55 protein-coding genes are annotated in these 50,110 nt (G+C 63.7%); 34 read left to right on the forward strand and 21 right to left on the reverse strand.

Annotation, left to right across the window (positions count from 1 at the left end; translation table 11 throughout):
- On the reverse strand, positions 1 to 498 hold a 498-nt coding region (locus tag CMI59_RS07465), incomplete at its 3' end, for a hypothetical protein (protein ID WP_293326789.1).
- Positions 499 to 701: 203 nt separating this feature from the next.
- On the opposite strand from CMI59_RS07465, the gene CMI59_RS07470 reads away from it, so the two are divergent.
- Genes CMI59_RS07470 through CMI59_RS07480 form a run of 3 tightly spaced genes read left to right on the forward strand, consistent with a single transcriptional unit; the run spans position 702 to position 2,446 of the window.
- Positions 702 to 1,502 carry a hypothetical protein gene (locus tag CMI59_RS07470; protein WP_293326792.1) on the forward strand — a complete coding sequence of 267 codons (801 nt, stop codon included), beginning with the start codon at positions 702 to 704 and terminating at the stop codon, positions 1,500 to 1,502.
- A 51-nt stretch (positions 1,503 to 1,553) separates the two neighbouring features.
- Positions 1,554 to 1,901: a cupin domain-containing protein gene (locus tag CMI59_RS07475; RefSeq protein ID WP_293326795.1), complete on the forward strand. Its 348-nt coding sequence runs from the start codon at positions 1,554 to 1,556 to the stop codon at positions 1,899 to 1,901.
- Positions 1,902 to 1,906: 5 nt separating this feature from the next.
- The gene (locus tag CMI59_RS07480) at positions 1,907 to 2,446 is read left to right on the forward strand and encodes an MOSC domain-containing protein (protein WP_293326798.1); all 540 of its coding nucleotides are present in this window, start codon (positions 1,907 to 1,909) and stop codon (positions 2,444 to 2,446) included.
- A 49-nt stretch (positions 2,447 to 2,495) separates the two neighbouring features.
- On the opposite strand, the gene CMI59_RS07485 is transcribed toward CMI59_RS07480, so the two are convergent.
- Both CMI59_RS07485 and CMI59_RS07490 read right to left on the reverse strand, forming a co-directional pair.
- On the reverse strand, positions 2,496 to 2,903 hold the full coding sequence (locus CMI59_RS07485) for a hypothetical protein (RefSeq protein ID WP_293326800.1): 408 nt from the start codon (positions 2,901 to 2,903) through the stop codon (positions 2,496 to 2,498).
- Between the two features lie 198 nt (positions 2,904 to 3,101).
- Positions 3,102 to 3,998 carry a TauD/TfdA family dioxygenase gene (locus CMI59_RS07490; protein ID WP_293326803.1) on the reverse strand — a complete coding sequence of 299 codons (897 nt, stop codon included), beginning with the start codon at positions 3,996 to 3,998 and terminating at the stop codon, positions 3,102 to 3,104.
- 119 nt (positions 3,999 to 4,117) lie between these two features.
- On the opposite strand from CMI59_RS07490, the gene CMI59_RS07495 reads away from it, so the two are divergent.
- Positions 4,118 to 4,951: a helix-turn-helix domain-containing protein gene (locus CMI59_RS07495; RefSeq protein ID WP_293326805.1), complete on the forward strand. Its 834-nt coding sequence runs from the start codon at positions 4,118 to 4,120 to the stop codon at positions 4,949 to 4,951.
- A gap of 7 nt (positions 4,952 to 4,958) precedes the next feature.
- A complete protein-coding gene (locus CMI59_RS07500) occupies positions 4,959 to 5,528 on the forward strand; it encodes a hypothetical protein (protein WP_293326807.1) in 570 nt (189 codons plus the stop codon).
- A 24-nt stretch (positions 5,529 to 5,552) separates the two neighbouring features.
- Here the strand turns inward: CMI59_RS07500 and CMI59_RS07505 are convergent, their stop codons facing one another.
- Together CMI59_RS07505 and CMI59_RS07510 are read right to left on the reverse strand one after the other, a co-directional pair.
- Positions 5,553 to 6,797 carry a GNAT family N-acetyltransferase gene (locus tag CMI59_RS07505; protein ID WP_293326809.1) on the reverse strand — a complete coding sequence of 415 codons (1,245 nt, stop codon included), beginning with the start codon at positions 6,795 to 6,797 and terminating at the stop codon, positions 5,553 to 5,555.
- Between the two features lie 189 nt (positions 6,798 to 6,986).
- Positions 6,987 to 8,768 (reverse strand): cation:proton antiporter, encoded by a 1,782-nt coding sequence (locus CMI59_RS07510; RefSeq protein ID WP_293326811.1) that lies wholly within the window; start codon positions 8,766 to 8,768, stop codon positions 6,987 to 6,989.
- A 273-nt stretch (positions 8,769 to 9,041) separates the two neighbouring features.
- On the opposite strand from CMI59_RS07510, the gene CMI59_RS07515 reads away from it, so the two are divergent.
- The 7 genes from CMI59_RS07515 to moaE all read left to right on the forward strand — a co-directional run bounded on the left by CMI59_RS07515 (position 9,042) and on the right by moaE (position 15,178).
- Positions 9,042 to 10,121: a calcium/sodium antiporter gene (locus CMI59_RS07515; protein ID WP_293326813.1), complete on the forward strand. Its 1,080-nt coding sequence runs from the start codon at positions 9,042 to 9,044 to the stop codon at positions 10,119 to 10,121.
- Positions 10,118 to 10,891, forward strand: a complete 774-nt coding sequence (locus CMI59_RS07520; RefSeq protein WP_293326815.1) for an SDR family oxidoreductase — start codon at positions 10,118 to 10,120, stop codon at positions 10,889 to 10,891. Before CMI59_RS07515 ends, CMI59_RS07520 begins: the two co-directional genes overlap by 4 nt.
- A gap of 114 nt (positions 10,892 to 11,005) precedes the next feature.
- The gene (gene folB, locus CMI59_RS07525; protein WP_293326817.1) at positions 11,006 to 11,422 is read left to right on the forward strand and encodes a dihydroneopterin aldolase; all 417 of its coding nucleotides are present in this window, start codon (positions 11,006 to 11,008) and stop codon (positions 11,420 to 11,422) included.
- Positions 11,423 to 11,801: 379 nt separating this feature from the next.
- Positions 11,802 to 13,757: an excinuclease ABC subunit UvrC gene (uvrC, locus tag CMI59_RS07530; protein WP_293326819.1), complete on the forward strand. Its 1,956-nt coding sequence runs from the start codon at positions 11,802 to 11,804 to the stop codon at positions 13,755 to 13,757.
- A gap of 89 nt (positions 13,758 to 13,846) precedes the next feature.
- Positions 13,847 to 14,479 (forward strand): CDP-diacylglycerol--glycerol-3-phosphate 3-phosphatidyltransferase, encoded by a 633-nt coding sequence (gene pgsA, locus CMI59_RS07535; RefSeq protein ID WP_293326822.1) that lies wholly within the window; start codon positions 13,847 to 13,849, stop codon positions 14,477 to 14,479.
- A complete protein-coding gene (gene moaD, locus CMI59_RS07540; protein ID WP_293326824.1) occupies positions 14,476 to 14,727 on the forward strand; it encodes a molybdopterin converting factor subunit 1 in 252 nt (83 codons plus the stop codon). The genes pgsA and moaD overlap by 4 nt, the downstream gene beginning before the upstream one ends.
- Positions 14,728 to 14,731: 4 nt before the next feature.
- Positions 14,732 to 15,178, forward strand: a complete 447-nt coding sequence (gene moaE / locus CMI59_RS07545; RefSeq protein ID WP_293326826.1) for a molybdopterin synthase catalytic subunit MoaE — start codon at positions 14,732 to 14,734, stop codon at positions 15,176 to 15,178.
- A 44-nt stretch (positions 15,179 to 15,222) separates the two neighbouring features.
- On the opposite strand, the gene CMI59_RS07550 is transcribed toward moaE, so the two are convergent.
- A complete protein-coding gene (locus CMI59_RS07550; protein ID WP_293326828.1) occupies positions 15,223 to 16,125 on the reverse strand; it encodes a branched-chain amino acid aminotransferase in 903 nt (300 codons plus the stop codon).
- Between the two features lie 270 nt (positions 16,126 to 16,395).
- Between CMI59_RS07550 and CMI59_RS07555 the strand changes: the two genes are divergently transcribed.
- The 4 genes from CMI59_RS07555 to CMI59_RS07570 are packed head-to-tail and all read left to right on the forward strand — an operon-like array spanning position 16,396 to position 19,454.
- The gene (locus CMI59_RS07555) at positions 16,396 to 17,004 is read left to right on the forward strand and encodes a MarR family transcriptional regulator (protein WP_293326830.1); all 609 of its coding nucleotides are present in this window, start codon (positions 16,396 to 16,398) and stop codon (positions 17,002 to 17,004) included.
- Positions 17,001 to 17,723, forward strand: a complete 723-nt coding sequence (locus tag CMI59_RS07560) for a response regulator transcription factor (RefSeq protein WP_293326832.1) — start codon at positions 17,001 to 17,003, stop codon at positions 17,721 to 17,723. Before CMI59_RS07555 ends, CMI59_RS07560 begins: the two co-directional genes overlap by 4 nt.
- A gap of 34 nt (positions 17,724 to 17,757) precedes the next feature.
- On the forward strand, positions 17,758 to 19,083 hold the full coding sequence (locus CMI59_RS07565; protein WP_293326904.1) for an ATP-binding protein: 1,326 nt from the start codon (positions 17,758 to 17,760) through the stop codon (positions 19,081 to 19,083).
- Positions 19,080 to 19,454, forward strand: a complete 375-nt coding sequence (locus CMI59_RS07570) for a nuclear transport factor 2 family protein (protein ID WP_293326834.1) — start codon at positions 19,080 to 19,082, stop codon at positions 19,452 to 19,454. The genes CMI59_RS07565 and CMI59_RS07570 overlap by 4 nt, the downstream gene beginning before the upstream one ends.
- 6 nt (positions 19,455 to 19,460) lie before the next feature.
- On the opposite strand, the gene CMI59_RS07575 is transcribed toward CMI59_RS07570, so the two are convergent.
- The 5 genes from CMI59_RS07575 to CMI59_RS07595 form a co-directional block, all read right to left on the reverse strand.
- Positions 19,461 to 19,814, reverse strand: a complete 354-nt coding sequence (locus CMI59_RS07575; RefSeq protein ID WP_293326836.1) for a tRNA-binding protein — start codon at positions 19,812 to 19,814, stop codon at positions 19,461 to 19,463.
- Complete coding sequence (locus tag CMI59_RS07580; RefSeq protein ID WP_293326838.1) at positions 19,811 to 20,455, reverse strand: helix-turn-helix domain-containing protein; 645 nt, start codon at positions 20,453 to 20,455, stop codon at positions 19,811 to 19,813. Before CMI59_RS07580 ends, CMI59_RS07575 begins: the two co-directional genes overlap by 4 nt.
- Positions 20,456 to 20,522: 67 nt before the next feature.
- Positions 20,523 to 21,350 (reverse strand): pyrroline-5-carboxylate reductase, encoded by an 828-nt coding sequence (gene proC, locus CMI59_RS07585; protein WP_293326841.1) that lies wholly within the window; start codon positions 21,348 to 21,350, stop codon positions 20,523 to 20,525.
- A gap of 33 nt (positions 21,351 to 21,383) precedes the next feature.
- A complete protein-coding gene (locus CMI59_RS07590) occupies positions 21,384 to 21,887 on the reverse strand; it encodes a YbjN domain-containing protein (RefSeq protein WP_293326843.1) in 504 nt (167 codons plus the stop codon).
- A 177-nt stretch (positions 21,888 to 22,064) separates the two neighbouring features.
- The gene (locus CMI59_RS07595) at positions 22,065 to 22,382 is read right to left on the reverse strand and encodes an accessory factor UbiK family protein (RefSeq protein WP_293326845.1); all 318 of its coding nucleotides are present in this window, start codon (positions 22,380 to 22,382) and stop codon (positions 22,065 to 22,067) included.
- Between the two features lie 163 nt (positions 22,383 to 22,545).
- Here CMI59_RS07595 and lgt point away from each other — a divergent pair, with 163 nt between their 5' ends.
- From lgt to CMI59_RS07660, 13 genes are all read left to right on the forward strand, one after another.
- The gene (lgt, locus tag CMI59_RS07600) at positions 22,546 to 23,466 is read left to right on the forward strand and encodes a prolipoprotein diacylglyceryl transferase (protein ID WP_293326847.1); all 921 of its coding nucleotides are present in this window, start codon (positions 22,546 to 22,548) and stop codon (positions 23,464 to 23,466) included.
- Positions 23,463 to 24,593, forward strand: a complete 1,131-nt coding sequence (locus CMI59_RS07605) for an SAM-dependent methyltransferase (RefSeq protein ID WP_293326849.1) — start codon at positions 23,463 to 23,465, stop codon at positions 24,591 to 24,593. Before lgt ends, CMI59_RS07605 begins: the two co-directional genes overlap by 4 nt.
- A gap of 39 nt (positions 24,594 to 24,632) precedes the next feature.
- Positions 24,633 to 25,451 (forward strand): peptidoglycan editing factor PgeF, encoded by an 819-nt coding sequence (gene pgeF, locus CMI59_RS07610; RefSeq protein ID WP_293326851.1) that lies wholly within the window; start codon positions 24,633 to 24,635, stop codon positions 25,449 to 25,451.
- Between the two features lie 113 nt (positions 25,452 to 25,564).
- The gene (locus tag CMI59_RS07615) at positions 25,565 to 26,701 is read left to right on the forward strand and encodes a hypothetical protein (protein WP_293326853.1); all 1,137 of its coding nucleotides are present in this window, start codon (positions 25,565 to 25,567) and stop codon (positions 26,699 to 26,701) included.
- Positions 26,702 to 26,875: 174 nt separating this feature from the next.
- Positions 26,876 to 27,808: a ribose-phosphate pyrophosphokinase gene (locus CMI59_RS07620; RefSeq protein WP_293326855.1), complete on the forward strand. Its 933-nt coding sequence runs from the start codon at positions 26,876 to 26,878 to the stop codon at positions 27,806 to 27,808.
- A gap of 151 nt (positions 27,809 to 27,959) precedes the next feature.
- Entirely contained in the window at positions 27,960 to 28,631 is a 672-nt protein-coding gene (locus CMI59_RS07625) for a 50S ribosomal protein L25/general stress protein Ctc (protein ID WP_293326858.1), read from the forward strand.
- Positions 28,632 to 28,655: 24 nt separating this feature from the next.
- Positions 28,656 to 29,276, forward strand: coding sequence for an aminoacyl-tRNA hydrolase (gene pth, locus CMI59_RS07630; RefSeq protein WP_293326860.1), 621 nt, complete (start codon positions 28,656 to 28,658; stop codon positions 29,274 to 29,276).
- Positions 29,277 to 29,293: 17 nt separating this feature from the next.
- Positions 29,294 to 30,403: a redox-regulated ATPase YchF gene (ychF, locus tag CMI59_RS07635; protein ID WP_293326862.1), complete on the forward strand. Its 1,110-nt coding sequence runs from the start codon at positions 29,294 to 29,296 to the stop codon at positions 30,401 to 30,403.
- Positions 30,404 to 30,412: 9 nt separating this feature from the next.
- Positions 30,413 to 30,898, forward strand: coding sequence for a MaoC family dehydratase (locus CMI59_RS07640; RefSeq protein ID WP_293326864.1), 486 nt, complete (start codon positions 30,413 to 30,415; stop codon positions 30,896 to 30,898).
- On the forward strand, positions 30,898 to 31,374 hold the full coding sequence (locus tag CMI59_RS07645) for a MaoC family dehydratase (RefSeq protein ID WP_293326866.1): 477 nt from the start codon (positions 30,898 to 30,900) through the stop codon (positions 31,372 to 31,374). The genes CMI59_RS07640 and CMI59_RS07645 overlap by 1 nt, the downstream gene beginning before the upstream one ends.
- A 22-nt stretch (positions 31,375 to 31,396) precedes the next feature.
- Positions 31,397 to 32,086 carry a dienelactone hydrolase family protein gene (locus CMI59_RS07650; RefSeq protein ID WP_293326868.1) on the forward strand — a complete coding sequence of 230 codons (690 nt, stop codon included), beginning with the start codon at positions 31,397 to 31,399 and terminating at the stop codon, positions 32,084 to 32,086.
- A 130-nt stretch (positions 32,087 to 32,216) separates the two neighbouring features.
- Positions 32,217 to 32,654 (forward strand): MarR family transcriptional regulator, encoded by a 438-nt coding sequence (locus CMI59_RS07655; protein WP_293326870.1) that lies wholly within the window; start codon positions 32,217 to 32,219, stop codon positions 32,652 to 32,654.
- Positions 32,655 to 32,767: 113 nt separating this feature from the next.
- The gene (locus tag CMI59_RS07660) at positions 32,768 to 33,268 is read left to right on the forward strand and encodes a glutathione peroxidase (protein ID WP_293326872.1); all 501 of its coding nucleotides are present in this window, start codon (positions 32,768 to 32,770) and stop codon (positions 33,266 to 33,268) included.
- Positions 33,269 to 33,402: 134 nt separating this feature from the next.
- Here CMI59_RS07660 and mtnA read toward each other — a convergent pair whose 3' ends face one another.
- From mtnA to petA, 6 genes are all read right to left on the reverse strand, one after another.
- Positions 33,403 to 34,497: an S-methyl-5-thioribose-1-phosphate isomerase gene (gene mtnA, locus CMI59_RS07665; RefSeq protein WP_293326874.1), complete on the reverse strand. Its 1,095-nt coding sequence runs from the start codon at positions 34,495 to 34,497 to the stop codon at positions 33,403 to 33,405.
- A 49-nt stretch (positions 34,498 to 34,546) separates the two neighbouring features.
- Complete coding sequence (locus CMI59_RS07670; RefSeq protein WP_293326877.1) at positions 34,547 to 35,074, reverse strand: adenine phosphoribosyltransferase; 528 nt, start codon at positions 35,072 to 35,074, stop codon at positions 34,547 to 34,549.
- 37 nt (positions 35,075 to 35,111) lie between these two features.
- A complete protein-coding gene (locus tag CMI59_RS07675; protein WP_293326879.1) occupies positions 35,112 to 35,993 on the reverse strand; it encodes an S-methyl-5'-thioadenosine phosphorylase in 882 nt (293 codons plus the stop codon).
- Positions 35,994 to 36,151: 158 nt separating this feature from the next.
- The gene (locus tag CMI59_RS07680; protein WP_293326881.1) at positions 36,152 to 36,970 is read right to left on the reverse strand and encodes a cytochrome c1; all 819 of its coding nucleotides are present in this window, start codon (positions 36,968 to 36,970) and stop codon (positions 36,152 to 36,154) included.
- Between the two features lie 8 nt (positions 36,971 to 36,978).
- A complete protein-coding gene (locus CMI59_RS07685) occupies positions 36,979 to 38,400 on the reverse strand; it encodes a cytochrome b N-terminal domain-containing protein (protein ID WP_293326883.1) in 1,422 nt (473 codons plus the stop codon).
- Positions 38,401 to 38,414: 14 nt separating this feature from the next.
- A complete protein-coding gene (gene petA, locus CMI59_RS07690; RefSeq protein WP_293326885.1) occupies positions 38,415 to 38,954 on the reverse strand; it encodes a ubiquinol-cytochrome c reductase iron-sulfur subunit in 540 nt (179 codons plus the stop codon).
- 369 nt (positions 38,955 to 39,323) lie between these two features.
- On the opposite strand from petA, the gene CMI59_RS07695 reads away from it, so the two are divergent.
- Together CMI59_RS07695 and hemF are read left to right on the forward strand one after the other, a co-directional pair.
- Positions 39,324 to 39,812: a tRNA (cytidine(34)-2'-O)-methyltransferase gene (locus CMI59_RS07695; protein WP_293326887.1), complete on the forward strand. Its 489-nt coding sequence runs from the start codon at positions 39,324 to 39,326 to the stop codon at positions 39,810 to 39,812.
- Positions 39,805 to 40,695: an oxygen-dependent coproporphyrinogen oxidase gene (gene hemF / locus CMI59_RS07700; protein WP_293326889.1), complete on the forward strand. Its 891-nt coding sequence runs from the start codon at positions 39,805 to 39,807 to the stop codon at positions 40,693 to 40,695. The genes CMI59_RS07695 and hemF overlap by 8 nt, the downstream gene beginning before the upstream one ends.
- A 212-nt stretch (positions 40,696 to 40,907) precedes the next feature.
- On the opposite strand, the gene hemN is transcribed toward hemF, so the two are convergent.
- The 4 genes from hemN to CMI59_RS07720 form a co-directional block, all read right to left on the reverse strand.
- Complete coding sequence (hemN, locus tag CMI59_RS07705) at positions 40,908 to 42,257, reverse strand: oxygen-independent coproporphyrinogen III oxidase (protein WP_293326892.1); 1,350 nt, start codon at positions 42,255 to 42,257, stop codon at positions 40,908 to 40,910.
- Between the two features lie 82 nt (positions 42,258 to 42,339).
- Entirely contained in the window at positions 42,340 to 43,593 is a 1,254-nt protein-coding gene (locus tag CMI59_RS07710) for a CCA tRNA nucleotidyltransferase (RefSeq protein ID WP_293326894.1), read from the reverse strand.
- Between the two features lie 129 nt (positions 43,594 to 43,722).
- On the reverse strand, positions 43,723 to 44,376 hold the full coding sequence (locus CMI59_RS07715; RefSeq protein ID WP_293326896.1) for a CoA pyrophosphatase: 654 nt from the start codon (positions 44,374 to 44,376) through the stop codon (positions 43,723 to 43,725).
- Complete coding sequence (locus CMI59_RS07720; protein ID WP_293326906.1) at positions 44,373 to 44,960, reverse strand: DUF1285 domain-containing protein; 588 nt, start codon at positions 44,958 to 44,960, stop codon at positions 44,373 to 44,375. The genes CMI59_RS07715 and CMI59_RS07720 overlap by 4 nt, the downstream gene beginning before the upstream one ends.
- A 250-nt stretch (positions 44,961 to 45,210) precedes the next feature.
- Here CMI59_RS07720 and CMI59_RS07725 point away from each other — a divergent pair, with 250 nt between their 5' ends.
- The 3 genes from CMI59_RS07725 to CMI59_RS07735 are packed head-to-tail and all read left to right on the forward strand — an operon-like array spanning position 45,211 to position 49,973.
- On the forward strand, positions 45,211 to 46,209 hold the full coding sequence (locus CMI59_RS07725) for a MoxR family ATPase (RefSeq protein WP_293326898.1): 999 nt from the start codon (positions 45,211 to 45,213) through the stop codon (positions 46,207 to 46,209).
- Positions 46,210 to 46,223: 14 nt separating this feature from the next.
- A complete protein-coding gene (locus CMI59_RS07730) occupies positions 46,224 to 47,159 on the forward strand; it encodes a DUF58 domain-containing protein (RefSeq protein WP_293326899.1) in 936 nt (311 codons plus the stop codon).
- 6 nt (positions 47,160 to 47,165) lie between these two features.
- The gene (locus CMI59_RS07735; RefSeq protein WP_293326901.1) at positions 47,166 to 49,973 is read left to right on the forward strand and encodes a DUF4159 domain-containing protein; all 2,808 of its coding nucleotides are present in this window, start codon (positions 47,166 to 47,168) and stop codon (positions 49,971 to 49,973) included.
- The last annotated feature ends 137 nt before the right edge of the window (positions 49,974 to 50,110 follow it).

The following is a 50,110-nucleotide window of genomic DNA, read 5'->3' on the forward strand; positions in this document are numbered from 1 at the left end:
AAGGCCGGCGCCCGCCGCGGCGATGACGTTTCCCCATGTCAGATTGTCAGGCTTTTGCGTGTAGCCGCCGTCGACCAGCTTCTTGTTAAAGAGCTCGTCCTTATCGCCCGCAGGCGTGACGTGATAGACGAACTGCGTCCGGTAGGCCATGCCCTTCGGCTCGCCAATGACCTCCAGCATCTCCACATCAACGTCGAGAAAGTAGCGGGCCTGTTCCGCGGAAGCCGCCGCAAGCTGCTTCTGTTCCAGATAGTGCTGCAGCCACTTCTTCGCATTGGCCTGCATCTCGGTCTGATCCCACGGCACCAGCATCCGCTCCCCCTCGACCGGATAGACCTCTTCGGCGCTCGGCGCGAAGTGGACATCACGCAGCGAGACCTCGTGATAAAGCGCATTGGTTTCGTCATAGACATATTTTGTCTGATACGGATCGCGAGATCCGCACGCGGCAAGCAGCACGCCCAAGGCGAGCGCAAGGACAAAAGACTGTAACTTCATTGTAAATCTCCCCCCTATCCCTCCTCTTCATTGGAGCCGTTTCAAGGACAGGCCGCAAGAGTTTTGAGCTACCGAGGTTGAGTGCGGGCCGATTTTGCAGGAGGAGTGCGTCTTGTCTGTTGCATCCCGTCACCAACACTTTCTAGACTGACGGCAGGGACGGTCCGCGTTCTTGAGTCGTGGGCCAACAGGGGGGGATTGTCATGCAGCCATTTCAAAAGGCGGCGTGCGCGCTGTTTTTTGCCGCCGCACTCGGCGGATGCGCCATCGGCACAAAAATGGATAACGGGCCGACGGTGATGCCCGAACTCCGGACCACGAAAACCTCGCCACGAAGCGAGACCCTGACGGCCTCGAAAGACAGCATCATCTATTCGGAAGAACTAGGCGCGCGCCACGGGGCGAAGCTTCTGAAAGGTGTCAGCGGCTCCTACCTGCCGGACGACAAGATCACCTTCATCGAAACGCATTTCGATGCACCGGCGGGGCTGGAACTCGTCGCCATGACAGGTGCACCCGTCCCGATGTATTGCTCGCTCGAACCCATCTTTCCTCTGTCAGTTTCCGCCTGTTTCTTCGACACTAAGCGGGACGGCACCTTCAACCGCATCAGACCCAATGGGAACCGCGTCGACTACTTCACAAAAATCGGCGCCATGGGCATGGCAATCGACCCCATTCCCTATGAAAAGAAAGAGCCCGCGGGCTCATTGCTCAACGGTCGCGCCGAGCTGAGCTATCGCGGCCGCGACGGCGACAATATCCGCTTCCGCTATCACGGCGTGCTCATCCATCGCAAAGCAGGGCTTTTTTCGGGACGCGAGACCGGCGATTTTTCGCGATACTACTCATTCGATCTCCCCCAAGGGGACAGCCGGGAAATCTCGGTGAACGGTGCGAGGGTACAGGTGGAAAACGCAACCGATAATGAAATCACCTATCGTGTTCTCTCGCCTTTCCGCGGCTTCAGGTTTACCCGTATTATCTACAAGCGAATGTATTGACGGCGGCAGAGAACGAAACCTGTCGCAGACGCCCGAAGACAGGAACCCGCCATGACCGCCCTCATCCCCGTAAACACTGCCGCCACGCCCGAAACCGGCGCACCCGATGCCGCCCGCGTGCTGGAAGGCGAGCCGGTGAGCAGCACCTGGAACGTCTATGAATCCGGTGACGGGAAATTCTTCTCAGGCATATGGGAGAGCGAGCCGGGCAAATGGCGGATCGAATATACCGAGCATGAGTTCTGCCACATCATCGAGGGCGAAAGCGTGATCGCTGACGAGGCAGGCACCCAAACCCGCGTCCGCGCCGGCGACGCCTTCGTCATCCCGGCGGGCTTCAAGGGCACATGGGAAGTGGTGACGAAAACGCGGAAGCACTACGCGATCTATGAGGCGTAAGGCACATGCCCATCATCCTCGCCCTGCACCGCTCGCCCGTGCATGACTTCTCCAAGCAATCGGAGACTGAGCTACGGCTGATCGCGGGGCTCGGTGTGGAGGGGGATGCACATGCGGGGGAGACGGTGAAGCATCGCTCCCGCGTGGCGCGCGACCCCTCGCAGCCCAATCTGCGTCAGGTGCATCTGATCCATTCGGAACTCTTCGACGAGCTGCGCGGACAAGGCTTCGACATAACGCCGGGCCTGCTGGGTGAAAACGTCACCACTCAGGGGCTCGACCTCCTCGCCCTGCCCCGCGGCGCGCTGTTGCATCTGGGCGATGAAGCGGTGGTGGAAGTGACGGGGCTGCGCAATCCCTGCACGCAGCTCGACGGCATCGCACCGGGATTGATGCGCGCCGTGCTGGGCCGCGACGCGAACGGAAACCCGATCCGCAAATGCGGGATCATGGGCGTGGTGCGCGCGGGCGGGACGATCCGCGCGGGCGATACGATCCGAGTGGAAATGCCCGAGGGCGCAAGGGAACCGCTCGGCGTGGTTTAATGAAGGAAGACGTGGATGGCCCGGACAAGCCGGGCCATGACGAAGCGCTTCACATCCCCATCACATATTCCACGACATCCTTTGCATCGAAGACGAGCGAGATGCACATGGTGGCGAGCGCCAGCGTGAACCAGACGCCGTAAAGGCTGCGCTTCTCGATCTGCGGCCAGCGCTTGAAGAAGTAGATCACGACCGGCGTCCAAAGCACGAGATGCGTTGCGCCCCAGAGCTTGTTCCAGCCGACGGTCATGCCGAGCGCCATGGTGGCGATGATGGTGAGCACGAAAGAGAGGAAAAGCCAGCGCGCTTCCACCCGGAAAAAGGACGCGACGAAGCTGCCGAGAAACAGCACGCCCATCATCCAATACATCCAGAGCTGCACCCAATAGGGCAGCGCCGCGATATAGGCGTCCTGCGAAGCCTGCGCCGCCTGAAGCGCCGAAAAGAAATCAGCCATCCCTGTCTCCTCCCCTTAATTGTGCGTCACATCAGAGGAAGAGAGCCGGATGGCTGCAAATCACATTCGCGTTATTGAGCAGGAACGGCATAGAAGATTGTCACCCCGGGCTTCGTCCCGGGGTCCAGAGCGACGGGCTGCTGTGCTGCCGCAAAGACGTGGATGCCCCGCATGAAGCGGGGCATGACGCGTCGGGGACTAACGCGACGGCCGCCCGCCCACAATGGAGACGCGCTCGCCGCGCCGCGAATAGGGGTAGTAGTCCCACACGGCATGGTGCTGCACGCAGCGATTGTCCCAGAAGGTGAGCGTGTTGGGCGTCCAGCGCACACGGCACTGAAACACTGGATTGACCTCCAGGTGACGCCACAGCATTTCCAGCAGCGCATCGCTTTCCGCTTTGGCGAGCCCGTCGATATGCGTGGTAAAGCCGCGATTGACGTAAAGGAGCTTGCGGCCCGTTTCCGGATGGCGCGTAATCACCGGATGCTTCGTGCGCGGCCAGCCGCCTTCCGGCGCAGCAATGCCATAGCTGCCCGAATAGGGCTTGGCGCCGTCATGCACCGCGTCGAGCCCGTCGAGGAACGCCTTCATCGCGGGCGACAGCGTTTCGTAAGCCTCATAGGCGCTGATGAAACAGGTATCGCCGCCGGCGCCGATCTCCGGCGTCTCGGTGATGTAGAGCATGGAACCGAAAGGCGGCTCCTCGTCGCAAGTCACGTCGGAATGCCAGCCTTCGCCCGCCACATAACGCGAGTTCTGGTCGGCGATGATCGGCAGGATGTTCGGATCGCTTTCCTGCCCCGCATGGCCGGGCTTTGAACCCTTCTTGTGGTAGGGATGCGTATGCAGCGTGCCGAAATAGCCGGCGAAACGCTTGTGGTCCTCCCGCGAAATTTCCTGATCGCGGAAGACGAGCACGGAATGATCGGCAAAAGCCTGTTTTACTTCCATGAGCTGCTCGTCATCGAGCGGCTGCGTCAGGTCCAGCCCCTCCACTTCTGCGCCCAGCACAGGCGTCAGCGGCGCGACTTCGATCGTCTTGTAGTCCCGCTTCTCATCGGTGCGGGCGACCCGGATCTGGGCCTTGGCCATGATGTTTCCTCCAACTCGGGCATCCATTGGCCGCAAGGCTAATCCCGGGGGACTGGAAAGCGTCAGCCATAAGTCCCATTATTCCGTTGAACGGAACGACCTCTCGGGAAGGCGACCGAATGAGCGAAGCGACAAGAGCGCCGGTGGCGCGCGCGCTGAGCGTGCTGGAAGCAATGAATGCCGCGCATTCGCTGCATCTGGGCGATATTGCAGCACGCGCCGGGCTGCCGAAATCGAGCGCGGTGCGCCTGCTCGACCAGCTCATCGAAGCGGGCTATGTGGAAAAACTCTCGCGCAGTGCGGGCTACCGCCTCACCTCCCGCGTGCAACGCCTGTCCTGGGGCTTCCGCCTGTCCGACGCGGTAGTGGAAGCCGCCGAACCGCTGATGCGCGACTTCACGAAAGAATATCGCTGGCCGCTTTTCATCGGCGTGGTGGATGGCGACCAGATGATCGTGCGCTACGGCACAGTGGCCGAAAGCCCCGTCGCGATCGACCCGCTGGTCTATGAAGCGCCTTCACCCTTCCTGCTCGGCGCGCTGGGACAGGCCTATCTTGCCTTCTGCCCGGACTGGGAACGCAAGCTCATCGTCGCGCGGCTCGGCCGCTCCAGGCGATCCATCGACCAGCCCGCGAAAAACCCGGAAGAATTCGAGAAGATATTGCGGGGCATCCGCCGAAGAGGATATGCCCTGACAAGCGGCGGCTTGCGGCAGATGAAACGCGGCATGCCGAAACGCGCGTCCGATGCGCGCCAGCGCGTAACCGGCATGGCCGTGCCCGTTATGCGCGGCGACCGCGTGCTTGCCTGTCTGAGCCTGCGCTACATGCATGCCGTCATCAGCGAGCAGGAAGTGGCGACAACCCATCTGGAGCCGCTGCGCGAGCTGGCCCGCGAGGTCGAACGCACAACGCGGCAAATGACGACCGCCGGGAGTGGCAAGAGGGAATGAGCAGGATATGACCGACAAACAAACCACCGCCCTTCTGATCGGCACGACGGGCATGCTGGCGGAAGCCGCGCGCGAAGCGATTGCGCGGGCGGACAAGGCCGTGCTCGTTGCGCGCAAGGCGGACGAGTTTCTGTTCGGCGAGCCGGAACTCGACGACAAGCTGGTGCCGCTGTCGCTCGATTATGAGGATACGGCCGGCTTCATCACCGAGCTTGAAAAGCATGCGCCCTACGACGTCGCCCTGACATGGATACGCCCGAAGGCGGAACTGATGCGCGCCGCGCTCGACGCAATGATCGCGCCGCAAGGATTGCTGGTGGAAGTGATGGGCTCGCGCTCCATCCTGCTCGGGGAGGACGGTTCGCCCTCCATCGCGGAAACGCGCGCGCAGGCACTGGCCGCGCAACCCGACATGACCTATGCGCAGGTGATCCTCGGCTTCGTGATCGAAGAGGACGGCTCGTCGCGCTGGCTGCACCATCACGAAATCAGCGCCGCGGCGGCAGCCCAACTGGACGATCCCATTCCGCGCCGCATCGCAGGCACGCTGGAGCCCTGGGACAAACGGCCGGGTTGAGGGCCGGGTTTTGAGGGACTGCCCCTACTTGCCCTTCACCGCTGCGCGGAGCTTGCGCAGTGTGCCGAAGACTTTCGGGTTGCGCTTGATCCGCCGCTTGGCGGCGAGCCCGCCATTGATGGCAAGCACCGGCACCATGCCCTGCAGGCTGGCGGACGCGATATGGTTCACCATGCGCATCGGCTCGTCGCAGAAACTCGCCTTGTAGGGCAGATAGCCGACGGACAGATCGTAAACCGTCAGCCCACGGTCGATACTCGACTGGAGATGCTTCAACAGGTGAAGCCGGCCGGGCGAGAGCTTCGAATGCTTGCCCATCTCATAGGTATGGACCATCAGCGTCGAGCGGTCATGCCAGACATGGCTGATGGAGCCCGACAGGAACTCGCCGTCGAGACGCAGCACCGCCACTTCCAGCAGGCGGCGCTCTTCGGGCAGAGCCGCCAGCGCGCGCCAGGCGGCGCGGTGCGCCGGATCCTGGAAGATGGACGAAATCCCCTGCGCGGCAAGCTGGTCGGCCTTGCGCATCAGAATTTCCTCGGTCATCTCGACCAGCTCGTCCTGCGATTCCGCAAATTCGAACGTCACCTCGCCCTGCGCTTCGAGCTTGCGCAGCTTGGAACGGTCCATGCGGCGCGTCTCGGCGCGGTAGCGGTGCGTCAGCTCCTCGAAACTGTCCGGCAAATCGAAAAGATAGGCCTCGTCCGGCGCCTCGGCCCCGGGCAGGACGGCAAAGGGATTGCGCAATTCGCCCAGCATGGCCGGCTGGTTTTCGAACACGATGTAATCGAAGGCCGGCAGCGCGCGTTTCATCTGCTTCCACAGTACCGGGAACCCGCCCTCCGGCAGCAGCGTCCAGAAATCGCGCGCAATGAGCGGGGCCTTGTAGTCGGCAAGCTTTCCGCCCAGCCAGACGAGACGGCTCAACCCCAGATGACGTTCGATGCCGAAAGGCGCCAGCATGACGGGGTGCCCGCCACGCGAGATGAGCATGATGGCCGGTTCGATCCCTTCATGCTGTCCCACATGCTCGTGCCAGATCGACAGCCAGTCGAAACTCTGAAACGCGGTGCCCGCCGCCTCCGCTTCCATCTCGCGCCACGCCTTTTCGGCCTGCGCAAAACTGGAATAGACGTTTATGCCCGACGCATGCGCGATACGCTGTGCCATGCCCGCAGCAACCGGCGCCCCCCGGCGCGCTACCGGACGGGGAGACACGCCGAAACCCGGCTGAAGCGCCCCTGCGGAACTTTCGTTCGGCTTGCTCATTCTTCCCTCTCCGCTCTGCCCTGACGGGCGCCGATCCGTCCCGTTCTGGGACGGCGCAAATGAAGCTTGCCCTCTCCTCGCAAGCCCTCTGCCAGATGGAAATACCGCGTCGAATGATGAAAAAACGAGCAGAATGCCGGGCCGGACGGGGTTTATGTCCAACTCCGGGACGCCACGGCGCAAAACGGGCTATTTCCCGGACCGCGACTTGTCCGTATGCGATCCGGCCGAACCGTTGTTTTCGTCCTCGCCTACTTCGGAGCGGATTCGCTCGATCATCTGGGAGGACGCCTCCACCGGCGCACCGATGGCGCGCATCACATGGCCTGAAAGCTGAAGCGAGACTTCCAGCGCCTCATGCACCACATGGGTCGCCCCGGCGGCGACAAGCTGCTTCATATGCGCCCTGTCGCGCGCCCGGGCGAAAAGCGCGATCCCGGGCCATTGATGCCGCACCGCCTCGACCGTGCGATTGGCCGCGGCGACATCGTCCAGCGTGACGACGATGGCAGCCGCGCGGCTGATCCCGAGGCGCGAGAGCACTTCCGGGCGGCCCGCATCGCCGTAATAGACATGCGCACCCGTCTGCCGGGCGAGCCGCGTGCGAGCGACATCGAGATCAAGCGCGACATAGGGGATGTGCAACTCCTCCAGCATGGACGAGATGGTGCGCCCCACCCGGCCATATCCCGCCACGATGACATGGCCGGTCAGTTCGCCCAGCGCGGCCTCGTCGCGCTCGCGCTCGCCCGCCTGCGAATCGAGCCATGCCTCGAGCCGCGCCCCCGCCATGGCAAGCAGCGGCGTCAGCGCCATGGAGATGGCGGTGGCCAGCTGCACGGGCTGCGCCACGCTGGCCGACACCACGCCGTCGGCGGTGGCGGACGAAATCACCACGAAAGCGAACTCGCCGCCCGAGGCAAGCAGCAGCGCCGCGCGCACCGAACAGATGCGCGACTGGCCGAAAGCCAGCGCCAGCCCGCCGACTAGGAGCGATTTGATGACGAGAAAGGCGCCCAGAATGCCGAAGACGAGGCCGTAATTATCGGCCAGCACGCCGAAATCCATGCCGACGCCGACCGAGATGAAAAAGAGCCCCAGCAGCAAGCCCTTGAAGGGCTGAATGTCGCTTTCGACCTGATGGCGGAACTCGGTATCGGAAAGCAGCAGCCCGCCGAGAAAGGCGCCCAACGCCATGGAAAGTCCTGCCGACCCCGTCGCCACAGCGGTAAGCAGGGCCGCGAGCAGCGACAAGGCGAGAAAGAGCTCCGGATTGCGTGTCCAGGTGATGAAGCGGTAGGCGGTACTCAGCACATAACGGCCGACCGTCACGATGAGCGCCACTGCCACCACGGCCTTCAGCGTCGCAAACAGCGCCAGCATGAAGATGTTCACATCCTCGCCGCTTGCCACATCGGCAAGGATCGTCACCATGACGAGAAGCGGCACCACGGCGAGATCCTGCATCAGCAGGATCGAAAAGGAGATCTGGCCCGACCGGGAGGCGAACTCGCCTCGCTCGATCAGCAATTGCGTGACGATGGCCGTGGAAGAAAGCGCCAGCGCAAAACCGATCACCGTCGCGCCCGCCCCCGGCACGCCGAACAGCATGAAGACCCCGGTCAGCACGATCCCGCTCAGCATCACCTGCGCACCGCCCAGCCCCAGCACAAGGGTGCGCATGGCGCGCAGGCGCGTCCAGGAAAGCTCCAGGCCGATGGTGAAAAGCAGAAAGACCACGCCCAGCTCGCCCAGCGCGGCAATGCCGTCCGAACTCTGGATGATCGCCAGCCCATGCGGTCCGATCAGGGCGCCGATAACGAGATAGCCGAGAACCGTGCTCGCCCGAACATAATGGAACAGCGGCATCACCATCACGGCCGCGATCAGGAAGATGATGACCTCCCTGATATATGGCACATGGATGTTGCCCGCCGCCTCGGCGATCGCTGCGCTACTCAACTCGTCCAAGGCGCGCTTCCCCTTTCCGCAATCATCCCGGAACTATCGCAACCTTGCGCGCAATGCGCCACCGGCCAGAGGCATTTGAAAGCCTCCCCGGCCCGGTTTTTTGCAGGAATCCGGCGCAATCCGGCTCCCGGCGCTGTTGCCCGGGGGACGGCGGCACCATATATGGAACGGGTATGGGGGAAAGCAGGAGGGTTCTGAAATCGCCACAAGCCAGGTAAAGACGCGTCCCGGCGAAATGCCGTCCACGCCCGCCCCGAAAGGATGTCGAGCGGCATGACCTATTTTCTGCTCCTGCTCGGCTTCGTGATCCTTCTGGCTTCGGGCGATATTCTGGTCCGGGGCGCAACGGCGCTGGCGGCCCGCTACGGCCTCTCCCCCTTGCTGATCGCGCTCACCGTCGTCGCACTCGGCACCTCGCTTCCCGAATTGCTGGTGTCGGTCAAAGCCGCGCTGGAAGGCGCGGAAGGCATGGCGCTGGGCAATGTCGTCGGGTCCAACATCGCCAATATCTGGCTGGTACTCGGCATCCCCGCCCTGATCTATCCGATTTCATGCCAGGGCCGCTCCATCCCGATGAACGCCCTCATCATGATGGGCGTGAGCTTCCTGCTGGTGCTTCTGTGCCTGTTCGGCAGCCTGGGCAAATGGGACGGGGTGATCCTGATCGGCCTTCTGGCCGCCTACCTGCTCTTTTCCGGCTGGGATGCGCGCAGCCATCGCCGCAATGGCGGCGCGATACTGGTCGACCGCGTCCATCGCATGGTGACCGGCGTGCAGGAGGTCGAGACCGAGCTGGAAGAAACGCTCGAAGCGGTCACCCATACCGAACTCAGCACCGCCAAGACCTCGCGCCGCCTTATCTGGGGCATGATCGCCATCGGCGTGATCGGCCTGCCCATCGGGGCGAACCTCATCGTCAGCAGCGGCACCGAAATAGCCTCCTATTTCGGCGTATCGGATGCCGTGATCGGTCTGTCGCTGGTGGCGATCGGCACCTCGCTGCCCGAACTCGCCACGGCCATGGTCGCCGCGATCCGCAGGAACGACGACATGGTGGTCGGCAATGTGGTCGGCTCCAACATCATGAACATTCTCGCCATTCTGGGCGTGACGGCCCTGATCTCGCCGCTGCCGGTAGAGCGCGAATTTCTCTACTACTATCTCTGGATCATGATCCTGGCAGGCGCCAGCATCTTCCCCATGGTAATGACGCGCGGCCGGGTGACCCGATTGGCGGGCGTCTTGTTCATCCTGCTCTATGCGGGTTATCTGGGGCTGACGATCGAGGTGGGAAGCGTACCGGCGCTCCCCCTTATGGACATGCCGGCGACAGGGACGACGATCTTACAGTGACGGGACAGGACGGGAAAAAGGGAACGGCGCTGGTGACGGGCGGCGCACGGCGCCTCGGACGCGCCATGGCGCTATCGCTTGCCGAACGGGGCTATGACGTGGCGGTGCATTGCCACCATTCGACCGACGAAGCGGCGTCCGTGGTGCACGATATCGAGGCGGCGGGCGGCCGGGCGGCCGCGCTCGCCGGCGACCTCGCCTCACCCCGCGACGTGGACGGGCTGGTGCCCCGCGCCGCGGAGGCGCTGGGGCCGCTCACGCTCCTCGTCAACAACGCCTCGCTCTTCGAGCACGACACCGCCTCGGGCATGACGGCAGAAAGCTGGACCTCGCATCTCGACACCAATCTGCGCGCCCCCGCCTTTCTGGCGCAAAGCTTCGCCATGCAGCTTCCCGACGGCGTGGAAGGCAATATCGTCAATCTCATCGACCAGCGCGTCCGGCGCCCGACCCCCCATTTCTTCTCCTATACAGTCAGCAAGATGGCGCTGTGGGACATGACGCAGGTCATGGCGATGTCGCTGGCCCCGCGCATTCGTGTGAACGGCATCGGGCCGGGACCGGCCATGCGCAATGCGCGTCAGTCTCCCGAGGACTTCGCCAAACAGGTCAAGGGCACCATCCTCGGCCGGGGCACCTCGCCGGAGGAAATCTGCGCCGCGCTGCATTTCATCCTCGCCTCGCCCGCCATGACCGGCCAGATGATTGCCCTTGATGGCGGACAGCACCTTGCCTGGGAGACCCCGGACGTCGTAGGCATAAAAGAATAATCGCGAAATGAGCTGATCAAGGCCCGTTGGGGAGGCGGACCGCCCTTTAAGCATTTTCGGCGAAGGTGAGTAGACTTTCGCGGCTCGAGAATGCGTCGACCCCAAGAGCCTGGAATGAACCGAATGAACAAGCCCGACAATGTAACGCCGCTGAAGATTGCCGATGCCGAACGCGGGTTGCGGCATGTCTTCGTGCGCGACCTGCTGCTGGATGCCCATATCGGCGTCTACAAGCATGAACTGGGCAGCGCCCAGCCCATCCGCGTGAATGTGGATTTGTCGGTGAGCGAAGCCCCGCATGGCGATGCGCTGGACAATGTCGTCTGCTACGCCACCGTAGTGGATCGCATCAAGGCCATTGTCGACGAAGGCCATCTCAACCTTGTGGAGACGCTGGCCGAACGGATCGCCGCCGTCTGCCTGGAAGACGAGCGCGTCCAGACGGCGCGTGTGCGTGTTGAAAAACTTGCCGTAATCCCGGAGGCCGCCGGCGTCGGCGTGGAGATCGAACGGCACCGTCCCCACCCCTGATTTCCACCGCATGCGCGCTCGCCATAACCACGCTCTCCGGCAACGCTCAAAAGGCCTCCGAAAAGCGCTAATGGATTCAACGGCTTGGTACGGCGTGACGACGCACACGGATAAATTTTGCACAGCAGCAGACGGGCGGCGTTAACCATATCCGCGGCTGCCATAAATCGCCCGCGCCTGTCATCCTCCCTTGAAAAAAACGAAAAGTTTTATCTATTTCAAGGGCTTACGATTCGCAGTGTGTGACAGCATCTGTCACAAAACCTAAAGATTACAGGATGTTGACCTAATCCTTGCAGGAATAACCCACAAACTTATCCACAGCTCTTGTTGACGAGATAAGGACCCAAAATGGGTCTCCCGCTAGACTGCGCGCAGCATGACCGACGAAACCGAAAACAGCGGCCCCGACAGCCCTTCCGGCGGTGAGAAAACCAGGACCGGCGTCGAGGTCATCGCGGATCAGGTGAAACGCCTGCCCGACAGCCCGGGTGTCTATCGCATGTATGACGCCAAGGGAGACGTGCTGTATGTCGGCAAGGCGCGCTCGCTCAAGAAGCGCGTCTCGAGCTACGCAAAAATGGGCGGGCATACCAACCGCATCGCCCGCATGATCCTCGCCACCGCCTCCATGGAATTCATCACCGTGGAGACGGAGACCGAGGCGCTGCTCCTCGAAGCCAATCTCATCAAAAGGCTGAAGCCCCGCTACAATGTGCTGCTGCGGGACGACAAATCCTTCCCCGACATCCTGCTAACGGGCGATCACGACTTCCCGCAAGTGGTGAAGCATCGCGGCGCGCGCTCCCGAAAGGGCGACTATTTCGGCCCCTTTGCGAGCGCCGGTTCGGTGAACGCCACGCTCAACGCGCTTCAAAAGGCGTTCCTGCTGCGCTCCTGCTCCGACAGCGTATTCGAGAGCCGCACACGGCCCTGCCTGCTTTTCCAGATCAAGCGCTGCTCCGCGCCCTGCACGGGTGAAATCTCGAAAGAGGACTATGCCGAGCTTGTGCGGGAGGCGCATGACTTTCTGCGCGGCCGCAGCCGCAAGACGCAAGGCGAGCTGGCCCGGCTGATGGAAGAAGCCGCCGCCGAAATGGATTATGAAACGGCCGCCGTCTATCGCGACCGCATCCGCGCGCTCACGCAAATCCAGCAGCATCAGGGCATCAACCCGCAAACCGTGGGCGAGGCGGATGTCTTCGCGGCCTATCAGGAAGGCGGCCAAACCTGCGTCCAGGTCTTCTTTTTCCGCGCCGGGCAGAACTGGGGCAACCGCGCCTATTTTCCGCGCCACGACAAGGAAATGGGGCCCGAGGACGTCCTCGACGCCTTCCTCGCCCAGTTTTACGAAAACCGCCCGCCCCCGCGCATGGTGCTGCTGAGCCATGACATACCCGGCCGCGAGCTGCTGGCGCAGGCGCTGACCCTTCGCGCGGACCGGAAAGTCGCCGTCGGCGTCCCCCGGCGCGGCGAGAAGCGCGAGCTTGTCGAGCACGCCATGACCAATGCCCGCTCGGCACTGGGACGGCGTCTTGCCGAAAGCTCTACCCAGCGCACTCTGCTGGAAGGCGTCGCGGAAATCTTCGGCATGGAAAGCGCGCCGGAGCGCATCGAAGTCTATGACAACAGCCATATTCAGGGCTCGAACGCCGTGGGTGGCATGATCGTCGCCGGCCCCGAAGGCTTCATGAAGAACCAGTACCGCAAGTTCAACATCAAAAACGCAGGCCAGGAGGCCGGCGAGTTCGGCGGCGACGATTACGCCATGATGCGCGAAGTGCTGACGCGGCGCTTCACCCGGCTGCTCAAGGAGGAAGGCGAAAAGGAAGAAGGCGAGGACCGCAGCGGCGCCTGGCCCGACCTCATCCTGATCGACGGCGGCGCGGGCCAGCTCAAAATCGCCCTGGAAGTGCTGGACGAGCTGGGCATCGACAGCGTAACCGCCGTCGGCGTCGCCAAGGGGCCGGAACGCGATGCGGGCCGGGAACGCTTCTTCATGCGCGGGAAGCCCGACTTCATGATGGAGCCCCGCAACCCGGTTCTCTATTACCTGCAACGCCTGCGCGACGAGGCGCACCGCTTCGCCATCGGCAGCCACCGCGCCAGACGGTCAAAGGCCATCGGCAACAATCCGCTGGACGAGATCCCGGGCGTCGGCCCGGGCCGCAAACGCGCACTTCTGCGCCATTTCGGTTCGGCACGGGCCGTTTCCCGCGCCGGAATCTCCGATCTGGAGGCGGTGGACGGCATTTCCGAAACGCTGGCCCGCACCATTTACGACCATTTCAACGGAAGCGCCGGACACGAAAGTGGCGACGCGGCCGGAAAATAGCGAACCGGCCTCAACAAATGCGCTCCGGGTGATAGAGTGCGCGGCGAAGACACCGCATTTTGCCGCGCTCAAGAAAAGCCCATACGACCATGGCGACCAATCTTCCGAACCTGCTGACCTATTTCCGCATCCTCCTGGTGCCCCTCGTGGTCATCGCCCTTTATCTGGAAGAGGATGCGGGCAACTGGACGGCGCTGGCGCTCTTTGCGATCGCGAGCATTACCGACTGGCTGGACGGCTATCTCGCCCGCGCCTGGAACCAGACCTCCAATCTGGGCCGGATGCTCGATCCCATCGCCGACAAGCTGCTGGTCGCCGTGGTGCTGCTGGCGCTGACCTGGCAGGGCACGATCGCAGGTTATTCGCTCTGGGCGGCGATCATCATTCTCTGCCGGGAAATTCTGGTCTCGGGGCTGCGCGAATATCTGGCGGGCCTGCGCGTCAGCGTGCCGGTGACGCAGCTTGCGAAATGGAAGACCGCGATCCAGATGATCGCACTGGCCTTCCTGCTGCTGGGCCCGGCGGGCGACCATATCGTGCCGGGCATTACCGAACTGGGCCTCGCCCTGCTTTGGGCCGCGGCCATTCTGACCCTTTATACGGGCTATGATTATTTCCGCGCCGGGTTGAGGCATATCGACGATACGCACCCGCCGGAACGCCCTGCCGGCGCACCGGCGCCCCCCGACGGGAGCGCGGCCAATGGAGACGCCGCGCCATGAAGCTTCTTTACTTCGCCTGGGTAAAACAGAAGACCGGCACGGCGGAGGAAGATGTGACGCTGCCGCCGGAGGTGACCGATGTCACCGGCCTGATCGACTGGCTGCGCCGGCGCGACGAAGGCTATGAAGCGGCCTTCGAGGATCTGAAAGTCATACGCTGCGCCGTCGATCAGGAACACGCCGATCTAAATGCATCGATCGCAGGCGCGCAGGAAGTGGCCTTCTTCCCGCCGGTGACGGGCGGGTAGCCCCATGATCCGCGTCCAGACAGAGGATTTCGATATCGGCGCCGAAGTGGCCGCACTTTCGAAAGACCGCCACGATATCGGCGCGGTCGTGACCTTTTCCGGCACGGTGCGCGACAAGACCGGCGATCTCCTGGCGCTGGAACTGGAACATTATCCCGGCATGACCGAGAAGGAACTCGTGCGCATCGAGCGGGAAGCGCAGGAGCGCTGGCCGCTCGAAGCGAGCCTCATCGTGCATCGCGTCGGTCGCCTTGCCCCCGGCGAAAATATCGTGCTGGTCGTCACCGCTTCCGCCCATCGGCAGGCGGCCTTCGAGGCGGCGGAGTTCCTGATGGACTATCTCAAGACCCGTGCGCCCTTCTGGAAGCGCGAGGAAACGGCTTCGGGCGGCGACTGGGTGGATGCGCGCGACAGCGACGACACGGCGGCGGCGCGCTGGACAAAAAAATAGGGCCGCCCCGAAGGCGGCCCTGTCTTCAGTCCGTTCCGGCCATGTCAGCCGTTGGCGACCTTGGCCTTTTCCTGATGCGCATACACCAGGGCCATATAATCCTTGTACAGATTGGCGGAGATTTCGCCCGGCGTGAACTTGTACGGGCCGATCTCGCCCACCGGCGTCACTTCCGCCGCCGTGCCGGTAATGAAGCACTCGGAGAAATCCTTCATCTCTTCCGGCAAGATATGGCGCTCGATCACCTCGATGCCGCGCGCCTTCGCCAGATCGATCACCGTGCGGCGCGTGATCCCGTCGAGGAAGCAGTCGGGGATCGGCGTGTGAATGACGCCATCCTTGACGAAGAAGACATTGGCGCCCGTCGCCTCGGCCACATAGCCGCGATAATCATACATCAGCGCGTCGGCGTAGCCCTTGTCCTCGGCGGCATGCTTGGAGATGGTGCAGATCATGTAGAGACCCGCCGCCTTCGCATCGGATGGCGCCGTCTCCGGCGAGGGCCGCTTGTACTCGGCAATGTCGAGGCGAATGCCCTTCTGGCGCTGCTCCGGATCGAAATAGGACGGCCATTCCCAGGCCGCGACCGCCAGGTTAATGCGGTTCTTCTGCGCGGAGACGCCCATCATCTCGCTGCCGCGCCAGGCCACCGGACGAATATAGGCATCTTCCAGTTTCTGCGCGGCAAGCTCGGCCCGGCAGGCCTCGTCGATCTCGTCCACCGTATAGGGAATTTCAAAGCCGAGAATGCGCGCGGAATCGACCAGACGCTGCGAATGCTCATGCAGCTTGAAAATCTCGCCGCCATAGGCCCTGCAGCCCTCGAATACGCTGCTGGCATAGTGCATCCCATGCGTCAGTACATGCACCTTGGCGTCCGACCACGGCATCAATTCGCCGTTGAACCAGATGTAGCCGTCGCGTTTGTCGAAGGGAATATCTGCCATGATTCCGCTCCCTGGCGTTATGCTGTGAGGCTCGCTTGGCTCGATTTCGCCATAGACATCAGGCCGCCTCTTGCCTCTTTCGGTCTATCCGGTGAGCCTCTTAAGGGCCCGGCCGCATATCCCTCTTGGGTGTTATGGGGCTGTCTATATTATCGTCTGGAAGAATCGAGGATGCCACCCGCCCTTCGGGGGCATGCATTTACTCAACCCAGCGAGCGATCAGAGGCTAGCGCTGCGGAAAAAATATGTCAATATGGCTGACATAAAATCATGCCGATTGCGACACCGGTGAAAAAGCACGTGACCAAGGAGACGCCCGCCCCCGAAAGAGCCCGAGAGACCGCCCCCGCTGAAAAAGGCGCGGACGCGGCCGGCGAGGCCGATGATGCGACACGCCTTGTGGAGGCGATCGAGCTCCTGTTTTTCGCCTATCGGGACTTCATCTCCGATCCCGATGCCCTGCTGGCGGAATATGATTTCGGCCGGGCGCACCACCGCGTGATCCATTTCGTCGGCCGAAACCCCGGCATAACGGTAGCCGAACTCCTCGATATTCTCCGTATTACCAAGCAAAGCCTCGCACGGGTGCTGAAGCAGCTCATCGAGCGCGGCTTCGTGGCGCAGGAAACGGGACGCAAGGACCGCCGCCAGCGCCTGCTCTACCTCACCGAGGCGGGGCGCGACCTGAACGACAGGCTGGCCGCTCCGCAGCGAGAGCGCGTCGCCCGCGCGCTTCTGGAAGCCGGTGCGGAAGCCGGCAGCGATGCCGAGGACGCCTGGCGCAAGGTGATGCTGGCGCTGCTGAACAAGGAAAACCGTTCGGAGGTGGAAGACCGCCTCGCCGACGGCCGGGACCGCCCGAAAGGACGCAAGCCATGAACGCCGCCGGGGAGCCCGAAACCGCCGCCGGGCCCCTGCCGGGCGACGACGCACCGCATGTGCTCATCGTGGATGACGACCGACGCATCCGCGAATTGCTGAAACGCTTCCTGAGCGAAAACGGCTATCGCGTCACGGTGGCCGAGCACGCAGGCGAAGCGCGGGCAAGGCTGGAAGGGCTTGCCTTCGACCTGATCGTCCTCGACGTGATGATGCCGGGCGAAAACGGGTTCGACTTCGCAACCTCCGTCCGGCGCACCTCCAATGTGCCGATCCTGATGCTGACCGCGCGCGGCGATGCGAGCGACCGGATCGACGGGCTGGAGCGCGGCGTGGACGACTATCTCGCCAAACCCTTCGAACCGCGCGAATTGCTGCTGCGCGTCGGAACCATTCTGCGCCGGACCCGATCCGCGGGCGGCAAGGCGGCCTCCGGCGCGATGACCTTCGGCGGCTGCGAATTCAATCCCCAGCGCGGCGAACTGCGCCGCGACGGACAGCTCGTCCGGCTGACGACGCGCGAAGTGCAGCTCCTGCGCATCTTCGCCGCCCATCCCGGCCAGACAATTTCCCGCCTCGATCTTTGCGAGAACGAAGCGGCCGAGAGATCCATCGACGTCCAGATCAACCGGCTCCGCCGCAAGGTCGAGGACGATCCCCGCAATCCGCTTTACCTGCAGACCGTGCGTGGCGAAGGCTACGTGCTGATGCCGGATTGATGCGCACAGAAGAAGCGGAGCGAATAGAGTGTCGATGACCCGTTTCATCAAGAACATGCTGCCACGAGGCCTTTACGGCCGGTCGCTCATCATCATCGTCGCGCCGATGGTGCTCTTGCAGATCGTCGTGACCTACATGTTTCTGGAACGGCACTGGCAACTCGTCACCGAACGGCTCTCGGCCAGCGCCGTTTCCGAGATCGCCCTGCTGCTGGACGAGTATGAGCGCGACCCGACAAAGGAACGTGCCGAAACGCTGTCGAAGGAAGCGCGCGAGACGCTGACGCTGTCGGTCGCCTTCCTGCCGGGCGAGAAGCTGCCCGACAGGCCTGCGTCCTCGGGCGGCCTGCTGGAAAATTCGCTGAGCGCCAATCTGCGCGAAAAGGTAAAGCGTCCCTTCTGGATCGATACCAGCAGATACACCGACTATATCGACATCCGCGTCGCCTATAATGGCGGCGTCATGCGGACGCTGTCGCCGGCGAGCCATGTCTACGCGACCAACTCGCATATCTTCCTCGTCTGGATGGTCGGCACATCCTTTGTGCTGGTCGTGGTCGCGATCCTGTTTCTGAGAAACCAGATCCGCCCCATCGAACGCCTCGCCGAAGCCGCGGAAAGTTTCGGCATGGGGCGCGACGTGCCGAGCTTCCGCCCGCGCGGCGCCTCCGAAGTCCGCCGCGCCGCGGAAGCCTTTCTCGACATGCGCAATCGTATCGAACGCCAGATCGCCCAGCGCACCGCCATGCTGGCGGGCGTAAGCCACGACCTGAGAACGCCGCTCACCCGCATGCGCCTCGAACTCGCCATGATGGGCGACGACCCGCAGGTCCAGGAAATGCGCAGGGACATCGACGAGATGCAGCGCATGCTGGACGACTATCTGGAGTTCGCGCGCGGCCATCGCGGCGAGGCGACGGAGGAAACCGACCTCGGCGAATTGCTGCGCGAGACCTGCAATGACTGGCAACGCAAGGGCTGCAACGTCACCGTCACCGTGCAGGGCGATCTGCGCGTACCGCTGCGCCGAAGCGCCTTCAAACGCTGCCTTGCCAATCTCGTCGGCAATGCCTGCAAATATGGCGACACGGTCTGGATTACCGGCTTCCGCGATATGAGCGATCCGGGCGCCGATATCGAAATCGTGGTGGACGATGACGGCCCGGGCATTCCCGACGACCAGCTGGAAGAAGTCTTCCGCCCCTTCTATCGGCTCGACGACAGCCGCAATCTGGATGAAGGCGGCTCCGGCCTCGGCCTTGCCATCGCCCGCGACATCGCGCGCGGCCATGGCGGCGAAATCACCTTATCGCGAAGCCCAGCCGGCGGGTTGCGCGCCATTGTGGATGTCCCCGTATGATCGCCCTGCCCGCCATGGTCGCCCGCTGGAAAGCGGCTTGGGAAGCGCTCGACCCGCAAGCGGTCGCAGCTCTTTACGCGCCGGACGGCACGCATATGAGCGGCGTGGTGCGAGAGAGACTGGGCAAGGAAGACGCCACGCTGCACGGACCGGAAGAAGTGCTCGAATATGCGACCGCCTCGGCCAAGGCGCTGAAGAGTTTCCGCGCGGACATTTTCAACGTCATCGCGGACGGCGATGACGAGACAGGCCGCGCCGCCGTGGAATATTGGCGCATCCTGAACGGCGACGAGACAAACCGTATGCGTGTGATGGAAACGATGGAATGGGGCGGCGGCAGGATCACCTCCTGCCGGGTGTTTCACTTCTGAAAGGGATCAGGCGAGCCGCGCCCCGTCCGGCAATTTGCCGTCGGCGCCCGCCAGCACGATCTTTCCCTCCTCATCGGGAAAGCCGAGCGTCAGCACTTCCGACATGAAGGGACCGATCTGACGCGGCGGAAAATTCACCACCGCCATCACCTGCCGTCCGACAAGCGCCTCCGGCGCATAGCGATCGGTAATCTGCGCGGAACTCTTTTTCACGCCGATATCGGCACCGAAATCGATGCGGAGCTTGATGGCGGGTTTGCGCGCCTCGGGAAAAGGCTCCGCCTCGACCACCGTGCCGATGCGGATATCGACTTTCAGAAAATCGTCGAAGGAAATCTCCGGCGCCGCTTCCCCGCTCATGCCGCATCCTTCGCATCGTCATTTCCGGGCTTCCCGCGGCGCGTGGCCGGGCGCGGACGCTTCGACATGAAATCCTGCGCGCGGGCGAACCACTCCTCGCCCTGCCGCAACCGCTTGTCGAGCGCGGCCATGGTGCGCGCCTGATCCTCGTCGTCATCGAACCAGACTTTCAGAATGCGCGCCCAGAAGAGCGCCATGCCCCGCACGCGGATAAGCCCGCGCCAGCCCGAACTGTCGATCCCCGCCGCCTCCAGCATCCACCCCATGGACTGGAGCGTGGAGGGCATGAGCGCAAGCGCCGCCACCGGATCGCGCTCCAAATCCCAGGTAATGCGCTTCAGCGCCGGCTTGTCCTTCGCCATGGCATCGAAGCGCAGCATGATGACGTCGAAAAGCCGGTCGCGGACGGGCTCGTCCTCCAGCCCTTCCTCATCCGCCATCTTCAGCACCTGTGCATCGATACGCTGCGCATAGGCCGCAAGGATCTGCGTCTTGGAGGAATACAGAGCGGACAGCTCGCCCAGGCCGAGTTTCGCTTCCTTCGCGATGTCGGCGAGCGACAGATCCGCCCAGCCGCGCTTCCCGGCAAGCCGAAGCGCGGCATTCACGATCTTTTCTTCCGGGGTCAATTTACGCGCCATGACGCCTCTCCTGTTCGTTCAGGGAAGGAGGATAGTCGGGAAGCGGGCCGAAAACGAGCCGAGAGGATTACTTACCCAGATCGCGGCCCCGGTCGCGCGCGGCCAGAGCGGCTTTCTTCATCAGCTCGGTCAGCGCTTCGCCACCCATCAGCACGTCGAGCGCAGCGGCGGTCGTGCCGCCCGGCGAGGTGACGTTCTTGCGCAACGTGCCCGCATCGAGATCGGAGCGATGGAGCATTTCGCCTGCCCCGCTCACCGTGGCGCGGGCGAGCCGCATGGCGGTTTCCTCCGGCAGCCCGAGCGAAACGCCTGCGGCGGCCATCGCCTCGACCAGATGAAACACATAGGCCGGACCGCTGCCGGAAATCGCGGTGACGGCGTCCATCAGCGCCTCGTCCTCGATCCAGACCGCCTCGCCGACTGCCGCCAGAAGCGCATCGGCGAGTTTTTTCTGATCCTGTGTCACACGCGCATTGGCGAAACCGCCGGTGATGCCACGCCCCACGGAGGCAGGCGTATTGGGCATGGCCCGCACGATCGCCGCGCCGCCGCCCAGCAATTCGTCGAGCCTGTCCGCCCCCATCCCCGCCGCGATGGAAACGAACAGCGTTTCCGGCGCAACGAGAGGCTGAAGCGCCGGCAGCACATCCGGCATGGCCTGAGGCTTCACCGCCAGCACCACGGCGGCCGGTTTCAGCGCGGCAAGATCGTCGATGGACGTATCGAGACGCACGCCGCGCTCCTTGGCCAGCGCGGCAATGTCGTCCGACAGGTGGGGATCGCGGATGGCCACAAGGCCGGGCGCGACGCCGCCATCGAGCCATCCGGCCAAAAGCGCGCCGCCCATCTTGCCGGCCCCCACAAGGACCAGCGGACGTTCAAGATCGATTGCCATGACGATTATCTCTGATCGCTTGGGCCCGATTGCTCAGGCATTGCCTTCTGTTTCGAACATGGCCGCGGCAATCGCCTCGTCGGCGGTCTTGCCGGCCCACATCACGAACTGGATGGCGGGATAATAACGCTCGCAGGCCTCCACCGCGAGGCGCAGCAGCGCTTCGCATTGCTCCGGCGTCGCCGACGCGCCACCGCAAAGCAGCAGCGAATTACGGAACAGGATCACCCCGTCCTCCGACCAGATGTCGAAATGGCCGGACCAGAGCTGCTCGTTGATGAGGGTCAGCAGATGACGGATGGCGGGGCGTTTGTCGGCGGGCACGCGCACATCCAGCGCGCAGGCGATATGAAGCCCTGCGAGATCCGTCCGCCAGTTGAGGGAAATCTGGTAGTCGCGCCACTCGCCCGCGACGCAGATATTCAACTCGTCCTCGTGACTGCGTTCGAAAAACCAGTCGCGGATGGAGGCTACCTGTTCAAGAAGATCGAGTGGATTGGCGTCGAAATCATCGGCTTGAAGCACAGAGCCCGTCATATATGTCCCCGCATCAAACGCAGTCCCCTGCGGCCCGGCCACCCCATATATGGGGGGCGACCCGGCCCCGAAACACAAATTAACCGTGCCCGATGCTTTGAGTCGGCGCAAGCCCGCGCGACCCCGAAAAGCCCGCAAGGCTGGGGACAAGTGCGATTAGCTGGGGATAGTCGCCGCTTACTCGGCCGTCTTGGCCGCGGGCTTCTTCTTCGGGGCGGCTTTCTTGGCGGCGGGCTTCTTCGCAGCCGGCTTGGCCGCCTTTTCCAGCGCCTCGATACGCTTCTTCAGCGCCTCGTTTTCCTCGCGCGCCAGCCGGGCCATGTCCTGCACCGCCTCGAACTCCTCGCGATGGACGAGGTCCATATCGGCAATGAGGCGCTCGGCCTGGGAGCGGATCACCGTTTCCACTTCCGTGCGCACACCCTGCGCGGCACCGGCGGCATTGGTGAAAAACCGGCTCATTTCTTCGAGAATCTTGTTCTGGGTCTGCGTCATGGGTCTGGCTCCTTGGGACTGGCGCGCACTCTAGCTCGCAGGCGGCGTCCTGCGAACCCCGCTATTCGACGCGCCTTATCCATAGATAGGGAGCCGAGGTTGACTCGGCCACGCCCAAAGTCAAACTAGCGCCGCCCGCCCCCACCCAGCCGGACCGTAACCCATGCACAGCGCCGCCATCGTCTTCCCCGACATAGATCCCGTGCTGATCTCATGGGGCCCCATTGCCATTCGCTGGTATGCGCTGGCCTATATCGCAGGGCTCGTCATCGGCTGGCGCTACATCGTCTCCATGGTGGAGACGCCGGGCCTGTGGAAAGGCCCCGCGCCGCTCGACCGGGAAATGGTCGACGATTCGCTGCTCTGGGCCGCGCTCGGCGTCATTCTCGGCGGCCGTATCGGCTATGTGCTGTTCTACAATCCGGCTTTCTACTGGGAACATCCGCTCGATGCGCTGAAGGTCTGGCATGGCGGCATGTCTTTCCATGGCGGCACCATGGGCGTGATCGTGGCGATGTGGCTCTTCTCGCGCTCCCGGAAAATCCAGCCACTCACCATGCTGGACCTGGTGACGGCCGCCGCCCCCATCGGCCTCTTCTTCGGCCGCCTCGCCAATTTCATCAATGGCGAGCTCTGGGGCCGCGTGACCGACGTGTCATGGGGCGTGATCTTCTGCAACCAGCGCATTGCGCTCACCCATGGCGGCTTCTGCCCGGCGGGCGACCTGCCGCGCCATCCAAGCCAGCTCTACGAGGCGGCGCTGGAGGGCATCCTGCTCTTTATCGTGCTGCGCATTTTCACGCACAAGACGACCGCCCTGCGGAAACCGGGCACCGTCGCCGCCATGTTCCTCGTCGGATATGGCGCGGCGCGCACCTTCGTCGAATTCTTCCGCCAGCCCGACGAGCAGCTCGGCTTCCTTTACGGCCACTGGCTGACCATGGGCATGCTGCTTTCCGCCCCCATGGTGTTGCTGGGGCTGGGGCTATTTGCCTATCTGGGCGGCTTCGGCCTCGAATGGCGCAAAAGCGGCGACAAGAAGAGCGAAGCGACGGCCAAAGCGAAATCAAGCGACAAGAAATGACGGCACAAAGTAGCGGCGCGCCGACGCCGCTGGCATTGCATATCGCCCGGCTCATCGAGGAAACGGGACCGATCACCGTCTCGCAATTCATGGGCATCGCGCTCGGCCATCCCGATCATGGCTACTACATGACGCGCGACCCGCTGGGCGCGAAAGGCGACTTCATCACCGCGCCGGAAGTGAGCCAGATGTTCGGCGAACTGGTCGGGTTGTGGCTGGCCGACAACTGGATACGTCAAAGGACGGATACGGGGTCCCCCTCTCCCTTCCACCTTGTCGAGCTGGGACCGGGGCGCGGCACGCTGATGGCCGACGCCTTGCGCGCCATGAAAAGCGTGCCCGGCATGACCGAAGCCGCCCAGATCCATTTCGTGGAGACGAGCCCGGCGCTGCGCGCAGAGCAGGAAGCCCGCGTGCCGGATGCGACATGGCACGACCGCCTGGCCGATGTGCCTGCGGGCCCGACATTCCTCATCGCAAATGAGTTCTTCGACGCACTGCCCGTCCGGCAATTCGTAAAGACCGCGCAAGGCTGGTGCGAACGGCATGTGGCGCTCGCAGACGGCGCAAGCGCCGACGCGCCCCGCTTCGCCTTTGCGCTCTCCCCCGTTCCGCTGAAGGACGAAAGCGCGATCCCGCAAGGCGCGCGCAGCGCAGCGGAAGGAAGCATCGCCGAACTCTCCCCCGCCTCCACCGCCATCGCCCAGGAGATCGCCACACGCATCACCGGCCATGGCGGGGCCGCGCTCATCATCGACTACGGTCATGCCAGAAGCGCGGCGGGCGATACGCTCCAGGCGATGCGGGGCCACGGTTTTACCGACCCGCTGGAAAATCCCGGCGAGGCGGACATTACGGCGCATGTCGATTTCGAAATGATCGCGACAGCTGCACAGGCCGGCGGCTGCGCGACATTCGGCCCCGTCGAACAGGGGCGCTTTCTCGCCAAAATCGGCATTCAGGCACGCGCCGAAGCGCTGGCCCGCAAGGCATCGCCCTCCCAGGCCCGCGACATCGAAACCGCACTCGACCGCTTGACCGCGCCGAAGCAGATGGGCAGCTTGTTCAAGGTGCTGGGGCTGCTCCCTGCCGGCGCGGAACCGCCGGCCGGATTTACCGGTGCGTGAACCGACCCGCGAGCCTTCGTGGCGATTGGAGTAAAGCCCATGTCCACTCGTTTGACATCCGCCGAAACGGCGCTTGCAACCCGCCCCGTGACCGCCAAGGCCATGGAAGTTCTGTCGCATCTCCGGCACGGTTTCTTCACCCGTGAAGGCGGCGTGTCGAAGGGCATCTATGCCTCGCTCAATTGCGGCCTCGGCTCCAGCGACAAGAAGGAAGCGGTTCAGGCAAACCGGAAACGTGTGGCCACCTCGCTCCACGGAGACAGCGAGAAGCTCATCTCCCTGCATCAGGTCCACTCGGCCAGATGCGTCTATGTGGACGAAGCCTGGGCGCCCGGCGAGGGACCGGAAGCCGACGCCATGGTGACGGACCGGGCCGGGATCGCGCTCGGTATCCTGACCGCCGATTGCGCACCGGTGCTTTTCGCCGACAAGCAGGCCCGGATCGTGGGCGCCGCCCATGCCGGCTGGAAGGGCGCCTTTTCCGGCATACTGGAAGCGACGATCGCCGAGATGGAAAAACGCGGCGCGCAGCGCAACCGGATCGCCGCCGCGGTCGGCCCCTGCATTTCCTTCGACGCCTATGAGGTCGGGCCGGAGTTCCACGACAATTTCATGGACGCCGATCCCGGCAATGCCGAATGGTTCCAGCTCTCCGCGCGGGACGGGCATTTCATGTTCGATCTGCCCGGATATGTGGAAGCGCGCCTGCACAAGGCCGATTTGGCGAGCGTGGCGGTGACGGGCCATTGCACCTATCAGGAAGAAAAACGCTTTTTCTCCTATCGCCGGGCGGTCCACCGGAAGGAGAAGGATTACGGCCGCCAGATATCGGCGATCATGCTGCGCCCCGCCGACTAGGAGGCAAACGGTCGAATTCCCCCGAATCGCGGTAAGATTCGAACCGAATCGACGAAATGTGCCGTCCCCTTAAAGACAGGGCGAGGCCCGGCACATTCAGGGGGACGACCGGCGTGGCCGTATCGGCAGCAAGCAAAGGCAGGATCGGCAAGGGCCGCCGCAAGCGGCACCGGCACAATTCGCCCGCCACGCGCCGCGCCAGCATGGCAAGCGCGCTGGCGCTGATGGTCTTTGCCGCCTGTATCGACAATGCCGCCCCGGCAGGGGCCGCTTCCCCCACACCGCCGGACGCAGCCACGGCGCAAACGAAATCCTCCGACCCGGTTGAGATCCGCGCCGTGCGCGATACGCCGGAAGCCGCTGCGCAGATATTCAGCACCCTCCTCACCCGCCAGGCCCGGCAGGACAAGCTGCCTCTGGAAGCCGATGACGCGGCAGCAGGCGGGGACTACACGCTGCGCGGCGCCCTGGGCGCCGGACAGGGGCTGGAAGGCGTTTACCTGATTGCCGTCATCGACCTTCACGGGAAAGGCGATGTCCGGCTCCACCGCGTGGTGACGGAAGCCCGCGCCACCGGACCGGCGGCGGTAAAACCCGCCTCGCAGGGCGGAGACGGCGCCGGATCCGCCCAATCCAATGTCTGGCAGCGGGTCCGGCAGGAAGATATGGAACGGCTGGCGAGCGAAAGCATGGCCCGGCTGTCGCATTGGTATGAGGCGAACCGGGAAGCCCCGGCGACCGCCGCCGCCAGCATGGTGGCCATGAAAGCCCCGGCCGGAAATGACGCCGACGACGCTCTCGTGACCGGCAGCATAAGGCCCGACCTGCCGGACACGACACCCGACGGCAAGGGCGGACCGGGACAAAGGCTCGCCTCCGCCTCGCCCTTCCGCATCGACGTCGCCCCCGCCCCCGGCGATGGCGACCGCGCGCTGACCGCAGCCATGGAAAAGGCGCTGTCCGAAAAGCTGAAGGGCCGTCTGGCGGATATGACGGGCGGTCCCTACAAGGTAACGGGAGAAGTCGTGACGGCCTCGCGCAATGACGGGCAGACGGATGTCTCCATCCGCTGGGTGCTCACGGGCCCGCAGGGCACGAAACTGGGCGAAGTTCGCCAGAGCCGTGCCGTCAAGGCCGCCGCCATCGCAGGCCGGTGGGGCCCGCTTGCCGATCAGGCCGCCCGCGCTGCCGCCGAGGGAATTCTGAAGCTCATCGCGCCCACCCCGGACAAAATAGCCGCTCAGGGCTGACGAAAGCATGGAAAGCGGAGCCGGACATATGTTTACACCTCCCGGCCCCCTTGCTAAAACGCGCTCGCGCCGTCATCGGAACGTCACGTCTTCAAGCGTCATGTCCGGGCGGCGATTTTCTGTTGGGGCTCGCGTCGGGGGGACATTCCCTGACCGACGGGCAGGGGGAACGCCATGAAACTCGTCGCTGGTAACTCGAACCGGGCGCTCGCCGAGGCGATTGCCGCTTACCTCAACCTGCCGCTGACAAAATCGGTCGTTCGGCGCTTCGCGGATATGGAAGTATTCGTGGAGATTCAGGAAAACGTCCGCGGCGAGGATGTGTTCGTCATCCAGTCGACCTCCTACCCCGCCAACGACCATCTGATGGAACTGCTGATCATCATCGATGCGCTGAAACGTGCCTCGGCCAAACGCATCACGGCGGTTCTGCCCTATTTCGGCTATGCCCGTCAGGACCGCAAACCGCAGGCACGCACGCCGATCTCGGCGAAGCTGGTGGCCAATCTGGTGACCACGGCGGGGGCCGACCGCGTGCTGACGCTCGACCTCCATGCCGGGCAGATCCAGGGCTTTTTCGATATCCCGACCGACAACCTTTTTGCCGCGCCGGTGCTGACCAGCGACATCCAGAACCATTATGACGGCGAAAAGCTGATGGTGGTCTCGCCGGATGTCGGCGGCGTGGTGCGCGCCCGCGCCATCGCCAAGCGGATCGACGCGGACCTTGCCATCGTGGACAAACGCCGCGAACGCGCGGGCGAGTCGGAAGTCATGAACATCATCGGCGACGTGAAGGGCCGCTCCTGTATCCTGGTCGACGACATCGTGGACAGCGCCGGGACGCTCTGCAACGCCGCCCAGGCCCTGCTCGATCAGGGCGCGACGCAGGTTTCCGCCTATGTGACGCATGGCGTGCTGTCGGGCGGCGCGGTGGCCCGCGTCTCCGCCTCGGCGCTGAAGGAACTCGTCATCACCGACTCGATCCATGCAACCGAAGCGGTCCGCGTGTCCTCCAATATCCGCGTCGTCTCCATCGCCCCGCTGATCGGCGAAGCGATGCTGCGCACCGCCGAGGAACGCTCGGTTTCCAGCCTGTTCGACTGATCTTCCCGATTTCGGATAACTCCCGCTGCCGGTTGAGTTTTCCGCTCTCCGGCGCTATAAGGCGGGCCTGTCTGCACTTCCACACCCCTGGAGGAGATATGCAGACATCATCGAGGGCCGCCAAGGCCCCGTTTTTATTGGAGAAATTGAAATGGCCGAGACGCTCAAGCTCGAGGCCCGTTCGCGCGAGAAGACCAGCAAGGGGGCTGTTCGTTCTCTCCGCCGCGAAGGCCGGGTCCCCGCCGTGATTTACGGCGACAAGAAGTCCCCCATCCTGATCGACCTCAGCTACAAAGAGGTCTCGAAGCTCTATCACACGGGTACTTTCCTCTCGCACACGCTCGACATCGAGGTCGACGGCAAGAAGGAACATGTCATTCCGCGTGACGTGCAGCTGGAGCCGGTGCGCGACTTCATCATCCACATCGATTTCCTGCGTCTTGGCAAGAACGCCACCATCACCGTGGCGATCCCGGTTCACTTCGTGAACGAAGAAGCCTCGCCGGGCCTCAAGGCCGGCGGCGTGCTGAACGTCGTTCGCCATGAAGTGGACCTCGTCTGCCCGGCCTCCTCCATTCCCGAAGCCATCGAGATCGACCTCGCCGGCTACGAAATGGGCGATTCGATCCACATCTCGTCGGTGAAGCTGCCGACCAAGGTGGAACCGGCCATTGCCGACCGCGACTTCACCATCGCCACCATCGCGATGCCTGCCTCCGTGCAGTCTGCCGAATCCGAGGAAGGGGCCGAAGAGGCCGAAGCCGCGGAAGAAGCGCCTGCCGCGGAAGAAGGCGGCGAAGACTCTTCCGGCTCGGAAGAGTAAGGGCGGCCGGGGGCGCGGGGCGACATGCTGCTCCTTGTCGGCCTTGGCAATCCGGGCGCGAAATACGCCCGCAACAGACACAATGTCGGATTCATGGCGGCGGATGCGATCATCCGCCGCCATTCCTTTTCGCCCGAGCGCGCGCGCTTCCAGGCCATGGTCTCGGAGGGCACGCTTTCCGGCGAGAAGGTGCTGGTGATGAAACCGAACACCTATATGAACGAAAGCGGCCGCGCCGTCGGCGAGGCGATGCGCTTCTTCAAGCTATCCCCCGCCGATGTGGTGGTGATGTATGACGAGCTGGACCTCGACCCCGGAAAGATCCGTATAAAGACGGGTGGCGGCGCGGCGGGTCATAACGGCATCCGCTCCATCGCCTCGCATATCGGCCCCGAATTTCGCCGGGTCCGTATCGGCATCGGCCATCCCGGGCACAAGGACGCGGTCATGCCTTACGTGCTGGGCGATTTTTCAAAGGCGCAGCATGCCGACTGGCTCGACGCCATGCTGGATGCCATCGCGGACGCAGCGCCGATGCTGGCGGAAGGCAAGGATGCGACCTTCGCCAACAAGGTGCATCTGGCGATCCATCCGGAGCCGCCGAAAAAGGCCAAACCGGCAAGCGACAAGAAACCGAACGAGTAAACGAAAGAGACCTCATCATGGGCTTCAAATGCGGCATTGTCGGCCTTCCCAATGTGGGCAAGTCCACGCTCTTCAATGCGCTGACACAGACCGCGTCCGCCCAGGCCGCGAACTATCCCTTCTGCACCATCGAGCCCAATGTCGGCGAAGTGGCGGTGCCAGATCCGCGCCTCCCCAAACTCGCCGAAACGGCGGGCTCCAAGGAGATCATCCCCACCCGCCTCACCTTCGTGGACATTGCGGGCCTGGTGAAGGGTGCCTCTAAGGGCGAAGGTCTCGGCAACCAGTTCCTCGCCAATATCCGCGAAGTGGACGCGATCGCCTATGTGCTGCGCTGCTTTGAAGACGGCGACGTAACCCATGTCGAAGGCCGGGTGGACCCGCTGGAAGATGCCGACATCGTCGAGACGGAACTGATGCTGGCCGACCTCGAAAGCCTGGAAAAGCGCACCGTTACGCTCGAGAAGAAGGCGAAGACCGGCGACAAGGAAGCAAAGCAGCTTCTCGCCCTCGTTGAGACCGCGCTGACCTATCTGCGCGAGGGCCGCCCTGCCCGCACCGCGATGGCGGACGGCAAGATCTCCGAGGAAGACCGCAAGGCATGGGAGATGCTGCAGCTTCTGACGGCAAAGCCCGTGCTCTATGTCTGCAATGTGGACGAAGAGGCCGCCGGCACCGGCAACAAGCACTCCGAACGCGTGATGGAACGCGCAAACGCCGAAGGCGCGGAAGCCGTCGTCATCTCCGCCCGCATCGAGGAAGAGATTGCACAGCTTCCCAATGAGGAGCGCGCGGAATATCTCGAAACGCTGGGGCTGGAGGAAGCGGGCCTCGACCGCCTCATCCGCGCGGGCTACACGCTGCTCGACCTCATCACCTATTTCACCTGCGGCCCGAAGGAAACCCGCGCCTGGACCATCACGCGCGGCACGCTCGCGCCGGCGGCGGCGGGCGTCATCCATACCGATTTCGAGAAGGGCTTCATCCGGGCTGAAACCATCGCCTATGACGACTTCATTTCGCTGGGCGGCGAAACCGGCGCGAAGGATGCGGGCAAGATGCGGCTCGAAGGCAAGGAATATCTGGTGCATGACGGCGACGTGATGCATTTCCGCTTCGCAAACTAAGAGGGTGGCATGAGCGAGCCGGAACTCTACTGGGAAGATTTCGTACCGGGCGAAACCCGCGAATTCGGCGAGAAGCACGTCACGCGCGAAGAGATCGTCGACTTCGCCAAGGACTACGATCCCCAGCCCTTCCATCTCGACGAAAAGGCCGGCGCGGCCTCCATTCTCGGCGGGCTCTGCGCCAGCGGCTGGCACAGCTGCGCCATGCTGATGCGCATGATGTGCGACGGCTACATCCTGCAAAGCGCCTCGCTGGGCGCACCGGGCGTGGATGAGGTGCGCTGGCAGAAGCCCGTCTATGTCGACGACGTTCTCCGGGTACGCAATACCTGTATCGACCGCCGCGCCTCGAAAAGCCGCCCGGAAATGGGCCTGACCAAATTCCGCACCGAACTCGTCAACCAGAAGGACGAGGTCTGCCTGCTGATGACGGGCTGGGCCATGTATGCGCGCCGCGATCCGTCCGCGCCGGTCGAAACGGGGGGAGCGGTCTGATGCCCTGGTTCGAAGACATCGCGATCGGCGAAAAGACGGAACTCGGAAGCTATATTTTCGAGGCCGACGACATCGTCTCCTTTGCGGGGAAGTTCGACCCGCAGCCCTTTCACACCGACGAGGAAGCCGCGAAAGCCAGCGCCTATGGCGGGCTCATCGCCAGCGGCTGGCATACCTGCTCGGTCTGGATGAAGCTGATGGTGAAGAGCCGCATCGCGGAGAAAGCCCGCAAAGGCGAGGACGACGGCAGCCCGCCCGGCGGCCCCTCCCCCGGTTTTCTCGAGCTCAAATGGCCGACACCGGTGCGCGTGGGTGATAGGATTACCTATTCGACCGAGGTGATCGAGAAGGTCGACCTCAAAAGCAGGCCCAATCTCGGCATCGTTCGCAGCCTCAACAAAGGCGTGAACCAGAACGGCGAACTGGTGATGAGCTTCATCGGCCAGGGTCTCGTACAAAAGCGGGACCATTCATAAAACGGACCAAGGAGGAGAGGACATGGCTCACAAGGGTGAAATGATCACGCTGAAAAGCGGCGACGGCGCGGACATCCTTTGCTACAGCGTGAAGGCGGAAGGCACCCGCCCGAACGGCAGCAAGGCCGGTCTCGTCCTCATCATGGAAATCTTCGGCGTCACCGATCACATCAAGGATCTGTGCGACGAATATGCTGCGCGCGGCTTCGACGTGATCTCGCCGCAGCTCTACGACCGGCAGGAGAAAGATTTCAAGGCGACCTACAGCCAGGAAGACATCCAGACCTCGCTCGACCTGCGCGCGAAGAACCCCTACGAGAACACCGTGCTCGACACGCAGATGTGCATCGACAAGCTGCGCGAGCAGGGAAACAAGAAGGTCTTCATCACCGGCTATTGCTATGGCGGCTCTGTGAGCTGGCTCGCGGCCTGCCGCGCCAAGGGCCTCGACGCGGCCTCCTGCTATTATGGCGGCGCCATCAAGGACTTCATCGACGAAATGCCGAAATGCCCCACCATCTGTCATTTCGGCGAGAAGGATCACTCGATCCCGATGGACGTCGTGCGCGATGTCGAGGCGAAACACCCGGAAGTGAAGGTCTATGTCTATGACGCGGACCACGGCTTCAATTCCGACCGCCGCAACAATTACGACAAGACCGCCGCCGACCTGGCGCTCGACCGCACGCTGGCCCTTTTCGACGGGGCGTGACGGCATAGGACAGAACGGGAATTCGGAGGGAGGCTGCGGCCTCCCTTTTTATTGCCCCCCACAATTCAATTGCGTCATCGCCATTTCTGCCCATATTGAGGAAAACAGCTTCAGGAAGGCGGACCGAGAGATGGTGAAACCGGAAGACCCGCAGGCGCTCGACAACCAGCTCTGCTTCGCGCTCTATTCAACCTCTCTTCTGATGACCAAGGCCTACAAGCCGGCGCTGGCCGAGGTCGGCCTCACCTACCCCCAATATCTCGCCATGCTGGCGCTGTGGGAGGAAGACGACGTGACGGTGAACACGCTGGGAGGCCGCCTCTATCTCGATTCCGGCACGCTGACGCCGCTGCTGAAGCGGCTGGAGACGGCGGGCCTCATCACCCGCGAACGCAGCTCGGCGGATGAACGGCAGGTCCTCATTCGGCTCACACGGGAGGGCCGCGCACTGAAGCGGAAAGCCGCGAAGGTACCGGAAAAGGCCGCGATTGCGGCAGGACTGCCCGTCCCCGAGCTCATCTCGCTCCGCGAGAAGCTGAAAAAGCTCCGCGCGCATCTCGCCGCCTGAATGCCGCATCCGGCGCTCACGGCTTTGTGATATTTAAATTGTGCACAATCTAATTGATTGCACTATGTTATCAAGAACAGTCATAGACGCGCATCGCATCAAGGAGCCCAGCCATGTCCGGAAACAAGTCCGACAAGACCGCCTACGACTTCACCTTCGAGAGCCTGAACGGCAAGCCCATGCCGCTGAGCGAGTTTGCGGGCCGCCCGCTGCTGATCGTCAACACCGCCTCCAAATGCGGCTTCACGCCCCAATACAAGGAGCTGGAAGCGATCTGGCAGAAGCACAAGGATGAGGGCCTCGTCGTGCTGGGCGTGCCCTCCAACGACTTCGCCAATCAGGAACCGGGCTCATCGGACGAGATCGCGCAGTTCTGCGAGATCAATTTCGGTGTCGACTTCCCGCTCACCGAAAAGGTGCATGTGAAGGGCGGCGAAGCGCATCCCCTCTTCCAGTGGCTGGCGAAGCAAGGTGGCTTTCTCTCCAAACCCCGCTGGAACTTCTACAAATACGTCATCGGGAAAGACGGCAAGCTCGTGGACTGGTTCGCCAGCACGACCAAGCCGAACGCCCCGAAAGTGGAAGCCGCGCTGAAAAAGGCGCTGGGGAAGTAGTTGTACTGCGCAACGTCATGCCCCGCTTCATGCGGGGCATCCACATCTTTGCGAAAAAAGAGAAATGCGCGGATGGCCCGGACAAGCCGGGCCATACCGGCGAAATTTATCCGCGCCGCCAGTCCTCGTCGCGCTCAACCATTTTTCCGTTCCGGATAGAGCTTCAGCAGCCCCTCTTTCGAGGCCTCCGTCACGCCGCGCTCGGTGATAAGGCCGGAGACATAGCGCGCAGGCGTGACGTCGAAGCCGTAATTCGCCGCGCCGCTGTCGGGGGCGGAAACCTGGATCGTCACGATCTCGCCTGTGTCGGTGCGCCCCGTCAGATGCGTCACCTCATGCGCGGAGCGCTCCTCGATCGGAATGCCGTTGACACCATCGTCGAGCGTCCAGTCGATCGTGGTGTAAGGCAGCGCGACATAGAACGGCACGTCATTGTCATGCGCGGCGAGCGCCTTGAGATAGGTGCCGATCTTGTTCGCCACATCGCCCGTTGCCGTCGTGCGGTCCGTGCCGACGATGCACATATCCACCAGCCCGTGCTGCATGAGATGTCCGCCCGCATTGTCCGGCACGATGGTATGCGGGACGCCGTGACGCCCGAGCTCGAAGGCGGTCAGCGACGCGCCCTGATTGCGCGGCCGGGTTTCGTCCACCCAGACATGCACGTCGAGGCCCTTGTCATGCGCCATATAGATCGGCGCCAGCGCCGTGCCCCAATCGACACAGGCAAGCCAGCCCGCATTGCAATGGGTAAGGATATTGACCTTGCCGCCCTTCTCCCGCGCCGCCGCCTCGATCAGCGTCAGCCCGTTCTCGCCGATGCGGCGGCAGATCTCCACATCGTCGTCGCAAATGGCCGCCGCTTCCTTATAGGCCGCCTCCATGCGGAGGTTGTGCCCATGCGGATGAACGGCGGCGCGCATGCGATCCAGCGCCCAATGAAGATTGACCGCCGTGGGCCGCGTCGCGCCCAGCATCGCAATCGCTTCCTCAAGCCCCGCATCGGACGCATCGTCGCGCATGGCAAGGCAGACGCCATAGGCCGCCGTCGCACCGATAAGCGGCGCCCCGCGCACCAGCATGTCCTTGATGGCGCGGGCGGCATCGTCCACCGTTTTCAGCGTCACGGTTTCAAAACTGAAAGGGAGTTTCGTCTGGTCGATGATCTCCACCGACCAGCCATCCTCGTTCACCCAGATGGTGCGGTAATGCGTGCCGTCGATCTTCATCTCTCGTCCCTTTCAGGCCAGGAAAACGGGCAGTGTCAGGGAAACGGGATCACTCGCCGTCGAATGTGCAGAGCGAGAGCACCTCGATATCCATCGCTTCCAGCTTTTCGCGCCCGCCAAGCGCCGGCAGCTCGACCACAAAGCTCGAGCCGGGCACGCTGGCACCCGCGCGGCGGAAAAGCTTGATCGCCGCCTCAGCCGTGCCGCCCGTGGCAATGAGATCGTCCACCAGCAGCACCCGGTCGCCTTCCTTCACCGCATCGGCGTGGATTTCGACCATGTCCGTGCCGTATTCGAGCTCGTATTCCTCGCCGATGGTCTCCCAGGGCAGCTTGCCCTTCTTGCGCACGGGCACGAAGCCAAGGCCAAGCTGATGCGCCACGGCGCCGCCCAGGATGAAACCGCGCGCCTCGATCCCCGCCACCACGTCGAAGGCAGCGCCCTTGTGAAGCTGGACCAGCGAATCCACCGCCGCGCGGAACCCCGTCTTGTCGCGCAGGAGCGTGGTGATGTCGCGGAACATGATCCCTTTCTTGGGATAGTCCGGGATGGTGCGAATGAACTGCGTGATATCCATAAAGTCTGTCCCCCTCGGACAACCGGAATAATGCGGATCAGCCGAGAACGCGGCCCGCCACGGCATCGAGCTTTTTCAGAAGCGCCGGATCGATCTTGTCCGGCGCGGTGATGATGGCAGCCTCAAGCGCCTCGTCGATGGGCGACGGCTCGCGCTCCGGTCCGAAGCTTTCCGCAAAGCTGCGCAGCATATCGCGCGACTTGTCGGCATTGCCGGAAAGCACCTGAATGACGACCGACACATCCACATCGTCGTGATGCGGATGCCAGCAATCGTAATCCGTCACCATGGCGACGGTGGCGTAAGGGATCTCGGCCTCGCGGGCGAGTTTCGCCTCCGGCATGTTGGTCATGCCGATGACCGAACAGCCCCAGCTCCGGTAAAGTTCCGATTCGGCCAGCGTCGAGAATTGCGGGCCCTCCATGACGAGATAGGAACCGCCACGCGACACGGGAATGTCGTTCGCCTTGCAGGCCGCCTCCAGATGATCGCCCAGACGCGGACAGACCGGCTGCGCCATGGAGACGTGCGCCACGCAGCCTTCGCCGAAAAAGCTCTTCTCGCGCTGGAAAGTCCGGTCGATGAACTGATCCACGATGACGAAGGTGCCGGGCGGCAGCTCTTCCTTGAGCGAGCCCACGGCGGACACCGAGACGATGTCGGTAACGCCGGCGCGCTTCATCGCATCGATATTGGCGCGGTAATTGATGCTGGTCGGCGAATGCGGATGGCCGCGCCCGTGACGCGGCAGGAACACCATCTCCAGGCGTCGCCCGCCGGAAAGCGGCAGCTCGCCGAAATGCAGCTCGTCGGAGGGCTCGCCCCAGGGGCTTTCCACTCTCTCCCAGCGCTCGTTTTCGAGCCCCGGAAATTCATAGACGCCACTGCCGCCGATGACGCCCAACACAGTTTTCGCCATGCCAATTCCCGCCTCTCTCATTCGCCACATGCCGCTGCGCGGAGGGTGCGACGACCGGTGTTTTTCGGTTTCCGATATAACAGACCAAGATCATGACGCCATAAAAAAGGGCCCCCGCAAGGGAGCCCTTTTTCAATCTGTATGGATCGGCCCGTGGCTCAGTGCACGTCGGACCAGACCTTGCGCGTGGCGAAGTAGAGAATACCGGCAAGCGCGATGAGATAGAGCATCACCTGGAAGCCCATCTCGTGGCGCTGTTCCAGCTTCGGCTCGGCAACCCACATCAGGAAGGCCGCAACGTCCTGCGATTCCTGGTCCAGCGTGGTCGGCGTACCGTCCTCATATTCCACCTGATCGGCGAAAAGCGGCGGCGGCATTGCGATCGCCCCACCCGGGAAATACGGGTTGTAGTGCGAGCCCGGCGCCATCTCGCGGCCCGCCGGCGGATCCTGATAGCCGGTCAGCAGCGCATGAATGTAATCGGGACCGCCTTCGCGGGCCTTGGCCATGACCGAGAGGTCCGGCGGGGCCACGCCGAGCGCGGCCGCGGCCTGCTCGGGATTGTCGTAAGGCGACGGGAACGGATCCTTGGGAAGGCGCGGACGCTCTTCCATGTCGCCAGACCCGTTCAGTTCCTCGATCGTGTACTCGGCCGCGATGACCTTTGCCTGCGCCTTGGTGAATTCAGGCCCGCCCTTGGCCGCGAGATCGCGGAATTTGAGCATGTGAGCCGAATGGCAGGTGGCGCAGACTTCCTTGAACACCTTGAAGCCGCGGCGAAGCTGGCTTCGGTCGTAGGTGCCGAAAGGACCGTTGAAGGACCAGTCGATCGCTTCAGGCTCATGGGCTTCGGACGCAGCGCTGGCGGGCTGGATGCCGAAGGCAAAGCCGGTTGCAACGACGGCACCGGCCATGACGACGCCCATCGCGCGGCGGCCAAGAACGGACTGGATCATGGTTTTCATCATTTTTTCCATTCCCTCTCTTACGCCTCGGCCGTCGCGGCTTTTTTGCCGAGTACCGATTCCGAGATGCTGGCCGGCAAGGGCTGCGGACGTTCCACAAGACCCAGAAGCGGGAACAGCACCAGGAAGTGCAGGAAGTAGTAGATCGTCAGGATACGAGCCAGGTCCGTCACGTCGAACGCGAAGTCGATACGCGAGCCGACGAACTCAAGCTTGTTGTCCACGACATGCTCTTCGACCTTGAAGTCGTCCTCGGGGCTGAGGTCCTGCTCCTTGGCAGCGGCCGTCACGGCGTCCATCGCCTCGTTACGCGTGTCGTAGATGCCGACCTGCGTGTCGCTGCCGAACAGAACCTTGCTCGGAAGCTGCGCACCGCACCAGCCCAGGATGATGCAGACCACCACGTGGATCCAGAAGAACTGGCGATAGAGCGGGCGGAAGCGGGCCGAACGCACCTTGGAGGTGTCGAGCCACGGCAGCAGGAACAGCACGCCGATGGCAGCGAACATCAAAAGCACGCCACCCAGCTTGTCCGGCACGGCGCGAAGGATCGCGTAGAACGGCAGCAGGTACCATTCGGGCACGATATGCGCCGGCGTCTGGAGCGGGTTGGCCTCGACATAGTTCGCGGCGTCGCCCAGCCCGTTCGGGTTGAAGAAGACGAAATAGGCGAAAAGGATCAGGAAGACCGCCATGCCGAACGCGTCCTTGACGGTCGCATAGGGGGTGAACTTCACCGTGTCCTTGGACGGATCCTTGACCTCGATGCCCGAGGGATTGTTCTGCCCCGTCACATGCAGCGCCCAGACATGGAGAATGGTGACGCCCGCGATCAGGAACGGGAACAGGTAATGCAGCGAGAAGAAACGGTTCAGCGTCGGGTTGCCGACGGAGAAGCCGCCCCACAGCCATTCGCGGACCGGATCGCCGATGAGCGGGATCGCACCGAACAGGTTGGTGATCACCGTGGCGCCCCAGAAGCTCATCTGGCCCCAGGGAAGCACGTAGCCGAAGAAGGCGGTCGCCATCATCAGCAGGTAGATCAGCACGCCGAGAATCCACAGCACTTCGCGCGGCGCCTTGTAGGAGCCGTAATAGAGACCGCGGAACATGTGGATATAGACCGCGATGAAGAACATCGAGGCGCCGTTGGCGTGGATATAGCGCAGCAGCCAGCCGTAATTCACGTCACGCATGATGTGTTCGACGCTGGCGAAAGCCAGGTCCACATTCGGCGTGTAGTGCATGGCAAGGACGATGCCGGTGATGATCTGGATGCCGAGACAAAGGCTCAGAATGGCACCGAAGGTCCACCAGTAGTTCAGATTCTTGGGCGTCGGGTAATCAACGAAGCTGTCGTTGACGAGGCGCAGGACCGGAAGACGGTCGTCGAGCCAGCGCGTAAAACCGTTACCCGGCGTGTAGGTGCTTTCGCCACTCATATTGTGTGCCCCCCTCAGCCGATCTTGAGTTTCGTGTCGGTTTCAAACTTGTAGGGCGGCACTTCGAGATTAAGCGGTGCCGGGCCTTTGCGAATACGGCCGGAGGTGTCGTAGACCGAGCCATGGCAGGGACAGAACCAGCCATCATATTCGCCCGCATAGGAAAGCGGCACGCAACCCAGATGGGTGCAGATGCCGATCACGACGAGCCACTGGCGCTCCAGCTTCCCTTCCGGGTCCTTCCTGAGGCGCTCGTCGTCGGTCTGCGGATCGCGCAACGTCGAAATATCGACATTTTCGGCCGCCTTGATCTCCTCTTCCGTGCGATGACGGATGAAGACCGGCTTGCCGCGCCATTTGGCGGTGATCTGCTGCCCGACCGGTACGTTGCTGATGTCGACTTCGATCGAAGCGAGCGCCAGTACGGAGGCGTCCGGATTCATCTGGTCGATCAGCGGCCACACAGCGAAAGCTGCGCCGACGGCTGCGAACGATCCGGTGGCTACATACAGGAAATCGCGCCGTGTCGGCTCTTCCACGTGGGTATCTGCCACGGTTCAGTCTCCTCGTTGAAATAGGCCACAAGCCCCCAGCCATCCCGGCGGATGGCCCTTCCGACCGAAACCCGAAACCGGGGGTCCCGATCACGATAGAACTGGGTGGCGCGGCGCAAACCCCATGACATGGATTGCAGGCGCGACGAATCCGCGCGTGCCCCCCCATGCGGAAGGGTTTGTGGCATTCAATCGGCCCCTTGTCCAGTCCCGCCCGCCCTGTGGCAGGATGACGCAGGCCCCGGTTTTGTGCGGGTTTCGCGCCAGTTTTGCGAACCCCTCGCAAGTAGGCTCCAATCCAGCCTGCCGAATGCATTAACTTTACTTCCCCCTGCCCCGAAACGGGCTCATACGGACACCCGACACGCCATGCGACTTGCCCTTTTCGAACCCGACATTCCGCAGAATACCGGCACCCTCATCCGCACCGCCGCCTGTCTCGGCATCGGTCTGGACGTGATCGAGCCCTGCGGCTTCGTCTGGTCGGACAAGGCGCTGAAACGCTCGGGGCTGGATTACACCGCGCTTGCCTCCGTCACCCGCCATGCGGACTGGGCGGCGTTTCAGGCGGCCCGCCCCGTGGAAAGCCGCCTCATCCTGCTGACGACCGGGGCCGATATGCCCTATACCGCCTTCAGATTCGCAGCCCAGGACATATTGCTTCTGGGCCGGGAGAGCGCGGGCGTGCCGCAGGGGGTGCATGAGGCGGCGGATGCGCGCCTCCTGATCCCCATGGCGCCGGGAGCCCGCTCGCTCAATATGGCGCTGTCAGGCGCCATGGTGCTGGGCGAGGCGCTGAGACAGACAAACGGCTTTCCGCAAGCGGACGGCCCAAAGGAGGAACCGGAGAATGGCTGAAACGGATGCGGCGACGATAGAAGAGCGAAAGACCAAAGCCGCCGGCTGGTTCCGCGAGCTTCGCGACCTCATCTGCGCGGAATTCGAGAAGATCGAGGACGAGCTGACCGGCACATATGCCGACCGCCCCGCCGGCCGCTTCGAGCGCACGCCCTGGACGCGCGGCGACGGCAGCAAAGACGAAGGCGGCGGCGAGATGTCCGTCATGCATGGCCGCGTCTTCGAGAAGGTCGGCGTCCATATCTCGACCGTCCATGGCGAGTTCTCCGAAGAGTTCCGCAAACAGATGCAGGGCGCGGAAGACGATCCGCGCTTCTGGGCCTCCGGCATCTCCCTCATCGCCCATATGCAGAACCCGCGCGTGCCCGCCGTCCATATGAACACGCGGCATGTCTATACGACGAAGAGCTGGTTCGGCGGCGGCGGCGACCTGACGCCGGTGCTGGACGTACAGCGCCGCGACGACCATCCGGACACGGTGGATTTCCACGCCGCCTACAAGCGCGCCTGCGACAAGCACGATGAAAGCTACTATCCGCGCTTCAAGAAATGGTGCGACGAGTATTTCTTCCTGCCCCATCGCAACGAACCGCGCGGCACGGGCGGCATCTTCTACGACCACCACAACACAGGCGACTGGGCGAAGGACTTTGCCTTCACGCAGGATGTTGGCCGGGCTTTCCTTGAAATCTATCCGGACCGCGTCCGCCGCCACATGAACGAGCCGTGGACGGAAGACGAGCGCGAAGAGCAGCTCATCCGGCGGGGGCGCTATGTGGAGTTCAACCTGCTCTACGACCGTGGCACGGTGTTTGGCCTCAAGACCGGCGGCAACGTGACCTCGATCCTGTCCTCCATGCCGCCCGAGGTGAAATGGCCGTAAGACATCCTCTGCTGTCGCCCCGGCTTCATGCCGGGGCCCAGGGTTTTCACACGCCGAGGGCGACGCTCTGGATCCCGGGACAAGCCCGGGATGACAATTCTTTTCGTCATGCCCCGCTTCATGCGGGGCATCCACGTCTTTAGTGCGCCACAAGGAAGACGTGGATGGCCCGGACGAGCCGGGCCATGACGCTTCATATCATTGAATGAAAATCAAACCGCCTTGGAGTGCCGCGCCCCGCCCGCTTCGAGATAGCGGTCGAAGACGGCGCAGACGGCGCGCATGAGGGGGCGGCCTTCCTCGGTGATGACGAGGCGCGAACCGTCGCGCAGCACGATACCGTCGGCTTCCAGCGGCTCCAGCGCGGCAAGTTCGGGATCGAACGCATCCGGGTCGAGCCCGTGCAGACCCGCGATTGCGGCGAGGTCGACATTCATGTCGCACATCAGCTTTTCGATGATCTCACGCCGCAGCTTGTCGTCGCCATTGACGGCGATGCCGCGCGTGATGGGCAACTCCCCTGCCCGGACCGTTTCCTTGTAGCGCTCGATGGCAATCTCGTTCGCCACATAGCCCTGCGGCAGCGAGCCGATGCCACTCGCGCCCAGCGCGATGAGGACCGGCGCTTCGTCGGTCGTGTAGCCCTGAAAATTGCGATGCAGCGCCCCGGCCTTCGCCGCTTCCGCCATCGGGTCGTCGGGATGGGCGAAATGATCGAGCCCGACGCGGACATATCCCGCCTCCAGCAGCGCATCGGCGGTGGCTTCATATTGCGCCCAGCGCTCGGCCATATCCGGCAGCGCCTCTTCGGGGATGAGCTTCTGATGCGGCTTCATCCACGGCACATGCGCATAGCCGAAGAGCGCAATGCGCGCAGGCGCGAGCCCGGCGGCAAGCCGCGCCATCTCGGTCACGCTTTCCACCGTCTGATAGGGAAGCCCGTAAACGAGATCCATATTGATCGCGGAAATACCGGCATCGCGCAGCCAGCCGCTCACCCGCGCCGTCACATCGTAAGGCTGAATGCGGTTGATCGCCTTCTGTACGCGCTCGTCGAAATCCTGCACGCCGATGGAGGCGCGCGTCACGCCCGCCTTGGCCATGGCGCGGACGTAATCCTCAGTCGCCGTGCGCGGGTCCATCTCGACCGCGATGTCGGCATCCAGCGTGACGTTGTAGAACTCGCGAAGCTGCGCCAGCGTCTGCGCGAAATCGTCGGCCTTCAGCAGCGTCGGACTGCCGCCGCCAAAATGCACGTGATCGACCTTCATCCGTGCCGGGAGCTTGCCTGCGATGAGCTTCGCCTCGGCCTGCACCGCATCCAGATAATCCGCCACCGGCGCATATTTATGCGTCGCCTTGGTGTGGCAGCCGCAGAACCAGCACATCTCCGCGCAATAGGCGATATGGAGATAGAGCGACAGCGGCGCGGTCGGCTCCAGCTCGGAAAGCCAGCGCGCATAGGTGCCCCCGTCCACCGACGGGCCGAAATGCGGCGCGGTCGGATAGGAGGTGTAGCGCGGAACCCGGAGGTCGTATTTTTCAATCAGGTCGAGTCTCATGAGGCCAAGCTAAAGCGCGCTCAGCCTCCCGCCTATTCGCCCAAATGTCGCAGGGACATTCGGTACGAAGGCTTTGAGAACATTAGTAAATCGTCGCCTGCACCACGGCCTTCAGCCGCTCGATGATGGAAAACTCGTCATCGGTGAAGTCGCTGTCGACCCACCATTCCTCGACCTCGCGATAGACGCGGCCCATTTCGGGGCCTTCCGGCACGCCGGCGGCCTTCATCATCGCGCCGTCGAGCGGCAGCTGCGGCTTTTCCCAGCTATCGGCCATGGCCAGCATCGCCCGCCACTGGAAGGCATTGTGGTCGGGCTTCTCGCTCGCCCAGCCCAGCATGACGCGATTCTTGAAGAGCTCCAGCCCCATATTGTAGAGCGCGCGACGCACCTCGCGCATGGAGAGGTAGCAGACGATCTTGGTCGTATCGGTGAGCATGGCCGTCAGGCGCTCACGATCCTTGTTGGAGAATTTCAGCCGGTCGGCCAGCGCATCGACGCCCGCCTTGTCGAGATCGAGCATCGCACCCAGACGCAGCACCGGCGAGGGGTCGGCGGTGAAAAGCTGGTCGCGCTCGATCCGCACGAGATTTTCAAAGCGATCGAGCTTCGAGGCTTCGGGCAGCACCTCCGTCAGCACGCCCGAGGCGGCCATCTGGCGGAAGGCGGCGGGCGCCTCGTCGGCGGTCAGTGTCTTGAAAAGCTCGACGCGAATGCGCTCGCCGGAAAGCTGCTTCATGCCTTCCTTCTCGTCGGCGCAGGCCTTGAGCGAGGCTGCGTCCGGCTCGCCCTTGCCGTACCAGGCATGAAATCGGAAGAAACGCAGGATGCGCAGATAGTCTTCGCGGATGCGCTCGCGCGGATCGCCGATGAAGCGCACCAGCCGGGCCTGCAGATCGTCCTGCCCGCCCAGCGGATCGTGCAGCGTGCCGTCCTTGTCGGCATATAGCGCGTTCATGGTGAAGTCGCGGCGCTTGGCGTCCTCCACCCAGTCCTCGGTGAATTCCACATCGGCATGGCGGCCATGCGTGGCCACATCGACGCGCAGCGTGGTGATCTCGAAATGACGCCCCTCGGCCACCGCCGTCACCGTGCCATGCTCGATCCCGGTGGGAATGACCTTGATGCCCTTCGCCTCCAGCAGCGCCTGCGCCCTGTCGGGCGTCTCGGTGGTGGCGATATCCACATCGGTCACCGGCTCGCCCAGCAGCGAATTGCGCACGCAGCCGCCCACGAAACGCGCCGTGCCGCCCTCGGCTTCCAGCGCCTCCATCACGGCGCGGGTTTCGGCCGCTTTCAGCCAGATCTGGTTGGCGAGCTTCTTATCGGCACTCATCGGGGGCGACCTCCATACGCATTATCGTTCTCGTCACGTGTTTTCGGCCAGACTGCCATTCCGCGCGGCGCGGGGCCAGAGCATAAATGACGCGGGCGTCATTTTCTTCAAGGCCGGGTCATATGACCCTCAGGCGCTCGCCTGCTGATGCTCGAAAAGCCTGAGATACATGTTGCGAAGCATGCCCGCCGTGGCGCCCCAGATATACTGGCCGCCATAGGGCATGGCGTAATAATGCCGCCGCTTGCCCTTCCACACGGCGCTGTGGCGCTCGTGATTCTCCGGGTTCATCAGAAAGGAGAGCGGCACCTCGAAGACATCCGCCACCTCGCCCGGATTCACCGTCAGCTCGAAACCGGGCCGCACGAACCCCACCACCGGGAGAATGCGAAAGCCCGTGCCGGTCTCGTAAAGATCGAGATAGCCCGCCACCTCCACGAAGGAGCGGTCGAGCCCGACTTCCTCCTCCGCCTCGCGCAGCGCGGCCTCGACCGGCGTCTCGCCGGGCTCCATCTTGCCACCGGGAAAGGCGACCTGGCCCGAATGCTGGCCCAGATGGTCCGCGCGCCGCGTCAGCAGCATATGGGCGCCATGCGCATGCTCAACGATGGGCACCAGCACGGCGGCGGCGCGCAATGTCTTACGGTCTTCCGGCTCCAGCCAGTCGTCCGGATCGGGGTTCAGCGCATGGTCGCCATTGACCGGCACCTCGCCCAGCATCACCTCCATCGACGGGGGCTCGCGATCGATATGATCGAGAATCAGCTCACGGTAGTTCTTCATCCGCCCTGCTTTCGTGCGCCCACTTCATCGGCCGGCATGAAGGGAAAGAACTCGCCCGACGACCAGATGCCGAACCATTGGCGCCCATCGACTTCCTCTTCCGCGCCAAGCTCCACCAGATCGTAGAAGACGGCGCGATTGATGAGCGCATCGAGCCGCGCGCGCACATGCACGTAGGGCGCAGGCTCGCCGGTTTCCTTGTCGATCTCGAATCGCATGGGATGCTCGGGGCCCGCCACTGTCTCGTCGCCGACATTGGTCCGGAAGGTCAGAACCTGATCCTTGCCCTCGCCCTCCACCTGCATGGCGACCGCGACGAAGGGCGCATCCTCCACCGTGATGCCGATCTTCTCCACCGGCGTGACGAGATAATATTTGCCGTCCTCGTCGTGACGCAGAACGGTTGAGAAAAGCCGCACGAGTTTTTCGCGCCCGATGGGCGTGCCGAGATACCACCAGCTCCCGTCGCGGGCGATCCGCATGTCGATATCGCCGCAAAAAGGCGGATTCCACTTGTGCACGGGCGGCAGGCCTTTCGCCTTCTTGCCCGCCGCTTCGGCTTCTGCGAGACCCTTCAGACCCATCGAGCCGCCGGATTCGCTCTTTTTCCCCATATCTTCCGAGGGATCATCCTGGGCGCCATCTTGTGCCGTTTGTGGCTTTGCGGTCATTTTGTCCCTTCTTTCGTCGGGTGAGCGGATTCCTGCCTTTCGCGCAGACGCCGGGCCATATTATCGTCAAGATACCAAGCGCTTATGATGCGGCGCTCAGCCGTGAGCGAAACGAGGCCCGTGCGGCGCCCGAAAGGCACCGTACCACCCAATATGTAGGTCAATGCAGACAGTCAGTGAAGCCGACGGCACCGCCGTCGAGGAAATCGAAGCCGCGGGCGCGAAAATCGCCGCCGCGCGCGAGGCCATCGGCGAGGTCATTTACGGGCAGGAAACGGTCATCGACCAGACCCTCGTAACCGTGCTCGCAGGCGGCCATGCGTTGCTTGTCGGCGTGCCGGGCCTCGCCAAGACGCTGCTCGTCCACACCATGGGCAAGGTGCTGGGCCTTGAGGACAAGCGCATCCAGTTCACTCCCGACCTGATGCCCGCCGACATTGTGGGCTCGGAAGTGCTGGAAGAATCCGATTCCGGCGGGCGCAGCTTCCGCTTCATCAAGGGGCCGGTCTTCTGCCAGCTCCTGATGGCCGACGAAATCAACCGCGCAAGCCCGCGCACCCAGTCCGCCCTCTTGCAGGCCATGCAGGAAAAGAACGTGACGGTGGCCGGCGTGCGCTACGAACTGCCCACCCCCTTCCATGTGCTCGCGACGCAGAACCCGCTGGAGCAGGAAGGCACCTACCCGCTGCCGGAAGCCCAGCTCGACCGCTTCCTGATGCAGATCGACGTGAATTATCCCGATTACGAAGCCGAGCGGCGCATGCTGCTTTCGACCACGGGCGAAAAGACGGTCGATGTTTCGCAATCCATGACGGTGAAAGACCTGATGGAAGCGCAGGCGCTGGTGCGCCGCGTGCCGGTCGGCGAAAAAGTGGTCGCCGCCATTCTGGAACTGGTGCGCGCCACACGGCCTGAGGAAGGCGCATCGGAAGAGGTGGAACGCCATGTGGCCTGGGGCCCCGGCCCGCGCGCCAGCCAGGCGCTGATGCTGGCCGTGCGTGCCCGCGCGCTGATCGACGGCCGCTTCTCGCCATCCGTCGAGGATGTGGTGGCGCTGGCCGCCCCCGTCCTGCGCCATCGCATGGCACTCAATTTCTCGGCACGGGCGGAGGGCGTGACTGTCAGCGGCGTCATCGACAGGCTCTGCCGGACCATCGTCTGACCGGAGCGCGCATCATGCGGCCGCCGAGTGACAATGCGCCCCACGCGCCCGCGACCGGCCTGCGCGAACAGGCCGAAACGCTTGCCGAAGCGCTGCCGCCTCTGGTGGCGGAGGCCGAGCATGTCGCGCGCACCGTTGCGCAGGGGCTGCATGGCCGCCGCCGCGCAGGCACCGGCGAAACCTTCTGGCAATATCGCCGCTTCCGCGAGGGCGACACCGCCGCCTCGGTGGACTGGCGCCACTCCGCCCGCACGCGCCATCTCTATGTGCGCGAAAAGGAATGGGAAGCCGCCGAAAGCGTCTGGATATGGCGCGACGGCTCGGCCTCCATGGACTATGCCTCCGATTTCGCTCCCTGCCGCAAACGCGACCGCGCGACCGTGCTGGCGCTCGCCCTCTCCTCGCTTCTCGTGCAGGGCGGCGAGAACATCGCGCCGCTGGGCAGCGGTGCGCAGCCCTCCACGGGCCGCACCGCCTTTCACCGCATGGCCCATGCCATGCTGGACCGCCGCGAAGACACCGCGCTCGAAAGCCTGCCGCCGCCGCAACATTTGCCGCGCTATGCACAGATCGTGCTGATCGGCGATTTTCTCTCCCCCGCCGAGGAGATCGCCGCGCGCATCCGCAGCTATGCCTCGGAAGGCATCAAGGGCCATCTGATCCAGGTACTCGATCCGGCCGAGGAAGACCTGCCGTTTTCCGGACGTACCGAATTCGAAGGCATCGAGGAAGAAACCCGCCTGATGGTGGGCCGCGCGGAAAGCCTGCGCAGCGCCTATCACAAGCGTCTCGCCACGCATCGCAGCCACATCGAAGAGGCCGTGCAGCGCCTGAACTTCACCTTTGCAACGCACCGGACCGACCGGCCGCCGCATCATGCATTGCTGGCGCTCTACGGTGCGCTGTCCGGCGCGCTGGACGCGGTGCAGCCGCCCCGCGCGGGAGGCTGACCGGCAATGCTCACGCTCGGACCCCTCGCTTTCGCCGCCCCCTGGGTGCTGACCGGCCTCATCGCGCTGCCTGCGATCTGGTGGCTGCTGCGCATTGCACCGCCCTCGCCCAAGCGCATCCGCTTTCCCGCCATCCGCCTGCTGCAGGGCCTTTCCAATGAAGAGGAAACGCCCGCCCATACGCCGCTCTGGCTGCTGATCCTGCGCATGCTGCTCGCCGCCATCGTCATTATCGCGCTGGCCGAGCCGCTCTGGAATCCGGCCCCGAAAGTGTCCGGCGGCGGTCCCCTGCTGATCGTGATCGACGATGGATGGGCCTCGGCCGCAGACTGGAACGACCGGCAGAACGCGCGGGATAGCCTCATCGCCGCTGCGCGGCGCGAAGACCGCCCGGTGCTGACGGTCGGCACCGCGCCGCGCCTCACCCCCGGCGACATCGACTTCTCCTCACCCGACGATGCCGCCTCTCGCGCCCGCGCCATGGAGCCGCGCCCCTTCGCCCCCGATCGCATGGCGCTGGCCGAAAGACTCGAAAAAGCGCCTGCGCTCAAAAAGGCCGCGCCGCATATCGTCTGGATCGGCGACGGGCTCGACTATGGCAAGGCGGCCGACTTCTCCGAAGCGCTCGCACGGATTGCGGGCAAGGACGGCGTGACGCTGATCGAACCCGCCCAGCGCGCATTGGCGCTGCTGCCGCCTGAATCGGACGGCGACGCGCTTGTGTCGAAGATCCGCCGCGCCAGCCCCGCCGATCCGGGCGAAGGCACGGTGCAGGCCATCGGAACCAAGGGCAATGTGCTTGCGACAGCTTCCTTCGCATTCGAGGACGGCGCGCTGGAAACCAATGCGCGCCTCCAGCTTCCTCTTGAACTGCGCAACCGGATCGACCGTCTGCAGATCGTGAACGAGAACTCGGCCGGCGCCGTCACGCTGCTCGACGAGCGCTGGCGCCGCCGCGCGGTCGGTCTCGTTTCAGGCTCCGGCACAAACAAGGCACAGGCGCTGCTTTCCGACCTCTATTACATTCGCAAGGCGCTTGCGCCCTATGCGGAGCTGCGCGAAGCGGGTACCGGAAGCGGCAGCTCAAGCGTCGCGGAGCTTCTGTCCCGCCCGCTATCCGCACTCATGCTTGCCGATGTCGGCACGCTGACGAAGGCGGATGAAAAGCGCGTCGCGGACTGGGTGGAAAAAGGCGGCACGCTGGTACGCTTCGCAGGCCCGCATCTTGCCGCGCAAAGCGACAGCCTGATCCCCGTGCCGCTGCGCCATGGCGGACGCGCACTTGGCGGCGCGCTCTCCTGGACGGAGCCGCAGCATCTCGCTCCCTTTGACGAAAACAGCCCCTTTGCGGGCCTCACCGTGCCGAAGGATGTAAACGTCTCGCGCCAGGAGCTGGCCGAACCGACGCTCGACCTCGGCGACAAGACATGGGCGCGCCTCACCGACGGGACGCCGCTCGTCACCGCGGCGAAACGCGGCAAGGGCCGCATCGTGCTCTTTCATGTGACCGCGAATACCGACTGGTCGAACCTGCCGATCTCCGGCCTCTTCGTCGACATGCTCCGCCGTCTCGTCGCCAAAGCCCAGAACGTCGCCGAACCCGCATCCGGCAAGAGCGGCGATGAAACGCTGAGCCCCGTCGCCACGCTGAACGGGTTCGGCCGCCTCGGCACTCCCTCGCCGACGGTGACCGCCATCCCCGCGCGAGAGCTTGGCCGGACGGACAACAACCCACGCCACCCGCCCGGCCTTTACGGCCCGCAGGATGCGCCGCGCGCACGCAACCTTGCGAGCGACGCGCTGAAGCTGACGCCCGCCACCGACCTTCCCGGCCTGTCGGAGCGGCGCGGTTTTGCCGCCGGCGCCGAAATCGGCCTGCGCCCGCCGCTGCTGGGACTGGCGCTGCTGCTGCTGATCGCGGACGGCATCGCCGCGCTCTGGGTCACCGGTCTGTTCGAGACCGGAGAGATCCGCCGCGGGCGGCTCGGACGCAACCTTCTGCCGCTGCTGCTTCTCGGCCTCGTATTGGCCGCCGCGCCGAAAGCCTTCGCCGCGGATAACGACAATTTCGACATCGCCGCATCCACCGAGACACGTCTTGCCTATGTCATCACCGGCGACACGCAGGTGGACGAGGTGAGCCGCGAGGGGCTGAACGGCCTTTCCAACGCCTTGCGACAGCGCACCGCCTTCGAGCCCGACGATCCGATGGGCGTCGATGTCGCAAAGGACGAACTCGCCTTCTTCCCCCTGCTCTACTGGCCGATGACGGCGAACCAGCCGCCCCTCTCCCCCGAAACGCTCGGCAAGATCGACGCCTATATGAAAAACGGCGGCATGATCCTGTTCGATACGCGCGACCAGCAGGAAGCGCTGTCGGGCGCGGGCGGCAACGGCCCCGGCGCCCGGACGCTGCAACGCCTTCTGGCGGGGCTCGACCTTCCCGCACTGGAACCGGTTCCCGCCAATCATGTGCTGACGCGCAGCTTCTATTTGCTGAAGGATTTTCCCGGCCGCTGGGCCGGCGGGCAGCTATGGGTCGCGGCAAGCGATAGCGGCTCGACGGATACGACCAGCCTGACCGCCCGCACCAATGACGGCGTCTCGCCCATCATCATCGGCTCCAACGACTATGCCGCCGCCTGGGCGGTGGATAATAACGGGCGTGCGCGCTACCCGGTCGTCCCCGGCGGCGAACGCCAGCGCGAAATGGCCGAACGTGTCGGCATCAACCTCGTCATGTATGCACTGACCGGCAACTACAAATCCGATCAGGTGCATATCCCCGCTCTTCTCGAGCGGCTTGGGCAATAGGGGGTGGCATCATGAACTGGGATATCGTTTTCGAACCTGCACTGCCTCCCGTGCTGCTTGCCGCTTTGGGCGTCACTGCCGTCATCGTGCTGATCTTTTCCTTCTGGCGGCGGGCGCGCGGCGCGCCCTGGCGGGCC

The sequence above is a fragment of the Parvibaculum sp. genome, assembly GCF_002684405.1.
Classification (GTDB): Bacteria; Pseudomonadota; Alphaproteobacteria; order Parvibaculales; family Parvibaculaceae; genus Parvibaculum.

What these genes read in the sequence shown, in the direction of transcription:
- CMI59_RS07475 (WP_293326795.1), top strand. Translation starts at nt 1,554, where the DNA reads ATGACCGCCCTCATCCCCGTAAACACTGCCGCCACGCCCGAAACCGGC.
- CMI59_RS07500 (WP_293326807.1), top strand. Translation starts at nt 4,959, where the DNA reads ATGACCGACAAACAAACCACCGCCCTTCTGATCGGCACGACGGGCATG.
- mtnA (WP_293326874.1), bottom strand. Translation starts at nt 34,497, where the DNA reads ATGAAGATCGACGGCACGCATTACCGCACCATCTGGGTGAACGAGGAT.
- CMI59_RS07550 (WP_293326828.1), bottom strand. Translation starts at nt 16,125, where the DNA reads ATGGCAGATATTCCCTTCGACAAACGCGACGGCTACATCTGGTTCAAC.
- pth (WP_293326860.1), top strand. Translation starts at nt 28,656, where the DNA reads ATGCTGCTCCTTGTCGGCCTTGGCAATCCGGGCGCGAAATACGCCCGC.
- CMI59_RS07605 (WP_293326849.1), top strand. Translation starts at nt 23,463, where the DNA reads ATGACGGCACAAAGTAGCGGCGCGCCGACGCCGCTGGCATTGCATATC.
- CMI59_RS07485 (WP_293326800.1), bottom strand. Translation starts at nt 2,903, where the DNA reads ATGGCTGATTTCTTTTCGGCGCTTCAGGCGGCGCAGGCTTCGCAGGAC.
- CMI59_RS07575 (WP_293326836.1), bottom strand. Translation starts at nt 19,814, where the DNA reads ATGAGCGGGGAAGCGGCGCCGGAGATTTCCTTCGACGATTTTCTGAAA.
- CMI59_RS07710 (WP_293326894.1), bottom strand. Translation starts at nt 43,593, where the DNA reads ATGAGTGCCGATAAGAAGCTCGCCAACCAGATCTGGCTGAAAGCGGCC.
- CMI59_RS07680 (WP_293326881.1), bottom strand. Translation starts at nt 36,970, where the DNA reads ATGGAAAAAATGATGAAAACCATGATCCAGTCCGTTCTTGGCCGCCGC.
- CMI59_RS07470 (WP_293326792.1), top strand. Translation starts at nt 702, where the DNA reads ATGCAGCCATTTCAAAAGGCGGCGTGCGCGCTGTTTTTTGCCGCCGCA.
- CMI59_RS07495 (WP_293326805.1), top strand. Translation starts at nt 4,118, where the DNA reads ATGAGCGAAGCGACAAGAGCGCCGGTGGCGCGCGCGCTGAGCGTGCTG.
- CMI59_RS07640 (WP_293326864.1), top strand. Translation starts at nt 30,413, where the DNA reads ATGAGCGAGCCGGAACTCTACTGGGAAGATTTCGTACCGGGCGAAACC.
- CMI59_RS07580 (WP_293326838.1), bottom strand. Translation starts at nt 20,455, where the DNA reads ATGGCGCGTAAATTGACCCCGGAAGAAAAGATCGTGAATGCCGCGCTT.
- moaE (WP_293326826.1), top strand. Translation starts at nt 14,732, where the DNA reads ATGATCCGCGTCCAGACAGAGGATTTCGATATCGGCGCCGAAGTGGCC.
- CMI59_RS07650 (WP_293326868.1), top strand. Translation starts at nt 31,397, where the DNA reads ATGGCTCACAAGGGTGAAATGATCACGCTGAAAAGCGGCGACGGCGCG.
- CMI59_RS07660 (WP_293326872.1), top strand. Translation starts at nt 32,768, where the DNA reads ATGTCCGGAAACAAGTCCGACAAGACCGCCTACGACTTCACCTTCGAG.
- hemF (WP_293326889.1), top strand. Translation starts at nt 39,805, where the DNA reads ATGGCTGAAACGGATGCGGCGACGATAGAAGAGCGAAAGACCAAAGCC.
- CMI59_RS07560 (WP_293326832.1), top strand. Translation starts at nt 17,001, where the DNA reads ATGAACGCCGCCGGGGAGCCCGAAACCGCCGCCGGGCCCCTGCCGGGC.
- lgt (WP_293326847.1), top strand. Translation starts at nt 22,546, where the DNA reads ATGCACAGCGCCGCCATCGTCTTCCCCGACATAGATCCCGTGCTGATC.
- hemN (WP_293326892.1), bottom strand. Translation starts at nt 42,257, where the DNA reads ATGAGACTCGACCTGATTGAAAAATACGACCTCCGGGTTCCGCGCTAC.
- CMI59_RS07645 (WP_293326866.1), top strand. Translation starts at nt 30,898, where the DNA reads ATGCCCTGGTTCGAAGACATCGCGATCGGCGAAAAGACGGAACTCGGA.
- CMI59_RS07655 (WP_293326870.1), top strand. Translation starts at nt 32,217, where the DNA reads ATGGTGAAACCGGAAGACCCGCAGGCGCTCGACAACCAGCTCTGCTTC.
- CMI59_RS07735 (WP_293326901.1), top strand. Translation starts at nt 47,166, where the DNA reads ATGCTCACGCTCGGACCCCTCGCTTTCGCCGCCCCCTGGGTGCTGACC.
- CMI59_RS07565 (WP_293326904.1), top strand. Translation starts at nt 17,758, where the DNA reads ATGACCCGTTTCATCAAGAACATGCTGCCACGAGGCCTTTACGGCCGG.
- pgeF (WP_293326851.1), top strand. Translation starts at nt 24,633, where the DNA reads ATGTCCACTCGTTTGACATCCGCCGAAACGGCGCTTGCAACCCGCCCC.
- CMI59_RS07490 (WP_293326803.1), bottom strand. Translation starts at nt 3,998, where the DNA reads ATGGCCAAGGCCCAGATCCGGGTCGCCCGCACCGATGAGAAGCGGGAC.
- proC (WP_293326841.1), bottom strand. Translation starts at nt 21,350, where the DNA reads ATGGCAATCGATCTTGAACGTCCGCTGGTCCTTGTGGGGGCCGGCAAG.
- CMI59_RS07670 (WP_293326877.1), bottom strand. Translation starts at nt 35,074, where the DNA reads ATGGATATCACGCAGTTCATTCGCACCATCCCGGACTATCCCAAGAAA.
- CMI59_RS07625 (WP_293326858.1), top strand. Translation starts at nt 27,960, where the DNA reads ATGGCCGAGACGCTCAAGCTCGAGGCCCGTTCGCGCGAGAAGACCAGC.
- CMI59_RS07595 (WP_293326845.1), bottom strand. Translation starts at nt 22,382, where the DNA reads ATGACGCAGACCCAGAACAAGATTCTCGAAGAAATGAGCCGGTTTTTC.
- folB (WP_293326817.1), top strand. Translation starts at nt 11,006, where the DNA reads ATGAACCGAATGAACAAGCCCGACAATGTAACGCCGCTGAAGATTGCC.
- CMI59_RS07720 (WP_293326906.1), bottom strand. Translation starts at nt 44,960, where the DNA reads ATGGGTCTGAAGGGTCTCGCAGAAGCCGAAGCGGCGGGCAAGAAGGCG.
- CMI59_RS07695 (WP_293326887.1), top strand. Translation starts at nt 39,324, where the DNA reads ATGCGACTTGCCCTTTTCGAACCCGACATTCCGCAGAATACCGGCACC.
- moaD (WP_293326824.1), top strand. Translation starts at nt 14,476, where the DNA reads ATGAAGCTTCTTTACTTCGCCTGGGTAAAACAGAAGACCGGCACGGCG.
- CMI59_RS07715 (WP_293326896.1), bottom strand. Translation starts at nt 44,376, where the DNA reads ATGAAGAACTACCGTGAGCTGATTCTCGATCATATCGATCGCGAGCCC.
- pgsA (WP_293326822.1), top strand. Translation starts at nt 13,847, where the DNA reads ATGGCGACCAATCTTCCGAACCTGCTGACCTATTTCCGCATCCTCCTG.
- CMI59_RS07505 (WP_293326809.1), bottom strand. Translation starts at nt 6,797, where the DNA reads ATGAGCAAGCCGAACGAAAGTTCCGCAGGGGCGCTTCAGCCGGGTTTC.
- CMI59_RS07555 (WP_293326830.1), top strand. Translation starts at nt 16,396, where the DNA reads ATGCCGATTGCGACACCGGTGAAAAAGCACGTGACCAAGGAGACGCCC.
- CMI59_RS07675 (WP_293326879.1), bottom strand. Translation starts at nt 35,993, where the DNA reads ATGGCGAAAACTGTGTTGGGCGTCATCGGCGGCAGTGGCGTCTATGAA.
- CMI59_RS07570 (WP_293326834.1), top strand. Translation starts at nt 19,080, where the DNA reads ATGATCGCCCTGCCCGCCATGGTCGCCCGCTGGAAAGCGGCTTGGGAA.
- CMI59_RS07515 (WP_293326813.1), top strand. Translation starts at nt 9,042, where the DNA reads ATGACCTATTTTCTGCTCCTGCTCGGCTTCGTGATCCTTCTGGCTTCG.
- ychF (WP_293326862.1), top strand. Translation starts at nt 29,294, where the DNA reads ATGGGCTTCAAATGCGGCATTGTCGGCCTTCCCAATGTGGGCAAGTCC.
- CMI59_RS07480 (WP_293326798.1), top strand. Translation starts at nt 1,907, where the DNA reads ATGCCCATCATCCTCGCCCTGCACCGCTCGCCCGTGCATGACTTCTCC.
- CMI59_RS07730 (WP_293326899.1), top strand. Translation starts at nt 46,224, where the DNA reads ATGCGGCCGCCGAGTGACAATGCGCCCCACGCGCCCGCGACCGGCCTG.
- CMI59_RS07725 (WP_293326898.1), top strand. Translation starts at nt 45,211, where the DNA reads ATGCAGACAGTCAGTGAAGCCGACGGCACCGCCGTCGAGGAAATCGAA.
- CMI59_RS07590 (WP_293326843.1), bottom strand. Translation starts at nt 21,887, where the DNA reads ATGACGGGCTCTGTGCTTCAAGCCGATGATTTCGACGCCAATCCACTC.
- uvrC (WP_293326819.1), top strand. Translation starts at nt 11,802, where the DNA reads ATGACCGACGAAACCGAAAACAGCGGCCCCGACAGCCCTTCCGGCGGT.
- CMI59_RS07685 (WP_293326883.1), bottom strand. Translation starts at nt 38,400, where the DNA reads ATGAGTGGCGAAAGCACCTACACGCCGGGTAACGGTTTTACGCGCTGG.
- CMI59_RS07620 (WP_293326855.1), top strand. Translation starts at nt 26,876, where the DNA reads ATGAAACTCGTCGCTGGTAACTCGAACCGGGCGCTCGCCGAGGCGATT.